The organism is Methanimicrococcus hacksteinii (genome assembly GCF_032714515.1).
Taxonomy (GTDB): domain Archaea; phylum Halobacteriota; class Methanosarcinia; order Methanosarcinales; family Methanosarcinaceae; genus Methanimicrococcus; species Methanimicrococcus hacksteinii.
Map to the genome: position 1 here is coordinate 1 of NZ_JAWDKC010000021.1, position 57,671 is coordinate 57,671.

At 41.4% G+C, this 57,671-nt stretch carries 42 protein-coding genes, 1 tRNA gene and 1 pseudogene (1 of these 44 running past the window's edge); 25 read left to right on the forward strand and 19 right to left on the reverse strand.

Annotation, left to right across the window (positions count from 1 at the left end; translation table 11 throughout):
- Window positions 1–1,943, forward strand: a 1,943-nt coding sequence (locus tag MmiAt1_RS06545; protein WP_318786087.1) for an InlB B-repeat-containing protein, incomplete at its 5' end; no start/stop codon positions are given.
- A 353-nt stretch (window positions 1,944–2,296) separates the two neighbouring features.
- A complete protein-coding gene (locus MmiAt1_RS06550) occupies window positions 2,297–3,706 on the forward strand; it encodes a tRNA(Ile)(2)-agmatinylcytidine synthase (RefSeq protein WP_318786088.1) in 1,410 nt (469 codons plus the stop codon).
- 1,016 nt (window positions 3,707–4,722) lie between these two features.
- On the opposite strand, the gene MmiAt1_RS06555 is transcribed toward MmiAt1_RS06550, so the two are convergent.
- The 5 genes from MmiAt1_RS06555 to MmiAt1_RS06575 all read right to left on the reverse strand — a co-directional run bounded on the left by MmiAt1_RS06555 (window position 4,723) and on the right by MmiAt1_RS06575 (window position 10,025).
- On the reverse strand, window positions 4,723–6,441 hold the full coding sequence (locus MmiAt1_RS06555; RefSeq protein WP_318786089.1) for an ATP-dependent DNA ligase: 1,719 nt from the start codon (window positions 6,439–6,441) through the stop codon (window positions 4,723–4,725).
- A gap of 74 nt (window positions 6,442–6,515) precedes the next feature.
- Entirely contained in the window at window positions 6,516–7,517 is a 1,002-nt protein-coding gene (locus tag MmiAt1_RS06560) for a homoserine dehydrogenase (protein WP_318786090.1), read from the reverse strand.
- Between the two features lie 21 nt (window positions 7,518–7,538).
- Window positions 7,539–8,051 (reverse strand): amino acid-binding protein, encoded by a 513-nt coding sequence (locus tag MmiAt1_RS06565; protein ID WP_318786091.1) that lies wholly within the window; start codon window positions 8,049–8,051, stop codon window positions 7,539–7,541.
- 413 nt (window positions 8,052–8,464) lie between these two features.
- Window positions 8,465–9,169: a CDGSH iron-sulfur domain-containing protein gene (locus MmiAt1_RS06570; protein WP_318786092.1), complete on the reverse strand. Its 705-nt coding sequence runs from the start codon at window positions 9,167–9,169 to the stop codon at window positions 8,465–8,467.
- 502 nt (window positions 9,170–9,671) lie between these two features.
- The gene (locus tag MmiAt1_RS06575; RefSeq protein ID WP_318786093.1) at window positions 9,672–10,025 is read right to left on the reverse strand and encodes a desulfoferrodoxin family protein; all 354 of its coding nucleotides are present in this window, start codon (window positions 10,023–10,025) and stop codon (window positions 9,672–9,674) included.
- Between the two features lie 1,006 nt (window positions 10,026–11,031).
- Between MmiAt1_RS06575 and MmiAt1_RS06580 the strand changes: the two genes are divergently transcribed.
- Window positions 11,032–12,369, forward strand: coding sequence for a cytochrome ubiquinol oxidase subunit I (locus MmiAt1_RS06580; RefSeq protein ID WP_318786094.1), 1,338 nt, complete (start codon window positions 11,032–11,034; stop codon window positions 12,367–12,369).
- Window positions 12,362–13,393 carry a cytochrome d ubiquinol oxidase subunit II gene (cydB, locus tag MmiAt1_RS06585; RefSeq protein WP_318786095.1) on the forward strand — a complete coding sequence of 344 codons (1,032 nt, stop codon included), beginning with the start codon at window positions 12,362–12,364 and terminating at the stop codon, window positions 13,391–13,393. Before MmiAt1_RS06580 ends, cydB begins: the two co-directional genes overlap by 8 nt.
- Window positions 13,394–13,730: 337 nt before the next feature.
- On the opposite strand, the gene MmiAt1_RS06590 is transcribed toward cydB, so the two are convergent.
- Both MmiAt1_RS06590 and MmiAt1_RS06595 read right to left on the reverse strand, forming a co-directional pair.
- Window positions 13,731–14,018: a putative quinol monooxygenase gene (locus tag MmiAt1_RS06590; RefSeq protein ID WP_318786096.1), complete on the reverse strand. Its 288-nt coding sequence runs from the start codon at window positions 14,016–14,018 to the stop codon at window positions 13,731–13,733.
- A 160-nt stretch (window positions 14,019–14,178) separates the two neighbouring features.
- Window positions 14,179–14,544 carry a hypothetical protein gene (locus tag MmiAt1_RS06595; protein ID WP_318786097.1) on the reverse strand — a complete coding sequence of 122 codons (366 nt, stop codon included), beginning with the start codon at window positions 14,542–14,544 and terminating at the stop codon, window positions 14,179–14,181.
- 152 nt (window positions 14,545–14,696) lie between these two features.
- Here MmiAt1_RS06595 and MmiAt1_RS06600 point away from each other — a divergent pair.
- Both MmiAt1_RS06600 and MmiAt1_RS06605 read left to right on the forward strand, forming a co-directional pair.
- Window positions 14,697–14,891 (forward strand) — tRNA-Trp (locus MmiAt1_RS06600).
- Window positions 14,892–15,057: 166 nt separating this feature from the next.
- Window positions 15,058–16,404: a Fic family protein gene (locus MmiAt1_RS06605; RefSeq protein ID WP_318786098.1), complete on the forward strand. Its 1,347-nt coding sequence runs from the start codon at window positions 15,058–15,060 to the stop codon at window positions 16,402–16,404.
- A 55-nt stretch (window positions 16,405–16,459) separates the two neighbouring features.
- On the opposite strand, the gene MmiAt1_RS06610 is transcribed toward MmiAt1_RS06605, so the two are convergent.
- On the reverse strand, window positions 16,460–17,176 hold the full coding sequence (locus MmiAt1_RS06610) for a slipin family protein (RefSeq protein ID WP_420891291.1): 717 nt from the start codon (window positions 17,174–17,176) through the stop codon (window positions 16,460–16,462).
- Window positions 17,177–17,421: 245 nt separating this feature from the next.
- Here MmiAt1_RS06610 and MmiAt1_RS06615 point away from each other — a divergent pair, with 245 nt between their 5' ends.
- From MmiAt1_RS06615 to MmiAt1_RS06635, 5 genes are all read left to right on the forward strand, one after another.
- The gene (locus tag MmiAt1_RS06615) at window positions 17,422–17,988 is read left to right on the forward strand and encodes a GNAT family N-acetyltransferase (protein ID WP_318786100.1); all 567 of its coding nucleotides are present in this window, start codon (window positions 17,422–17,424) and stop codon (window positions 17,986–17,988) included.
- A gap of 193 nt (window positions 17,989–18,181) precedes the next feature.
- Window positions 18,182–18,955 (forward strand): class I SAM-dependent methyltransferase, encoded by a 774-nt coding sequence (locus tag MmiAt1_RS06620; protein WP_318786101.1) that lies wholly within the window; start codon window positions 18,182–18,184, stop codon window positions 18,953–18,955.
- 343 nt (window positions 18,956–19,298) lie between these two features.
- Window positions 19,299–19,448 (forward strand): hypothetical protein, encoded by a 150-nt coding sequence (locus MmiAt1_RS06625; RefSeq protein WP_318786102.1) that lies wholly within the window; start codon window positions 19,299–19,301, stop codon window positions 19,446–19,448.
- A complete protein-coding gene (locus tag MmiAt1_RS06630) occupies window positions 19,414–20,193 on the forward strand; it encodes a hypothetical protein (protein WP_318786103.1) in 780 nt (259 codons plus the stop codon). Before MmiAt1_RS06625 ends, MmiAt1_RS06630 begins: the two co-directional genes overlap by 35 nt.
- Window positions 20,194–20,450: 257 nt before the next feature.
- The gene (locus MmiAt1_RS06635; RefSeq protein ID WP_318786104.1) at window positions 20,451–21,074 is read left to right on the forward strand and encodes a PH domain-containing protein; all 624 of its coding nucleotides are present in this window, start codon (window positions 20,451–20,453) and stop codon (window positions 21,072–21,074) included.
- Window positions 21,075–21,200: 126 nt separating this feature from the next.
- Here MmiAt1_RS06635 and MmiAt1_RS06640 read toward each other — a convergent pair whose 3' ends face one another.
- Window positions 21,201–21,662 (reverse strand): GNAT family N-acetyltransferase, encoded by a 462-nt coding sequence (locus MmiAt1_RS06640; protein ID WP_318786105.1) that lies wholly within the window; start codon window positions 21,660–21,662, stop codon window positions 21,201–21,203.
- A gap of 229 nt (window positions 21,663–21,891) precedes the next feature.
- Between MmiAt1_RS06640 and MmiAt1_RS06645 the strand changes: the two genes are divergently transcribed.
- From MmiAt1_RS06645 to MmiAt1_RS06660, 4 genes are all read left to right on the forward strand, one after another.
- A complete protein-coding gene (locus tag MmiAt1_RS06645; RefSeq protein ID WP_318786106.1) occupies window positions 21,892–24,051 on the forward strand; it encodes a DHH family phosphoesterase in 2,160 nt (719 codons plus the stop codon).
- Between the two features lie 151 nt (window positions 24,052–24,202).
- Window positions 24,203–31,576 (forward strand): RHS repeat-associated core domain-containing protein, encoded by a 7,374-nt coding sequence (locus MmiAt1_RS06650; protein ID WP_318786107.1) that lies wholly within the window; start codon window positions 24,203–24,205, stop codon window positions 31,574–31,576.
- A 2-nt stretch (window positions 31,577–31,578) separates the two neighbouring features.
- Window positions 31,579–32,055, forward strand: a complete 477-nt coding sequence (locus MmiAt1_RS06655) for a hypothetical protein (RefSeq protein ID WP_318786108.1) — start codon at window positions 31,579–31,581, stop codon at window positions 32,053–32,055.
- Window positions 32,052–33,026 carry a hypothetical protein gene (locus tag MmiAt1_RS06660; protein ID WP_318786109.1) on the forward strand — a complete coding sequence of 325 codons (975 nt, stop codon included), beginning with the start codon at window positions 32,052–32,054 and terminating at the stop codon, window positions 33,024–33,026. The genes MmiAt1_RS06655 and MmiAt1_RS06660 overlap by 4 nt, the downstream gene beginning before the upstream one ends.
- Window positions 33,027–33,086: 60 nt before the next feature.
- Here the strand turns inward: MmiAt1_RS06660 and MmiAt1_RS06665 are convergent, their stop codons facing one another.
- Both MmiAt1_RS06665 and purL read right to left on the reverse strand, forming a co-directional pair.
- A complete protein-coding gene (locus MmiAt1_RS06665) occupies window positions 33,087–33,254 on the reverse strand; it encodes a hypothetical protein (protein WP_318786110.1) in 168 nt (55 codons plus the stop codon).
- A gap of 186 nt (window positions 33,255–33,440) precedes the next feature.
- Window positions 33,441–35,612, reverse strand: a pseudogene (gene purL, locus MmiAt1_RS06670) (phosphoribosylformylglycinamidine synthase subunit PurL); the annotation flags it as partial.
- 804 nt (window positions 35,613–36,416) lie between these two features.
- On the opposite strand from purL, the gene MmiAt1_RS06675 reads away from it, so the two are divergent.
- The 3 genes from MmiAt1_RS06675 to larC all read left to right on the forward strand — a co-directional run bounded on the left by MmiAt1_RS06675 (window position 36,417) and on the right by larC (window position 38,894).
- Window positions 36,417–36,614: a hypothetical protein gene (locus MmiAt1_RS06675; RefSeq protein ID WP_318786112.1), complete on the forward strand. Its 198-nt coding sequence runs from the start codon at window positions 36,417–36,419 to the stop codon at window positions 36,612–36,614.
- A 163-nt stretch (window positions 36,615–36,777) separates the two neighbouring features.
- Window positions 36,778–37,692, forward strand: coding sequence for a nickel pincer cofactor biosynthesis protein LarB (gene larB / locus MmiAt1_RS06680; RefSeq protein ID WP_318786113.1), 915 nt, complete (start codon window positions 36,778–36,780; stop codon window positions 37,690–37,692).
- Window positions 37,689–38,894: a nickel pincer cofactor biosynthesis protein LarC gene (gene larC, locus MmiAt1_RS06685; RefSeq protein WP_318786114.1), complete on the forward strand. Its 1,206-nt coding sequence runs from the start codon at window positions 37,689–37,691 to the stop codon at window positions 38,892–38,894. Before larB ends, larC begins: the two co-directional genes overlap by 4 nt.
- Window positions 38,895–39,698: 804 nt before the next feature.
- On the opposite strand, the gene pheT is transcribed toward larC, so the two are convergent.
- Window positions 39,699–41,342, reverse strand: a complete 1,644-nt coding sequence (gene pheT, locus MmiAt1_RS06690) for a phenylalanine--tRNA ligase subunit beta (protein ID WP_318786115.1) — start codon at window positions 41,340–41,342, stop codon at window positions 39,699–39,701.
- A gap of 561 nt (window positions 41,343–41,903) precedes the next feature.
- Between pheT and thsA the strand changes: the two genes are divergently transcribed.
- The gene (gene thsA, locus MmiAt1_RS06695; RefSeq protein ID WP_318786116.1) at window positions 41,904–43,553 is read left to right on the forward strand and encodes a thermosome subunit alpha; all 1,650 of its coding nucleotides are present in this window, start codon (window positions 41,904–41,906) and stop codon (window positions 43,551–43,553) included.
- A gap of 368 nt (window positions 43,554–43,921) precedes the next feature.
- On the opposite strand, the gene MmiAt1_RS06700 is transcribed toward thsA, so the two are convergent.
- Together MmiAt1_RS06700 and MmiAt1_RS06705 are read right to left on the reverse strand one after the other, a co-directional pair.
- The gene (locus MmiAt1_RS06700) at window positions 43,922–44,191 is read right to left on the reverse strand and encodes an elongation factor 1-beta (protein ID WP_318786117.1); all 270 of its coding nucleotides are present in this window, start codon (window positions 44,189–44,191) and stop codon (window positions 43,922–43,924) included.
- 50 nt (window positions 44,192–44,241) lie between these two features.
- The gene (locus MmiAt1_RS06705; RefSeq protein ID WP_318786118.1) at window positions 44,242–44,406 is read right to left on the reverse strand and encodes a zinc finger domain-containing protein; all 165 of its coding nucleotides are present in this window, start codon (window positions 44,404–44,406) and stop codon (window positions 44,242–44,244) included.
- Window positions 44,407–44,793: 387 nt separating this feature from the next.
- On the opposite strand from MmiAt1_RS06705, the gene MmiAt1_RS06710 reads away from it, so the two are divergent.
- The 4 genes from MmiAt1_RS06710 (at window position 44,794) to dnaJ (ending at window position 50,599) form a co-directional block, all read left to right on the forward strand.
- On the forward strand, window positions 44,794–45,234 hold the full coding sequence (locus tag MmiAt1_RS06710; protein ID WP_318786119.1) for a hypothetical protein: 441 nt from the start codon (window positions 44,794–44,796) through the stop codon (window positions 45,232–45,234).
- 520 nt (window positions 45,235–45,754) lie between these two features.
- On the forward strand, window positions 45,755–46,393 hold the full coding sequence (locus MmiAt1_RS06715; RefSeq protein ID WP_318786120.1) for a nucleotide exchange factor GrpE: 639 nt from the start codon (window positions 45,755–45,757) through the stop codon (window positions 46,391–46,393).
- Between the two features lie 296 nt (window positions 46,394–46,689).
- Window positions 46,690–48,612: a molecular chaperone DnaK gene (gene dnaK / locus MmiAt1_RS06720; protein ID WP_318786121.1), complete on the forward strand. Its 1,923-nt coding sequence runs from the start codon at window positions 46,690–46,692 to the stop codon at window positions 48,610–48,612.
- An 820-nt stretch (window positions 48,613–49,432) separates the two neighbouring features.
- Complete coding sequence (gene dnaJ / locus MmiAt1_RS06725; protein WP_318786122.1) at window positions 49,433–50,599, forward strand: molecular chaperone DnaJ; 1,167 nt, start codon at window positions 49,433–49,435, stop codon at window positions 50,597–50,599.
- 180 nt (window positions 50,600–50,779) lie between these two features.
- Here dnaJ and MmiAt1_RS06730 read toward each other — a convergent pair whose 3' ends face one another.
- Window positions 50,780–51,814 carry a serine/threonine-protein kinase RIO2 gene (locus tag MmiAt1_RS06730; protein WP_318786123.1) on the reverse strand — a complete coding sequence of 345 codons (1,035 nt, stop codon included), beginning with the start codon at window positions 51,812–51,814 and terminating at the stop codon, window positions 50,780–50,782.
- Window positions 51,815–52,004: 190 nt separating this feature from the next.
- Between MmiAt1_RS06730 and MmiAt1_RS06735 the strand changes: the two genes are divergently transcribed.
- Complete coding sequence (locus MmiAt1_RS06735) at window positions 52,005–52,547, forward strand: ferredoxin domain-containing protein (protein WP_318786124.1); 543 nt, start codon at window positions 52,005–52,007, stop codon at window positions 52,545–52,547.
- Between the two features lie 155 nt (window positions 52,548–52,702).
- Here MmiAt1_RS06735 and uppS read toward each other — a convergent pair whose 3' ends face one another.
- Window positions 52,703–53,527 carry a polyprenyl diphosphate synthase gene (gene uppS / locus MmiAt1_RS06740; protein WP_318786125.1) on the reverse strand — a complete coding sequence of 275 codons (825 nt, stop codon included), beginning with the start codon at window positions 53,525–53,527 and terminating at the stop codon, window positions 52,703–52,705.
- A 505-nt stretch (window positions 53,528–54,032) separates the two neighbouring features.
- On the opposite strand from uppS, the gene MmiAt1_RS06745 reads away from it, so the two are divergent.
- A complete protein-coding gene (locus MmiAt1_RS06745) occupies window positions 54,033–54,332 on the forward strand; it encodes a hypothetical protein (protein ID WP_318786126.1) in 300 nt (99 codons plus the stop codon).
- 231 nt (window positions 54,333–54,563) lie between these two features.
- Here MmiAt1_RS06745 and MmiAt1_RS06750 read toward each other — a convergent pair whose 3' ends face one another.
- The 3 genes from MmiAt1_RS06750 to MmiAt1_RS06760 all read right to left on the reverse strand — a co-directional run.
- The gene (locus MmiAt1_RS06750; protein WP_318786127.1) at window positions 54,564–54,881 is read right to left on the reverse strand and encodes a DUF2551 domain-containing protein; all 318 of its coding nucleotides are present in this window, start codon (window positions 54,879–54,881) and stop codon (window positions 54,564–54,566) included.
- A 360-nt stretch (window positions 54,882–55,241) separates the two neighbouring features.
- Window positions 55,242–56,387, reverse strand: a complete 1,146-nt coding sequence (locus MmiAt1_RS06755) for a radical SAM protein (RefSeq protein WP_318786128.1) — start codon at window positions 56,385–56,387, stop codon at window positions 55,242–55,244.
- A 120-nt stretch (window positions 56,388–56,507) separates the two neighbouring features.
- Window positions 56,508–57,671, reverse strand: the 3' portion of a protein-coding gene (locus tag MmiAt1_RS06760) for a beta-CASP ribonuclease aCPSF1 (RefSeq protein WP_318786129.1). The gene runs 735 nt beyond the window's last position; 1,164 of the gene's 1,899 nt are visible here — the last part of the coding sequence; the start codon falls outside the window, past its right edge; its stop codon occupies window positions 56,508–56,510.

Here is a 57,671-nt window from a genome sequence, read left to right on the forward strand (position 1 = left end):
ATTCTGCAACTTACTCTATTGCTTCCGCTGCTGCTTCTGATGCCGATACCTATCACGTTCGCGTGATTGACAGCGGCACATACGCTGACGGTTCCGGTACTTTGACTGTTTACGGCTCCGGTACTCATTCGGTTGCCGTGAACAATGCAAATGTGGCTGTCGGCGAACCTGCAACGTTTACTGCAGATGTTACCGGCGGATCAGGCACTTACACTTATGAATGGTACGACAACGGCGTTTTAATTCCGAGTGAAACCGGTTCAAGTTTAAGTTTCATTGCTTCCGCCGGTGATGACGGTCATATCTACAAAGTTCGTGTGATTGACGGCAGCACCTACGCTGACGGTTCCGGTACATTGACTGTTCTCAGTGCAGGCACTTACAAACTTATTTTCGATCCAAATGCAGGTGCAGGCGGCACAGGGACACCATTTGAAGTGTATCCTCTCGCTTCCGGTGAAAAATACCAGCTTCCCGATGAGTCCGATGTCGGCTTTTCAAACTCCGGTTATATCTTAATCGGTTGGTCTGAAACAACAAGTCCGGCGCCGAACCAAATTGATTATCTCACAGGTGAAATTTTCACAATGCCTGTAAACAACGTAATTCTCTACGCTGTTTGGGGAGATATCACAACCTACACGCATTCAATTGAATACTATCCGAATGGTGCTGATGTACCTTCAGGAAATACTCCGGCAATTGAATATTTCCAAGGCGATGCTCCAGTTCAATTGAAATCTTCGGCAGATTTAGGATTTGAAAAAGCAGATCATGTAATTACAAGTTGGTCTGATGGCTCGACTGAGTATGATATAACAGATTCTGTAACACCCGGTCCCTTAGCAACACCTTTGCAACTTTATGCAGGTTGGGAAGAAGGTGAATACAAAGTCACGTATGTGTCAGCCGGAACTATTGAAGAAGGTATGCCGGATGATGTCAGAGCTAACGAAAATGATCCTGTGTCTGTTTTCGAAGAAAGTACGAAAAATTTGTTCAGAATCGGTTACGAATTTGACGGCTGGATTGTCACACCTTCTCCTGTGGATTTGACAGCTCCTCAAGTTCGAACGGGTGTCGACAAATTAACCGGAAACGGCAGTGAAATATTCACCATGCCTGCGCATGATGTTGTTCTTACAGCAGATTGGATTGACAGAACAAGTGACAGTTTCGAAGTTAAATACGATGGCAACGGGTACACCGGCACTGTTCCGGCAGACTGCACTTATCAATACAACGAAAAAGTCACCGTTGAGTCTTCATCAGGAATGAATTATGACGGCTATACTTTCAAAAATTGGAATACAGAAGCACATGGAACCGGAATATCCTACAATGACGGTGAAACTTTCAGAATCACTGATAACGTTGTAACGCTTTATGCCCAATGGCAAAGAACCGGTGGTTCCGGAGGCAGCGGACATGGTGGTCCTGCAGTCATTGTTGATAATGGAAACGGCGAATCTTCTGATCCCTCCGATTCTTCCAATGTTTCCGGAAATAGTTCTGACACCGGCTTTGAAACACCGCTTGCAGCCATTGTAACAATAAAAGTGGTTGACAGAGATAATCCCTCAAAAGTTTTGGACGCAGCGTTTGAACTTTTGGATGCAAACGGCAACAAGAGGGTTTATTCAACGACTTCCGGATTGGCAGACATTGAATTAGAGCCGGGAACATACCGTCTCTACGAAACAAAAGCACCGACAGGCTATCGCTTGTTGAAAGACTTCATTGAACTCACCGTCAATGAAGATATGACCATTCAGGAAGTTGACGGATTGGTTCAAAGCACCGAATCGCCTGAAATTTATGAGTTGGTCATTTTCAAAGATTCAACAAACTCTGCGGTGTATTACTTCCTGCTGATTTTGGTATTGTTGGCAATTCTATTGTTTGTTTACAAAAAAATTCGTGACAAAAAAGAAGAACAATAATGCCAAAGTCTAAAATAAAAACGAAACAAAAACGATTCAACTCCAACACATGAGTCGCAAAAACTTAAAAAATCAGTAAAAAACCGGTCTCTTTTTGAGGCCGGTCATTTTTTTATTTTCTTATTTTTTAATTAACCAAATCGTTCGGTTCTTTTTTCATTTGTTCATTTTAAGATCTTTATCCCGTTCAGCTTGCCGCCGCCCGCCCGCGAGCCGCACAAATTTTTGAAATCAATCAACCCGATCCCCGTTTTTGAAATCCATCAATCGGATCCCCGTTTTTGAATTCTTTTTTACGATTCCAATTTTGGGTATAAGAATCTAAAAATAATTTGCCGTTCTTTGAAGTGTTGATGCTGATCGGACTCGACGACACGGATTCAAATGAAGGAATGTGCACGACCTATCTTGCCGCGCTGCTGGCGGACGAGCTGAAAGTTTTCGGAAACATTATTGGTTATCCTTATTTGATTCGCCTGAATCCGACCATTCCTTACAAGACGCGCGGAAACGCGGCGCTCGGAATTGAACTCCGGCTTTTTGAGGAAACGCCTCAGGTTAAAGCCGATCTCATTTCTCACGTGACATCCCGAATTGAAACTTATGCCGACATTTCCTGTGACAAAACAAATCCCGGCGCGGTTTTTATTTTTGACGATGCTTACGGGGCTTTAAAAAAGCCGTCGGGCGTTTTTTTCCAAAAAGCCGTGACGGATGTTATTGAAATTGAAGAAGCATTTGAATTCTTAAACCATTTCGAGTCCGAATCTGAATTCCCGGATTCCGTTTTTCATATGTCTTTGAAAAACGGCCGCGGTTTAATCGGCTCCTTGGCCGTTTGCGGCGCGATGCTGAATTCTGATCAAAACCCGGGTCAAAATCCTAATCAAAATTCGGATCAAAATCCCGGTCAAAATCCTAATCAAAATCTTAATCAAAATTTTGATTTTACTTACGAATATTTGGCCTACCGCCTGCCCTCCAATTGGGGAAACCGCGGCGGACCCGGTCGATTTGTTGACGTCGAAAGCTTAATTCTTGCCGACAAAATGACGGCGCCCGAAACCTGGGACACGATTGATTTTTCCAAAAAAACAAAACCGTTTCCGGTTTGTGTTCCCGGCGGCAGCGATCCCGTTTTATTCGGAATTCGCGGAAATTCGGCCGAATCCGTTTCAAAGGCCGCCGATTATGTCTTTTCCGAAGAAATTGAACGGAGCCAAATCTTTAAAACAAATCAGGGGACGGACGCTCATCTGATTTTTGCAGAATCTTTTGACGAAATGAAGCCGTTTCATTCTTATATTCTTGAAGGAACCGTTCATTCAAAGTCCGAAACAATTGAAGGCGGACACGATATCTTTCTGGTTCGGGACAAGAACGGCAATTTTTTGAAATGCGCCGCCTTTGAGCCGACAGGCGATTTCAGGCATATCATTCGAAAACTCATTTCAGGCGATGAAATCCGTGTTTACGGCAGCTTCAAAAACGATACGCTGAATCTTGAAAAAATCAAAATTTTAAAACTTGCCGAAGCGTTCAAATTTGACAACCCATTTTGTCCGGTCTGCGGCAAAAAAACAGAATCCGCCGGAGTCGGCCAGGGATTTCGGTGCAGAAAATGCAAAACAAAAGCCGAATCCAAAATTCAGCTTTCCGTTCCCCGAAAAATCAATGCCGGCTGGTATGAAGTTTCGCCGTCGGCAAGACGGCATTTATCAAAACCGCTGATCCGATATTCAAAAGAAGAATTGGAATGCTGAAACGGCTGATATCAAATTATTAAAAACAAACATCGTCTTTCTTTAATTTTCAAAAATTTGAACTCCGTTTTTTACTTGAACTTCCAAGTCTTTTAATCATTTATTTTTCGGGTTTTATCGGGAGTTCAGGTTTGCTAAAAAATTCGAAAAACCGATGTTTCGGCTTGAAACAATACAGCAAACCCCGCTCCAAATTACGAATTTCGGGCGGCGCGAAGCGGCGAACGAAATCGGAATTTGGAGAGGTTTTCAAAAAAAATGAAAATTTAAAAGGAAACAATATGGGTCTTAAAAATTAATGATAATACTTGATTTGTGTTTTCGTTGAATTCGCGGGACGAATCTCCAACTCCTCCTTTTGCTCACTTCGTTCACAAAACTCGTCGTTGGAGGTGGTTGTTTTGGTTTTTCAATAATTTATCAAAGAACTGAAACATCGATTTTTATCAATTTTCAAAAAAATTGAACTCCGTTTTTTGCTTGAGCTGTCTTCTGGTTATTGTTTTTTCCGGTTTTATCGGGAGTTCGGGTTTGCCGAAAATTTGAAAAACGGATGTTTCGGTTCAAAACAAATACAGCAAACCCCACTCCAAATTACGAATTTCGGGCGGCGCGAAGCGGCGAACGAAATCGTAATTTGGAGAGGTTTTTCAAAAAAAAGAAAAATTAAAGAAAAATCGTAAGCGTTTGAAATTCAAATAAATTCATCCCGATTGTATTTTCGTTAAATTCATGGGACGAATCTCCAACTCCTCTTTTTGCTCACTTCGTTCACAAAACTCGCCGTTGGAGGTTGTTTTTTGGTTTTTTTCAACTTTCAAAAATTTGAACTCCGTTTTTTGCTTGAGCTTCTCCCGGATATTATTTTTCAAGGTTTTATCGGGAGTTCGGGTTTGCCGAAAATTCATAAAATCAATTCATTTTCAATGAAAAATTATAATAAATTGCCGCGTGTGTGCGCGTCCGATATCGCTTCTGTAGCATTACACCTCTGCAGCATTACCGCCTCTGCAGCATTACTCTTTTTGGTTCTGTCCCTGATACATCCGCTCAATCTTTTCAATCGTATCGATTTCTTCAACCGTTTTATCGTCCCGAACTCTGACAAGTCTCGGGAACCGGAGCGCGTACCCTGCCGGATAATTCGGACTTTTTTGAATCTCTTCAAAAGCTACTTCAAAAACAACTTCCGGCTTTATTTTGAGCATCACGCCGTTTTCGGCTTCAATCAAATCCGAAAACTGTTCTGTGAGCGCGTCCAAAAGCTCGTCGCTGAGACCCGTTCCGACGCGGCCGATTTCAAGAAATACATTTTTAACATTGTCATAGCACGCCAAAACGTAGGATCCGATTTTGTTTTTGCGTTTTCCCGAACCCCATTCGCCGCCGATGACAACCAAATCCAGCGTATCCATCACCGGTTTTTTCTTCAGCCAGTTTTTCCCGCGCTTTCCCGGCGAATACGGCGAATTCGGATTTTTAATCATAATCCCTTCATGACCCGCAGCAAGCGCCGCCTGATAAATTTCTGCGGCCGCTTCGGGATCTTTTGTAATTGTCAAATCATCGACACTGATTCCTTTTGCGCCGGGCCTGACAATTCCCGATAATTTTTTCCGACGTTCCGTCAGCGGTTTTTCGATATAACTTTCCCCGTCGGCATACAGCAAATCAAACAAATTGACATGAATCGGAATGTCTCGGGACGTGTTTTCAACATCATATTTGCGGCGGAAACGGCGCAGAATATCCTGAAACGGTCTCGGGTGTCCGTTCTCGTCAATCGCAACAGCTTCCCCGTCCAAAACGGCGTCCTTTGCGGTCACAGCATCGGCAACATAAGAAACAACATCCGGAAGCGAATTTGTCACATCTTCCAAACGCCGGGTAAAAAGATGAATTTCATCGCCCGTTTTATGAATCTGAAGGCGCGCGCCGTCAAATTTCCATTCAACAGCCGCTTCGTCCAGCTCGGCAAACGCTGCCTCAATACTGTTTGTCACCTGCGCCAGCATCATCTTGACCGGGCGGTTGACTTGAATATGCTGATGAGAAATCGCTTCGATACCGCCTTTTTTAGCGGCGGCGGCCACTTCTCCCAAATCATTGGTGACCATAAACGCAAATTCCACGTTGGAAACAGGAACATCAAATGCTTTGGCAATCGAATCTCTGACGATTCCTTCCCCGATTCCGATACGCAGCTCTTCAAGCGCAATTCTTGAAATGTATTTGGCTTCAACAGGCGTTGACTCCGAAAACAGATACTGAAGACTTTTTATCTTTTGAGACTGGGCGCCTTTTCCCGACGCGTCGGCGATTTCTTTCAAACGGTCATACACATCGCGGACAGATAATTTTCCTTTAGACCCGGAATCGCTTTCGTTTTCTTCTTCAAAAAAGCTTGAAAAGGTCGATTGACTCTTTTTATCTTCAGAAAGCGCTCTGTAAGTGGTTTCCCCGACATCGCCGGTTTCACGGAGAAGCGTTTTGATTTTGTCAAGTGAAATGCCGGCCGCCTTTGAAAGCGCCGAATAAAGCAAATTCGGCCCGAGCCCCAGCTTTTTGCCGGTCCAGGCAGGAAAGATTTCGCCCATCACCATATAACAAGATACGGCAAGCTCGTCATCATCAACGTTTTTTAAAAATTCCGAGAACACGTCGGTCATTTCAAGGGATCCCGGAATGTTTTCAATTTTTATGCAAAGGTCGGCAAATTCTGAAAATTGAGTCATTTTTCAGTCTCTTTTTTTGTCTTTTCTCTTATGCAGTTTCTGCTGTCTGTTTATTTTCTGCAGAATCAGCAGAATCAATCTTCTTTGTAAATGGAAATGATATCGCTCAAAATCGCGCTGGCTGTTTCAACAGATCCCGCACCTTTTCCGGTGACCGTGATTTCGCCGGCCAAATCCGTCTGAATTGTTGCGACATTCAAAGTGCCGCTGACGGAAAGCGGATGTCCGATCGGAACAAGGCGCGGCGAAACTGTCAGACTGCCGTCTTTTTTCACTTCGCCGATTAATTTAATTGCTTTTCCGTTCTTTGTGCTCATCTCAAGCGCTTCATACGTCATCTGCGTAATGCCGGTTCGGTCGACATCATTGATGGTTTTGTTCATTCCGAAAACCGTGTTTGCCAAAATCACGACTTTTCCGGCGGTGTCAATGCCTTCCACATCATAAGTCGGATCGGTCTCGGCAATTCCCAAATCAACCGCTTCGGTTAAAATTTCCGAATACGCCGACTTTTCCTCCAGCATCCGCGTCAAAATATAATTGCAGGTGCCGTTGAAAATGCCTTTGATGCTCTCAATTTCATTGCCGGCCATCACTTCTTTTGTCAGATTAATAATCGGCATCGCGCCGCCGACAGTCGCTTCGTAGCGGAAGGCGCATCCGTTTTTGTCGGCAAGTTCGTTCAATTCTTTAAATTTCAAAGTCAGCGGCCCTTTGTTGGACGTGACGACATCCATTCCTTTTTCAAAAGCCGCTTCCATATTTAAAAGACCGGCGCCGCCCGTTACAACATCGGTCGGCGTGACTTCAATCACCAAATCATGGTCAATCTGCTCAATGACATCCAGTCCCGTCATTTCTTTTTCGGCAATGGTCTTTTTCTCGGATTTAACGGCCAGACATTTTTCCAAATCCAAACCGTTTTCATCAACAACGGCGCCTTTTGAATCCGTAATTGCCACCACTTTCAAATCAATTCCCGCATTGTTCAAATAATCCTTTTTCATTAACAAAACGCGGGCAACACCCTGTCCGATCGATCCGAATCCGATAATTGAAGCTTTAACTGTTTTCATTTTTCTCACTCCTCTTCCTTATTACTCCAATTCAATCGGAAGCACCAGCAAAAGGTCCTTTTCCTTTGTAATTTCTTTCAAAAGCGCAATCACTTTTTTCAATTCATCTTTTCCGATAACGCTGACTGTAATCGCAGCGGAAGTCGGCTCGTCAATTTCCGGCATGGAAAGCGACATGTCCGTTACCTCGGCAATGCCCGTTTCGTCAATCCGGCTGATTGTGTCCCGAATATCGGTATTCACAACATGCCCGATCATGATGACGGTAATCATTTCTCTGTATTTTTCTTCGCCGATTCGAAGAATGCGGATGCCTGTTTTTTCCATGTCTTCCTTAATTTTCTGAATCACGGGACTTTTGGCATCCAAAACCAGCTGAACCTGAACTTTGCCGCTGCCCGACTTTGTCGTCGAATTGGTTTTGTGATAGTGAAAAACCGATATTAAATTCGCCCTGTTGTTTGAAACAGGCTCAAGCGCCGCGATGAGCTGACCGGGCTCATCCTTCAGTTCAATGTCCATCGTCACTTTCATAAAAATTCCTCAAAACGAATGCCGCCGCTGAAAAATGCGCGGCCGTTCATAATATTATACGATAAATTCTTGCAGTAAATACGATTGTTATAATCCGCTCTTTATTTATTTTTGCTGGTTTACGCTTTGAGAAATAAACGCCAAAATCGAATTCCAATCTCCGAGTCATTCAAAAATCGGACGAGCCGCGCGCGCAGCACAGGCGAACAGCCGCATGAATGTCTAAAAAATGACTCGAAAATGAATTGAAAAACAGGATAAAATATCAAAAAATAATCAAGAAACAGAATTAGAATTAAAAATCAAGAAGCAGAATTAGAATTAAAAATCAAGAAACAGAATTAGAATTTAAAATACGATAAACAAAACCAAAAAATAAAGAAAATAAATGAAAAAATGAAAGATCAATTTTTTCATTTGTCAAATCCGATCATGTTTTTGCTGTTTCTGTGCCGGGTGTCGCAGAACGGTTTATTTTTGGATTCGCCGCAGCGGCAAAGTGTCACCCTATTCCGGATTTTGTACGTTTCGCCGTCGGCGCCTTCAATCGGAATGCCGCCCTTCACCCACAACGGCCCTTTGATTCCGAGTGCCGTGTCCTGCACCAATCCGATTTCCTGATCCAGTTCGGGTTCGTAAACCTTCCCTTCTTTATCGACCACTGTCAATCTTCCGGCTGCGCAGGCGCACGCTTCTTCAATCGCCATCTGTTTCAGATAATCCCGGTCCGAATTCTGAACGGCCCCCCAAACGCGCGGTCCGCGGTCACAGAACCGCAAAGAGGCACACAAACTTTCTTCGTCAATCAAAGTCAGCTCGGGTCCTTCGTAAACGCGCGTATTGGCTTCATCGCTTCCGTGCGTTGCTGTTTCCGTTCCGTCGAATTTTTTTCTCATCAGCCCGGCGGGTTTTTCGTGTGATCCGTCACAATACGGTTTGTTTTCAGAACGGCCGCAGCGGCAAAGATAATACGGTTCGGTCTGGTCGGGATACTTTTTCCCGTCTTTCCAGCTCACAGAAGTTCCGTCGTCGTCCGTCACAATAATGGATTGAACCAAAGGAATCTCCGGGCTGACCTCGTACGGGCCGTTTTCGGTGATTTTTATTTTCTTCGTCATTTCAGATAACTCCTTATCGGCACAGCTGATCGGTGCAGTGTCAACACTATAATTATCATTTCTATTATATAAAAATCATCTGTTGCATAAATTTACGAATCGCAATCAAAAATAAAAATCCTGTTTGATTGTTTCAAAACGGTGCCGTTCGCGCGCGGCGGCGTGCATTTAATACACGAGGGAAATTAAAACAGACTCGGGGGGAATCAAAACAGAATCAATGCAGCCGTAACGAAAACATAAAAGAAAAATAAAAGAAAAATAAAAGAAAATACAAAACATAAAGAAATATGAAAGAAAACAAAAAAATATGAAAGAAAACAAAAAAATATGAAAGAAAACAAAAAAATATGAAAGAAAACAAAAAAATAAAAACAAAATTGAAAAATGAAAGATAAAACAGTAAACAGATTTTAATTCATTTTTCAATTTGATTATAAGGTTTTTTAAGAATTTTTATTTAAGCTTTAAAGTAATAATTAAATCTCGAATTAAACTTGAATTAAAGCTCGAAAGTATTTTTCCACAAGCCGTGAATATTACAGTACGAAACCGCTCCGAGTGCTTTATATTGATCTAAGTCAAGCACTTTGAAAGTTGCCGTCGGGTCTGCCGTTGTCGGGGCAAAGTCTGCGCGTCCGATGTAAACAACCTGATCATTTTCTTTTTTAACGCCGTAAAGCTCAATCCAAACAATATGGTGTTCAAGTGTATTGGGGTGCGGCGTTTCTTTGCCGACCATAACGATGACCACATTATCGTGCGTGCCGTTGTGACCGCTTCCGCGTTCAATAACAGGAACGTGTTTTTCTTTTCCTTCAGCTTCGGGCGCTTTGAATAAAGCAGTAAAATCCATGTTTTTTTCTCCTCTCATCATGTCAAATGATGGTAACTTATTATTAAATTCAAATTTAAATATAAATTTATCTGAAAATGTTTTTTAAAACTTTATTTTAATTTACCGGTAATTCCGTACAGGCAATCCGCACAGACAATTCGGTTCGGGAACATTGAATGTTGTTTGAACGTTCTTTGAACATTGTGCGAATGTGTTTGAGCATTGTTTGAATCTTGTTTGAAAATTGTTTGAATGTGAACGTTGAGAATTCGTCTTTTGAAAATTAATAGTCTTTTAAAAATTAATAATCTTTTGAAAATTAATAGTCTTTTGAAAATTAATAACATCCGGGTGTTTGTTTGTTTTAAACCGTATTCGTTTTTCCGTTTTTTGTATGGTTTATTGTTTTTGGGTTGTTTTTGGGGTTGTTATTGGTTCGAATTGTTTTTTTATAGTTATGGGGTTGGGTTCTTTTCTATAAAAAATGTTTTTCCGGATTTCGTTTTTAATATGCCGTTTTTGGGGACTTATCCGATTTTACCGTTTTTCCCCGGATGTTTAATCTTCATTTAAATTCCTAGAGAATTTACAATTCATTTAGAGAATTTACAATACACTATTAGAAATAATTATTATTTAAAAGTTATGTTTAATAATCATTTAATAACTTGATTTTTAATAAATCCGTTCTGAAATTTCTGAAGACCTGTCATTTTATAACTCTTAAACAATTTTCAATTTTTTCTTTTTAAAGTGTTGCCCTCCTTTTTTTCATTCCGATGATTAGATTTTTATATTCTAATAATAATTACTATTAAGCAAAAATTTTTATAATCGTTAGGAATTATAAAAATTTCTGCATGAAAATTTCCGAATTTAAAGTCTAATTGTAAATCAAATATATATACATTCAAATTATAATACAAGTTGATATATATTTCATGGAAATATATTTGTAAAACTTGCCGCGGCAAGATTGGTTTGCACAGCTTTCAATTCATGATTTGAAAACAGGGTGACATTTATGATAGAAGATATCGTCTTATTAAGTCGGCTTCAATTCGCAATCACTGTCTTTTTCCACTTTATTTTCGTTCCGCTGACGATTGGTCTCGGCGCGATGGTTGCAGGGTTTGAAGTTAAATATTGGAAAACACAACAAGAAAAATGGAAGAAGTTGGCTCAATATTGGGGCAACCTCTTTAAGATTAATTTTGCGTTCGGCATCGTTACAGGTTTTGCCATGACGTTTCAGTTCGGAACCAATTGGGGACCGTACTCGGAGTTCATGGGCGATGTCTTCGCTTCCCCGCTCGCTTTAGAAGCGCTGATTGCTTTCTTTTTGGAAGCCACATTCTTCGGCATCTGGCTCTTTACAAGCCATAAAAGACCCAAACTCAAAGCCGTTTCCATGGTTTTGGTTGCCGTCGGCACAATGATTTCGGCAATCTGGATTATTACTGCAAACGCTTTCATGCAGCATCCGGTCGGCTATCAAATGGCCGCAGACGGCAGTAAAATTCTTCTCGCCGATTTCGGCGCCGTTTTGGCCAACCCGTACTTGTGGTACATGCTGATTCACACACTTTTGGCAGCTTATCTCCTGTCCGCCGTCTTTATGGTGGCCGTCAGCGGTTATTTCCTGCTCAAAAAATCCAATGTCGATATTTACAAAACATCCATGAAGCTCGGCGTTTATGTTTTGATTATTTCCGCCATTCTTCTCCCGACGCTCGGCATGTTTTACGGCCATTACGTCGGCGAAGTCCAGCCGGTCAAAGCCGCGGCAATGGAAGCCGTTTGGGAAAGCGGATCCGATAAACCGATGTATCTGTTCTCAATCCCGTCCGAATCCGAAGGTCGAAACCTTGTTCAAATCATCGGCATTCCTTATGTCGGAAGTTTCCTGCTGACAGGCGATTTCCACGGTGAAGTCACGGGTTTGAATGACATCGATCCGAATGATCGGCCCCCGGTGGCGCTGACATTTTACAGCTTCAGAATCATGGTGATGCTGGGCATTTTGTTCATCCTGGAAGCACTTGCCGGACTTTATTTGGTCCGCAAAGACCCGACGATGGAAAAACCCAATTCACGCAAATACATGAAGCTCATGCTGTACAGCTTGCCGCTTCCGTATCTTGCCATCATGTTCGGGTGGGCAGTCGCAGAAGTCGGCCGCCAGCCATGGATTGTTTACGGCCTTTACAGAACGTCCGAAGCGATTTCCGGCATCCCCGCGATTCAGATTTTGTTCTCGATGGGACTTTTGGTGCTGTTTTATCTGCTCTTGTTCGTCCTGTTCCTTTACCTGATGAAAAACGCCGTCGTCGCAGGCCCCGAGGTGAAAGACCATGCTTGATTACACACTTCTCATCAACATTTGGTTTGTTCTTTGGTGCGTCATCTGGGCGATTTATTTGGTCGCGGATTCGTTCCCGCTCGGCGCCGGCATGCTGGCCGCTTTCCTGCCGAAAAATATGCCTCAGACACTTCAGATCGCAAGATCCGTCGGTCCGTTTTGGGGCGGCAATCAGGTTTGGCTGATTCTGGCAGCCGGCGGCACGTTCGCAGCATTTCCGCTCATCTTCTCAAAGATGTTCACCTGGCTTTACATCCCGATGATGCTTCTGCTGGTCGCAATTATTTTGCGCGGCATTTGTATTGAGCTGATTTATCATGACGAAAATGAAAAGCTTCAGCAAATATTCCGCTACGGCTGGGCGCTCGGAAGTCTTTTGATTACGGTCGTCTTGGGCGTTGCGTTTACCAACTTCTTCAGAGGCATGGTCATCAACGCCGATTATGTGTATGAAGGCACGCTTCTCGGATTGTTCAGCGTGCATGCTCTGCTCGGCGCATTGCTGTTCGTTCTGCTCTTCCTGACCTCCGGCGCACTCTGGGTGGCTCACAAGACGGCAGGCGACATTTCCGTGCGGGCCGAAAGTTTCGGCAAAAAGAGTTCGGTTGCTGTTGCGGCAGTCGCTTTGATTTACATCCTGGCGCTCTTCAACACAGACGGATTTGCGGTCAACTACAACGCTTATCCGATTCTGTATGTGATTCCGGCAATTGCGGTCGTCTTTGCGCTGGCATGCATTTTGCTGACCTGGAAGAAATCTGATCGTCCGCTCTTTGCGTTCTTTGCAAATATCGGAACAATCTTCTTCGGCGTGGCAACCGGTGTCGTGTCGCTTTATCCGTACATCTTAAAATCAACAATCAATCCCGAGTACGGCGTCAGCATTTTTGCAGGCGCGTCAAGCCAGCTGACTCTTTCGCTGATGTTTTACGCAGCTTTGATTTTCGTTCCGATCGTGCTGATTTATCAGCTTTGGTCCTACACGAAATTCAAAGAGAAGATTCCGGAAAACGCATCCGAATAATTAAATTAAAAGATTTGTTGAATCGAAAAACAAATCGAATAGGCTGATTGAATCAAAAAATTGGATCGAAAAGCTAATTGAATCAAAAAATTGAATCGAAAAGCTAATTGAATCAAAAAATTGAATCGAAAAGCTAATTGAATCAAAAAGCTGAATAAAAAATCGAATAAAAAATTGAATAAAAAAAGGCGGAATCCGAAGTTTTCGGTCCGCCTTTTCTTTTTGTTTTTTGCTACTTTAGTGTTTATTGATTTTGTATCGTATTGATTTTCACAATACCGTTTTTGTTTACTTATTTATTTTTGTTTATTATTCCCGTGCGCCGGTTGATTAAAAATCAGTCCGCGACAGGATAAGTTTGAATGTCAAGCGCGGCTGCCATGAGCGGGCCGGCATCTTCGCCGAATTTGATAAAATGCGGCTCTTTTGTGTGCTTGTCCAGCATTTCGGGGCTTTCCCATTGCTCAATCATCATAAAAGAGTTCTCTTCTTCTGTGTTTTTGAAAAGCGCATAAGAAATGCATCCTTCGTCCCGGCGGCTGGCTGTAAGCAGCGGCTGGACTTTTTCTAAGAATTCTTCTTCCGTTCCCGGTTTAATTTTTATTACTGCATTGACAATAAGCATGGTACTCACCGATTAAAGTGTAAAATCTGGATGTTTATAAATCTTGCCGTAATTTATCATTTTTAAACATGATGAAATTTAAAAACGATGAGTACAGATTTGGAAGTTATAATTTCTATTTAAAAAAAGAAAAGATAAATTTTAAAATAAATTCATTCTTTTATTCGTCGCTTCCGCCGCCGCCTTCGCCGCTCGGGCTGCTGCCGTCGTCATTTCCGTCTCCGAAACCGCCGTCATCATTTCCGCGGCTTTCTTCGCCGAAATTATTTTCTTCGTCGGCGTTGCCGGATTTTCTTTCGTTTTCGCCTTCTTCAAAAACAGCGTCTTTCGCCCCTTTTTTTGCGGCAGCGTGTTCGTTATGCTCTTTCGTATGCTGTTCTTTAGCTTCCTGATATGAAATATATTCATTTCTTCTTTTCATCAAACGATACACATTCCGAATGATCATAATTGCAAAAATGACGATCAGAAGCACTAAAATCCAGTCAACAAGTGAAAAGCTGTTCCAAAATGTCCAAAATGCCATGGTCTCCCTCTTTTTTATGATTATGACCGTTAAGGCTATATTTAATTATTCTCTTTTAGGCAGACGAGGATTCAAAACCTTTATTACTTTTGAATTTCCTATTATGTTTCCTGTTCGCATTAACGAACAGAAAATTAAGATAAAACAATTGAGGGGCTGTGGCCTAACCTGGTAGGGCGATGGGCTCCAGCGGATATTTAATGATGAACAACGGGTCAACCGAGCACTTCCCGACGGGGAAATGCGATGAGGAGCCGTTGGAGCGCTGAAAGTGCTCGAAAGAGTGTCGATTCAATCGACAATTCGGAGAGACCCGTCGGTTGTGAGTTCAAATCTCACCGGCCCCACGTTTTATCTTTCGTTTTTGATTTCATATTTTTAAATGGCGAGCGAAAGCTTTCTGTTTTTATTCTTACATTTTTTATGTTTCATTTTTCAGATAAATTTAATTGCTTTTAGCTTCTATTGAATATGATTCATTCATAATCTATTGACAAATTGCGGTGCGGAAAAATGCAGACTCTGGAACAAAAATACAAAAAAGCGGAAGAAAACAATGAAAAATTGTTGTCGCTGCGCCCGCTGCCGGAAGGGACGCTGAAATCTCTGAAGGATTATTACCGCATCGGTTTGACATATTCAAGCAATGCGCTTGAAGGAAACAGTTTGACAGAATCCGAAACCAAAATTGTTATCGAAGACGGTTTAACAATCAACGGAAAACCGCTGCGTGACATTTACGAAGCGGTCGGACACGCAAAAGCGTATGACCGCCTCTGGCAGCTTGTGTCGCAGAAAAATTTACAAGAAGAAGACATTTTAGACCTTCACAAACTTTTTTATGAAATGATTGACCCGCAGCAAGCCGGCGTTTATCGTAAAATCCCCGTTGTTATCAGCGGGAGTTCATATGATGTAACGCCTGTCAAGCAAATCCCAAGACAAATGAAAGAATTTGTCAATTGGTTCAACCAAAATGAGCATCAATTGCATCCCGTTGAATTTGCTGCGCTTGTACACATAAAATTTGTTTTTATTCATCCTTTTATCGACGGAAACGGACGAGTTGCACGATTATTGATGAATTTGGCTTTAATTCGAAATCATTATTCTATTACCGTTATTCCTCCTCTGCTTCGATCAGAATACATTCGTTTTCTTGAAACAGCACATACCAATGATGAACCATTTAAAGAATTCATCGCCGACAGAATTATTGAAACGCAAAAAGATTTGCTCAGGCTTTTCAAAGAAGATTTGCAGTCACATGAGATACATGGCGATGCAGACAGCGGGGGACTTGGCGGTGCAGGCAGCGGCGGACTTGGCGGTGCAGGCAACGGCGGACTTGGCGGTGTAGGCAGCGGCGGACTTGGCGGTGTAGGCAACGGCGGATTTGGCGGTGCAGGCAGCAGCGGACTTGGCGGTGTAGGCAGCGGCGGGCTTGGCGGTGCAGACAATGGCGGGCTTGGCGGTGTAGGCAGCGGCGGACTTGACGATGTAAACAGCGGCGGATTTGGCGGTGCAGACAGCGACGGATTTGGCGGTGCAGACAGCGGCGGATTTGGCGGTGCAGACAGCGGCGGATTTGGCGGTGCAGACAGCGGCAGATTTGGCGGTGCAGACAGCGGCGGATTTGGCGGTGCAGGCAGCGGTGTAAATGGCGGCGGCAATTCTTGTCATAAAATCTTTGAAACGGTTAACCGGCATCCCGGAATGAACGCCCCGAAAATTGCCGATCATCTCGGTATCAGTTTGCGCACGACACAAAGATGTTTAAAAGAGTTTGTTGATAATCGCCAAATTGAATTCCGCGGCGCGCCTAAGACCGGCGGTTATTTTTTAGTTGATCAAAAATAAATTACTTAAAGATGAAAAACGGAAGAAGAAATTAAATTTTTCTTCCAATTCTTTTTCATGACTTGTTTTGTTTTCTTGCCGCCGTCGCGTTTGCCATTGCAATCATGTCGCCGGTATCGGTCGTGTTGGTGACGACAATCATATTCTTTTCGCGCGCGATTTCGGAGAGTGTCTGCAGTTCTCTGAGGCGGATTGCAACGGGAACCTCGTCATAAAGGGCGGCAGCATCACGCATTTTTGTTGCGGAAATCTGTTCGCCCTCCGCTAAAATAATTCTGGAGCGTTTCTCCCTTTCGGCTTCGGCCTGTTTTGCAATGGCGCGAAGCATAGAATCGGGCAGGCTGACATCGCGGATTGTCACGGAGGTGACGCGGATCCCCCACGGGTCAGTATCCCTGTCCAAAAGCTCCTGCAAATCGGAATTGACTTTTTCACGCTTCGTCAGCACTTCATCAAGTTCCATCTGTCCCAAAACATCGCGCAGTGTTGTCTGCGCGAGCATGGATGTCGCGTATTTGTAATTTTCAACTTCAGTGATTGCCATTTCCGGGTCAATCACTTTGTAATAGACAATGGCGTCCACTGTGATTGTCACGTTGTCTTTTGTGATAATATCCTGTTTCGGAACGTCAATGGTGACTGTTCTCATATCGATTTTTTCCGTTCTGTCAATAAACGGTGCCGTAAAAAACATTCCCGGCCCCTTGACGCCGTTTAATCGGCCTAATCTGAATATGACGACGCGCTCGTATTCTTTAATAATGTGAATCATTTCTTTTTGCCTCATTTGCTCGTGTTTCGAGTTCAATTTTTGATTTTAATTTTAATTTTGATTTTTAATTTGATTTTTAATTTGGTTTTTAATTTTAATTTTGATTTTTCGTTTTTATTCGATTATTTATTTTATTTTTATTGAATTTGAATCTCCAATCCGAATATTTGATAGAACTTTCTGCTTAATCAGTTTTCTCTTTTATTCTTCAAAAATTATATACCTCTCAACGTCTTATTCGAACTATGCTTATCAGACAAGAAACCGGACCGGATTTTCCGCAAATTTATGAATTTGTTAAAACCGCTTTTCAAACAGCCTTTGTTTCCGGCGGCACGGAACAGGATTATGTCAATAAAATCCGAAGCGGCGGAAATTATATTCCGGAACTTTCTCTTGTCATGATTGATGACTCCGATGACGGCGGGGCCGGCAGCACAACCGGCAAAGAGGCCGGCGGCAAAATTATCGGACACATTATGCTTTCTAAAATTGCCATTCACGGCGTTTCGTCCATGCCGAAAAATATGTTTGAAATTCTGCTTCTCGCCCCCGTTGCGATAGATGCTGATTGCCGAAACAAAGGGCTCGGCTCCGATTTGGTCAAAGAAAGCTTAAAACGCGCCAAATCCGAAGGGTATGCCGCGGTCATTTTGGTCGGCGACCCGCATTATTATGAGCGTTTCGGATTTGTTTCGGCAGCAAAATCCGGAATTAAAAATAAGCAGAATATTCCCGATGAAAACGTTTTGATTTTGGAATTGGTTTCGGGAATCTTAGAAGGCATCTCGGGAACGGTTGATTTTGATTGAGTTTTGATTGAATTTTGATCGAATTTTGTCAAATTCTTCCATAATATTTTGCAATTACTGTGTTTTTTGAAATTATTCATTTTTTTGAATTTATTACATTTTTTCAAAAAAGTATTAAAACAACAACTCTGTTTTTGATAATATGAACGATGCCAATCAAGAATGGAACAATCATTGCGCCAAACAGGCAAAAATGACCAATTTTCAAACGAGTGCCAAGCATTTTTCGGTTCAGAAAAACACCGATCATATGCTGAAAAATTTAATTTCGGGAAATGTCGAGCGCGTGAACGATCAATTGGCACGCCTTCAATTTCCGCCGGGTTCAACTGTTTTGGATATCGGCGCAGGTCCGGGAACATTGGCCGTTCCGCTGGCCGCTGCCGGCTGCAGCGTGACAATTGTTGAACCCGCGCCGCCGATGCACGAAGCGCTTGCCGAATACAAAAAGCTGAAAGAGGTTTCTGCCGATATTCAAATTATTCCGAAAACCTGGGAAGATGTCAATCTCGATGAAATCGGAAAATTCGATTACATCGTTTCTTCTTTCGCAATGTCGGTTCCCGATTTGAAGGAAGCGTTTCTTAAAATGGACGCTGCCGCAGAAAAAGAAGTTCATATCTTTTGGTTTTTAACGGATCCGCCGTGGGGCCGCATTAATGAAGCGCTTTGGACGAAACTTTACGGCGAAGATTATTACGGACGCCCGCTTGCAAATTGGATTTGGAATGCGTTGTATCAGGCCGGCATTTATGCCGATTTGGAAGTTTTGCCGCTCAAAGATTCTCACATTTATGAAACGTTTGAAGAAGCGCTGGAAGAATATCTCGGCAGATTGGGCGCAAAAGAGGATTGGCAAATTCAAATCGCCGAAGAGTATTTGAAGCAGGTGTTTATGGAAGTTCCGGGAAAAGGGTTTGTTTTGCCTGAAGACGGTTTGTACGCGCATATTTGGTGGAAAAAGTAAAAACACTTTTTTTCATCTTTTCCTTTTCCTTTCGTTTTTCATTTTCCTTTCGTTTTTCATTTTCTTTCATTTTTTCAATCTTTTCAAATTTCATTTTGCTTTGCAAAATTTGTTTTTATTTTTCTGATCATTTTTATTCTTTCTAATTATATTGTTTATTTTCAAATACAATCGGCCTTTTTTCTTTAAATTTTCCTTAAATTATTTATACAATTAGTTAAACATTGAATTGTCGGCAAACTGCCGGAAATTCAAATATAAAATTTGCGTTTTTAAAAAAATCGGAACGTATAAACTCAGTTAGAATAATTCCATTTCATTAAACAAAAGGAGGTTTAGACCAATGGCAACATCATCATATACCGATATAATTGTTATCAAAGACAAAAAAGCAATTCAAACACTGAAAGAAGTCATGTTTTCATCCGAACCTCACAATGATGTTGAGGTGGATGTTCTTGAAGAGCTGCGCAGAGGAAGAGAACTTCTCTAAATCCTCTTTTTTTGTTTTAAGTTTCAATGATATGATCATTGAACAAATTCGAAAATGCAAGCCGGAGAACAACCGAACATCAAAACGTGAGTTTTGGAAACAATATCGTGCTGAGATTCTTTCTCAGCTTTCAAATTTTAAATCAATTGACCCGGATCTGGAAAAGTATATCGTTTCAGGGAAGTTTATTGATTATGAACGCAATCATTATTGCAGAAATTATTTTATTTTATCTTCCAACCCCGTTTCTGAATGCGGCAGCTGCCATTCTAATTTTAAAACATGCAACGAATGCTGCACTTTTTTGTTAAAAGAAAGGCGATATAAAGTTCTGGGATTTTTTTCTTTGTCCGGTAAAACAATGCATGTTCAAGATGATTTATATTCAAAAAAACTCATCAGCCGTTTTTCCAGAATTTCTGTTCATAAAGTCGATTATGTCGAAACATACTTGGTCGGTCATCTTTCCAAAAATTATTTCAATAATTATAATTCTGAGATCTCCGGAAATGATATCCTTTTACGGACCATTCAAATCATAAAAGAAGCCAATTCTCTTGTCGGTGTTAATGTTATTCGAATCGACTGCATCGAAAATGAAAAAATCATTCGGTTCTATCAAGCTCATGGCTTCAAAGTTTTACATTCTGTTTTTAAGAACAAATTTAAAAATCAACCCTTCGGTAAATTTAAAAAACGTTCGGCTAAATATCCTTTAATCATGATGGTCCGAAGTGTTCGGTAAACCATTTTTTTTTTTTTTTTTTTTTTTTTTTTTTTTTTTTTTTTTTTTTTTTTTTTTTTTTTTTTTTTTTTTTTTTTTTTTTTTTTTTTTTTTTTTTTTTTTTTTTTTTTTTTTTTTTTTTTTTTTTCATTTTCTTTTACGTTTGCTTTTACGTTTGCTTTTATATTTGTTCCTATGTTGTTTTTTCAGTTCTTTTCGCTTTTTTCAAATATTTTTTCAGATAATTACTTAACCTTGCCGCTACTGAATAAAATTGTATGATTCCATTTAAAGAAGACTTTAAACCGTCACCGCAATACAAACCGTATATGTCTATTACCGCTGTTGTTTCAACCATTCTGGCTTCCGTTTTTACATTCGGAGCAATTATTTTTCCGTTTCTTTTAACCGGAATGGTTTACATTGCTCTCGGAGGACTTGTTTTCATCATTCTGCTCCTCGCCGTTTTTGTTTTGGTGTGGGTGCAGCTTTATTACAAATCCATCGTCTATCATCTGAACGATACGGAAATGACTTGGAAACGCGGCGTCTGGTTCAAAAAAACAGGCATTGTGCCGTACAACAGAATCACAAACATTGACATTTCTCAAGGACCTGTCATGCGGATTTTTAAAATTTCAAACCTTCAGATTCAAACAGCCGGAAATTCCGGCGGCAAAGCCGGTTCCGAAATTTCAATCATCGGCATGGAAGATGCCGAGCCGCTGCGCGCATTTATCATGGATTTCGTCCGCGGAACGGCGCCCGTCACGGCTGTCACAGGCGGCAGCGAAACAGTTTCATCTGCCCCGCAGTCAGCTTCCGGATCCGAGCCGGATATGTCTAAGCTCATCTCGGAAGTTGAAAAAATACGAAAATTACTGGAAGAACAAAACAAATAATTGTTTTTCCCTTTCTTTTTTTACGTTTTTCATTTTTCTGTTTTCATTTTTCTGCTTTCATTTTTCTTGCTTTTATTATTTGTTTTTGTTTTATTTTTTCTGTTTTTCATTTTTCTGTTTTCATTTTTACTTTTCTTTTTTCCAACTCATTCTGTATTCCCGTTCATTTGTTTCATCATCCGTTTTTTCAAAATCAATCACAAATCCGTTTTTCAAATAAAAGCTAACAGCCCGGATATTTTTGACGTAAACATCCAGCTCCAAATAATCATATTCTTTTTGGCAAAATTCAATCAAAGATTTTCCGATTCCCTTTCCTTGACTTTTATAATCTGTAAATAATCCGGCGACATATCGGTTTTCAACAATTCCGATGAAGCCGTAAATTTTTGATTTTTCTTTGAAAACATAAATGTCGGCTTCGGGAAGCATTTTCTTCACGTCTTCAAATCGGCTTTTCCAATAAGTTTCCGGAATAAAATCCTGCCCTGTCAGATTGGTTTTCAGCCACAGCTCGGCAATTTCATTCATTTCATTGGTTTTGTCGGGATCTGCTTTTTCAATCATCAGCGGCAAGATGTCTCTCATTTTATTTTCCTTTTTCTTTGTTTTTTGTCTTCTTTGTTTTTTGTTTTCTTTGGTTCTTCTTTGTTCTTTTTGTCTTATTTGTTTTTCTTTGTTCTTTTTGCCTCTTTGTTTTTTCTTTGTTCTTTTTGCTTCTTTGTTTTTTTGTTTTTTTGTTTTTCTTTGCCTTCTTTGTTTTTCTTTGCAATAGTTTATATTCTAAAATCCGTTTTTTATTTCCAAGTGATAAATTATGAGTGAAAAATGTCCTAACTGTTTCGGCCAGGGTTTCAATATTACGGAAACCGGCCCGTGCCCGAAATGCAGCGGTGTTGTCAGCGCGGGAAAGCCGAAATCCATTAATTTAATGGATCTTTCCGAAAAGAATCTGGATTCTTTCGTGAGCGGCGTCTGTGATGTCTGCGGCGGATCCGGCATTTACGAGAAAAAAGAAAAGTGCGAAGAATGCCGCGGAAAAGGCGAAATCTATCATTGTGTACGCTGCGGCAAACAAATTCCGTACTTGAATGACAGCGGCGAAGAAATCTGCAATGCTTGTCTGTCTTCCGGCTGCGTTCACAAATTGGATAATTCCTGCGATTACAACGATTTGGCAAGCGGAAAGCTTTACATCGGGATTGTCGACGGTTTGGTTGAAAATCTCGGGGCTTTCGTCAAGCTCAACGACGGCATTAAAGGATTATTGCATGAGAAAAATTTCGATTCGGCCTGCTCGTCCATGACGAAAGGCGATGAAATTATTATTCAGATTAAAAATATCAATCGGTCCGGCCGCGACGTGAAATTGGATTTGGTTCCGAAGCGTCCGGGAAAATACGAATTAATCGAAGTGGAAAAAGAGTTCCCGCTGACTTTAATCGGTGACATGACGCCCAAAGACAACGGAAAAGCTGTTAAGTTTTCGGGCGAAGTTCTTCAGGTCAAACAAACCGGCGGCCCCACGATTTTTACAATTTCCGATGAAACCGGACAAGTGCCGTGCGCCGGCTTTTCAACGGCCGGTCAGCGTTCATATCCGGAGATTGATGCCGGAATGGCTGTCTCAGCCGTCGGTGAAATCAACATCCGTGACGGCGCGATTCAGATTGAATTGATGAGCCTGAAACCGCTGCCGGCTGAAGAGGCGGCCGTGCTGATTGAAAAGATTGAAGCGGCTGTTGACAAACGCGCCGAAGCGCATGACATTCCGTTTTTGGTTGAAAGCGACGTTTTGGAAAAATTAAAACCGGCGATGCTTCAGGCCGCCAAAGAAATCCGAAAAGCGATTTTCCGCTCGCGCCCGATTATTCTCAGACATCACGCCGATGCCGACGGCATCACTTCAGCAATTGCAATTGAGCGCGCGATTTTACCGCTCATCCGTGAAGCCGGCGGTCCCGATGCGGAACACCGCGCTTACAGAAGATCGCCGTCCAAAGCGCCGTTTTATGAGCTGATGGACGCCGTTAAAGACGTTTCTTACGCGGTTGAAGATGAAATCCGGTTCGGCCAGCCGATGCCTCTTGTTGTGATGGTGGACAACGGTTCCACCGAAGAAGATGTTCCCGCATACAAACACACGCAGGTGTACGGCATGGATGTCGTTGTGATTGATCACCACCATCCCGATGACATCGCGGACGATTATTTGATTGCGCATGTCAACCCGTACAAAGTCGGCGGCGACTTCGGTCTGACGGCCGGCATGCTTTGTGTTGAAACGGCGCGCATGATCCGCCCCGAAGTGAGCGACGAGATTGTCCATTTGGCAGCCGTTGCCGGTGTCGGCGACCGTTCGGAATCGCCCGAGTGCGCGAAATACATTGAAATGGTGGCCGGCAAATATCCGCTCGATCATCTCAAGAAAATGGCGCTCTCCTTGGATTATGAACAATATTGGCTCAAATTCGGGAGCGGTGTCGGAATTGTTGACGATATTTTAGATCTTCGCGACCATGAAACACATCTCCGTCTCATCAATATGCTCACGGAGCAGGCCGACGGCATGATTAAAGGTCAGCTTGAAGTCTGTCTTCCGAATGTCAAAATGACGGAACTCAAGAGCGGTGCAATTCTCAACACAATCGATGTTGAAAAATTCGCCCACAAATTCACGTTCCCGCCGCCCGGAAAAACATCAGGCGAAATTCACGACATTATGTGCAATCAGAAATACATTGATAAGCCGGTCATCACTCTCGGACTCGGCCCCGATTTCGCTGTCATTCGCTCCAAAAAAGTTTTAATGAATATCCCGCAGATTGTCAGAGAACTGCGCGAAGAATTAATCGGCAGCGGTGTCAACGGCGGCGGCCACTTGGTTGTCGGCAGCATTAAGTTTGTCGAAGGCGCGGCCGATGTCGTGATTCCGAGATTGATTGAAAAATTAGCGGAAGCAGATGTTGAAAAATAATAACATCGCTTCTCTTTTTTATTATTAATCTCTTTCGTTTTCTTTTTTTACTAACATGTATTATCTATATATAAAATATTATATATTTTGATTGTTTATATTATCAAGTAAATTTGTTTTTAATTTAACTATATTTATCTTGGTGATTGCAATGAATGTTAGGTCAATGGTTACTGTCTGTCTCTGTTTTATGATCCTTTTTTCCTTTATTCCGTTAAGCTTTGCAGAAGAGGGTTCAATTGATATTTATACAAGCGAATCTGTTAATTATGAGAATAATTCTTTGGATGAAATCTCTTCTGAATTTGATGACAAAGATTCAACTTCAGAATATTTAGAACAAAATGAACAAGACAAAGTTCATGATGTAAATGAATTTAATAATTTAAATGCAATTTCTTCTTCTATTCCTTCAATAGATGTTGCTAAGTTGACTTCTATTTCCGGACCGGATTTTAGTCATACAAGTGATGCATATCTAACAAGTTTGTTTTCCGGTGCCGCAACATATGGTTACCAATTTAATGTACCTGATGGTGTGGCTTCTTTTCAACCTTCTCTTTCTTTGTCATATAATAGCCATGACGCGGGTGGTGTTTATGGATGGGTGGGAGATGGCTGGTCTTTAAATGAAAATTATATTCAAAGGATTACAAATAGTACATTAACAAATTTAACAGACGATACTTATCGTTTAATATTCAATGGAAATAGCTATAAACTCATTTATAATCCTGAAGATGGGCTTTATCACACTGAGGTAGAATCATATACTTACATTAAAAAAGAAAATAATGGTTCTAACCAAAAAGGAGAGTACTGGGTTGTTAAAACTAATGATGGAGCCGAATACAGATTTGGATATTTTAATAATTCTGAGTTAGTAAATCCTGTATCCGGCAGGAATTACACTGTTCGTTGGTATTTAGATCAATCAAAAGATGTAAACAACAACATTATCCATTATAATTACTCACGCAACCCAACTTCGGGAGAGTATTCAGCTGTTTATTTAAACACAATTACATACAATAATGGTTCAGCAGTCATTCAATTTTTAAGGGCACCCAAATCCCAATATTTTGATATCTATCACGAAGGATGTCGGTATAAAGAAATGAATTTATTGTCGAACATATCAATGTATGTTAATTCTCAGTTAGTTCGAAGATATTCTCTATCATATTCTTCTAATGATAGTCGACTTTTGCTGTCTAATATTTCTGTATTCGGGTCTGATAATAGCAGTTCGCTTCCTCCAACACAATTCTCATATAATACAGCAGGCGGATTTACAAGTAATACTTCAAATCGATTGCCTACGGCCATGTATGAGAACTATTCATCACTTGGCGTTATGCTTGTTGATCTTAACGGTGATGGCAGAATTGATACAACACAAAACACATTAAACCCTAATGCAAATAACACATGGATTAAAAATGGCAATGCAATTTTGAATGAAACATGGAAGTTACCTGTTCAAATTCTTAATAATACAAAGGACACCGGGGTTCGTTTTGTAGATATAAATGGAGATGGATTAATTGATATTGTTCAAAATTCTTTAAATCCTGCATTTAATAGAACTTGGATTAATACGGGTGAAGGATTTGAACTTAATACTTCTTGGAGAATCCCTACACCCATTATAAATAATTCAACAGATTTAGGAGTTAATTTTGTGGATATAAATGGTGACGGATTAGTAGATATTGTTCAAAATACAATTACTCCGACTGCCAATAATACATGGATTAATACCGGTTCCGGCTTTGTTTTGAATAATAGTTGGAGGATTCCTACCGCAACTTTAAATAAATCTAATGATACTGGAGTTCGTTTTGTTGATTTAAATGGTGATGGTTTAACAGATATTATTCGCAATTCAGTTTCTCCGACATACAATAATTCTTGGATTAATACTGGATCCGGCTTTGTTTTGGATTCAAATTGGAAATCACCTGTTCCTTTTGTAAATAAGTCGGTAGATCAAGGAGTCCGGTTGATTGATTTAAATGGTGACGGATTAATTGATATTACACAAAACTCTCTTTATCCTACTTATAATCGAACATGGATTAACAAAGGATATGGATTTGTTGCTGATAATACGAAAAATGTTCCATTAGTTTTTACAAACAATGGTGTAAATCTGGGAGTTGTAGCAACAGATGTTACTGGTGATGGTTTAATTGATTTTGTTCAAAATACAAAATCACCTAATGTAAATGTCTCATATATTAAAAAAGCAAATGGGCCTTATCTATTAAATTCAATTAAGCATTCATCTGGATCAACGACAAATGTCAGTTATGTTTCTTCTACTTCTTATAATAATACGAATTCAGATGGAAAACCTGGACTTCCTATTAATATGTGGCTTGTTTCATCAATTTTGACCAGTGATGGCAAAACTGATGGCATTGGTTACCATCGATCAAATTATAGTTACTCTGGTGGATTATACAATTTTAAACCATACGGTGAAAGTGAGTTCCGCGGGTTTGGTTATGTTAAAGTAACAACAGACAGAAGCATTGAACATCATTATTTCCATCAAGATACAGCTAAAAAAGGATTGGAGTATGAAACCAGAATTACTACGCCTACTGGCCTGATACAAAGTACCAATATTATTAGCACATATGATGAATATGAAAATAATGGTGCTTTTGAAGTTATGCTCCAATCTGTTCAAACTGAACTTTCTTACACAAATAGTTCTCCAATAGTTATGAGAACCAATTATACTTATGATAATTTTGGAAATGTGATTGAAGTTTATGACATCGGGGATATTTCTATAATCGGAGACGAAAAAAGAACATTGAATGAATATGTCTATAATACAAATAAATGGATTTTAAGTTCTCTTAAATCAATATCAATTGTTGATTCTTCAAACAATGAACTTGCAAAATCGTTTTTTTTCTATGATAATCATACTTCAATTAATTCTACTCCTTTAAAAGGGGAGTTAACAAAAGTTATAAATTGGAATGACCGGGGAAATGATGTAGAAATATCATTTGTATACGATTCATATGGAAATCTTATTCGACAAACAGATGCCGAAGGAAATTCAATGTTTGCTGAATATACAAATTCTACAAATTATCTTTATCCTGAAAATATTACAAATGCTTTGGGTCAAAAAATTAAATTAAATTATGATTTGCGTTTGGGTAAATTAACTAAAGTAACGGACGCAAATAATTACAGCACAGAAAATGTGTATGATTGTTTTGGCCGAATTATAAAAGTTGTCAAACCGTATGATACTCTTTTAAATCCGTCAGCTGAATATACTTATTATTTGGATGGGAATATTCCGGAATCGGTAAAAATATCCCTCAAAGAAAATGAGACAAGCCGATTAGATTCTTATCAATATTATGACGGAGTCGGCAGAATTACAAAAGTTGAAACGCCTGATGGCAATGGATCTTTCATTACTCAAGAAACTATCTACAATGTGCATGGCGAAATTAAAAACATGACGGCACCGTACGGAGTCAATGAAAGAAAATTAATTACGCAATATGAATATGATGAGCTTGGGCGGATTACAAAAATAACAAATCCTGATTTCACAACCAGAAGAACGGTTTATGATCAACTTAATATTACAGAATATGATGAGAAAGGGCATATGAAAAAATATGTTCAAGATATTCGCGGCAACATCATTAAAGTAATTGAATATAACGGTGAGGAAATTTACGAAACAAATTATGAATATGACATTCTGAACCGTTTAACGAAGATTATTCCATTGCAGTCTTATGATCAATCAAACATTTCATTTTCAAATGAAATATTTGATTCCTATTACCTTTTAGATAATCGTGTCGGTTTATTACAATTGGATTATTTAGCTCCAAATGAAAGTGTCACTTATTCTATAACTACAAACGGAATTCATGGGCAAAATAGAAATTTATTTGATTTTTATGATAATTTTGCAACGGATAAAAATTGGATTCGTGAAGGGACCGGACAATTCTCTTGGATTTTAGAATCTAATAATTTTATTGATAATACTGGGCTTGAACAGGAGTCGTTGAATTCCAATTTGAATCAATTTACTTCGTTAGATTTAGTTAATCTTTCAGAGGGGTACGTGTATTACACAAGAGTTGATGCTTATGATTTAGCTCCGGAAAATATCTATGGCATGGGTATTGCAAAGGATGATTCAGGAAACAATTTATTTGGATTTAACTTGTCCGAAGTTACAAATTACATGTATATGATTTTTGATCCAAAAATGACTTATTGGTATATGAACGAAAGTTCTGCATTGGATTACCCATATACACATTATATGGTTTTATACAAAATTATTTATGATGCTGATGAACAGAAATCTTATTTCTATTGCGATGGAAACTTGATGTATACATTTGAAGAAACAGTACCTATTAATGATCTTGTTCCGTTGTATCATAAAAAAGGCGGATCTGCCGGGGTTACATTGGTTGATTATATTGTAGGATATCAAAATCCCGTAAATGTCAATAAAAGTCAAGTGGTTTCAAACGGGCAAATATTTTTGACTATCCGTAATGATGGTGATGAACCGTTGAGGTATTCAAATGTGGAATTTGATATTTCAGCTTTTAATTTTTCAAATGTTTCGCTTTCTGATCAAATGCTTAATATTGAAAAAGCTAACAGTTCTCAACCAAATGTAATTTCATATACTGCCCCTTACAAGGTTGCAAATACAACATTTGTGTATGACTCATTAAACAACAAAGTTGAAATGGATGATCCGGATATCGGATTTTGGTCATATGTTTATGATTATAACGGCAATTTAATAAAACAAACTGACAGCCGTGATGTTGAAACTAATTTCGAATATGATGCTTTAAATCGATTAACAAAAGTCATCTATGAGTCGGATGATAACATTACATATTACTATGATAATGGAACTGTCGGTCCTCTCTCAAAAGTGGTGACCGGCATCTCTGAAAAGGAATATTCATATGACGAGAGAATGAGAATTCTAAATGAAACAATAAGCATTGATAATGTTTCTTATACGACTCGGTTTGAATATAATTCTTTAGATTTAATTCAAAATGTAACTTATCCGAATGGACAAATAAAGTCGATGGATTATGATAATCGCGGTATGCTTAAGGCAATTCCGGGTATCATTGATAATATTGAGTACGATTCATCCAATTTAATTAAGGAAAAGACTTATTCAAACGGTGTGTCAACTAAAATGGAATATGACAGTTTGACAAAACGTCTCAAAAATCTTCAGTCCACAGGAAATAATTCCGCTGTACTTCAAAATTTAACATATGAATTTGATCTCAAAGGGAATGTAGCAGCTATTAAAGACTACGAAAATAATGAAACTCAGCGATTTGTATATGATGATTTGGACCGATTAATTGCTGCAAATTCAAATTCCTATTCTCAAGGATTTGTCTATAATCCGCTCGGTTCTATTTTAGCTTTTAATGACGGTTTTAGTACAACAATTTTCGAATATGGTGAAAATGCCGGAATACATGCGCCTACTAAAGTTAATAATGCCTCTTTATATTATGATGAGAACGGTAATTTAATCGAAGATGGTGCTTTCATTTACATATATGATAATGCCAATAATTTGAAAGAAGTTTTGAAAAAAGCTGATAATGAAACAATTGCAGAATATTGGTATGATGAAAACGGTGCGCGTATAAAAAAAGTGGAAGCCGGAAAAACCACATACTATGTAAATGATGTTTATAATGTACATGACGGCAACGCATCCATTTATTATTATGCAAACGGAGAACGTATTGCTAAAGAATCTGCAGACGGAATTGTTTGGTATCTGAATGATTATTTAGGGTCAACAAACGTAGCCGTAAATGAAAACGGCAGTTTGGATGAAATGATCCATTATTATCCTTTCGGAAACCATCGTTCAGTTTCAGGCGGTTCATCATCTCATGAAATTTCAGTTGAAAACTTATTTAAGCAAGATATTGTCACATTGGAAAGTATTTCTACTTCCACTGTAGAGATATTAAATTCTGGTTTGAAAGAAGAGAAAAAGAATTTGTCTTCTTCACAATTTGAATCAGATTCAGACTTTTCAAATTTGGAAAGAACAGCGACTGAATTTAATTTGTATGACTCTGAGTTTCCAGATATGGTCAACAAGTTCACGGATGAAATTATTTACTCTACTCAGTGGGATTTCAAAGCAAAGAACAATAATCTTTTAAGTAGTTCAGAAAACACTGTTTACAATGAATCAGACTTAATTGAGGGTCATAAATATTATATTAGAACCCAAATTCAAAATGGTTCAGCGTTAAGTAATGATATTCCTATAAGGATGTATTCAGAAAAAGCAACCGATCGAACAATCAGTTCTGTTTTTGAATACGGTCCGGAAATCAAAAATATGGAATACTTACTCGGTTCTTACAATCCGTTTGTTTCTTCCATGGATCTTTCCAATCCGGTTTTGGTTGATCTTACAAAAACATTTGGTTCGGGACAAGAACCTGATGTCGGTTGGTGTAATGAATATCTTTCAAATGTCTCCGGTTCAGAAATCCTAACTGTTCCGCTTTTGTCATCTTCCGATGGCCCACAGCCATTATCGTCTACTTATACATATACAGGAAAAGAATACGATTCGGAAGTCGGCATTTATTATTTCGGCGCCAGATATTACAATCCGTCAACTTTTGTTTTCACACAAGCCGATAATATGATTCCTGATGTTTATAATCCGCAAGCTTTGAACCGTTATTCGTTCTGTCTGAATAATCCTGTTACTTATACAGATCCTGACGGACATGCTATTAATATCGGTTTAGCAATTGGAGGCGTTATAGCTGGTGCAGTATTTGGCGCAGTTTCTTCTGCTCTCATACAACATTATACAACGGGTACCATTAATAAAAATGAAGTTCTAAAATCGGCAGCTATAGGTGCCGTTGTTGGTGGTATTGGCGGTTTGACCATGGGAGTCGGATTAGCTGCAGCAACGGCTGGTACTACCAAAGCAGCAGGGTTAACTATGTTTGGAACTACTGCCGCAGATAAAGCTGCAGCGGTAATTGTATATGCACATGTTGGCGGTTATTCAGGTATAGTTTCAGGTTCATCTAAAAGAGCTCTGGAAGGTGAACAAGTTTTGAATGGTAATGAAATGGTAAAAGATATAGCATTTGGTTCGGTAGATGGCGTATTTCAAATAAAAAACATAACGACATCGTTTTCTTATACTTACGATGTTTCGCAAGCATACAGTTCTTCAGTTGTCATACAAAGCTCTAGTTCAAGCAGTGGGGGTAGTAGTAAAGCAGTTATTAAAGATCCAAGTCCTACTAAATCCAGTAGCAGCAGCGGTTCTTCATCTAAAAGTATTGTTTCTACAATTACTACGGGTGCAAAAAGTGTTCAAAGCAGTATTAAATCAAGTGTCAATAATGCCGCAAGTAAAGTTAACAATGCAATAAATAATTTCAAGTCAAAATTGGGGTTATGATTATGCAATCATCCCTTTTTAAAAATTTATTATTGTTTGTGCTGATACTGCTTTCATCAGCTTTGGCACTATTTTCTGATATATCTGATATTTCATATATCATTCATTTTTTTGAACGTATGGGTGTATGTGGATTTTTGACTGCTATTTATTGTTATTATAATTATACGTTTTTTGTTGTCAATTCTCAGAGCAGAAAACTTATTTACCCTTCCCATATGCAATCAATATTATCTACGATGTTTTTCGTTTTTTATTTCGCATTCTTATGTGTCGTTCTTATACTTTTATCTCTTGGGATTGCAAGTCTCTTTTTAGATGAACCGTTCCAAATCTTTGAGATGCCAATGTTTTATTTCTTACTGCAGGCATCAACCTTATGTTTATTTTTAATATTTGCTGCAGCATTGAATCATATTGCATCAAAATCAACTGCTACAGGCACAGGTAAAAGTAACAGGGAGGTTTTATCTGAATGATGCTCTTTTTTATTTTATTTTTAATCATTTCTTCGTTGCCTGCATTTTACATTGCGACGAAAAAAGATTTTATTGTCATCCCCAATGATACATTTAATCGCTATTGGATGCGTCTCATTATTCTTTACCCGATGACTCTTTTTACGTTTTTAATAAGCATGGGTATGATTTACGGGCTTGAAACTTTTTTTTCTTTCAGGCTGGATGATTACACTTTCATCAAATATGCGGCGTTACTTGTTCCTTTATTGATTGCTTTCATATTTATTTGGGTATTTGAAAAATATATTATTAAAAATGACATCATTCAAAATTCATTGGATATTGTAAAAGACAAACTTTTCATTTATTTTCCGGATGACAATAATCGTATTCTCCCTCGAAAAGCAGCGGGAACAAAATATAATTTCCCGAAACGAAAACCTGACGAATTTCTTCTCGGAATTCAGATGTCTGATTTTATCATAGCAGAAGAAGAAATTGAGGGTCGGGACATTCTTTTCACACTTGACGGCGAACTTATTGTCAGTGAACGTGTTTTGTCGGTTTTTCAAAATAATAATCTGACCGGTTATTCAATTCGCCCGACGAAATCCAGAAAAACAAAAGCAGCATTGAAACCTGCTTTTTATCAAATAACATCGCATAAATATATGCCGCCGGTTTCAGAATTCACTCAAATCAAAACAAGTCGATTTTCGGTAACCTCCGTTCCTCTTAATAATGAAGTCTATTATGATTTGAAAACGTTAAAAAACACTTCGGATTTTAACAGAAGTTTGGAATATTTCGGAGCAAATGATTTTGACCCGTATGCACCGCAGCGTTTTTGGATCGTTTCTCCAAAAGTTAAAGAAATATTCATTAGTCGATTTAAACAAAGTGAACGGGACTTTATTTCGATTTTTTTAGTTGATTCGGAAGTTTCGGATGATCAGCAAAATGAAACAGAACAACAGGAATTTGAATAAAAACGGATGATTTTTCCATTTTATTTTTTTAAAAACCGACTTCGTTTTCGAATTTATTTTTTAAAATTGCAGCAACTCGCGCACGGCGGCACAGCAATACTGACGGCAGCAGCAAGATGCAGGGGTAGCTGCTAAGTGGAAACAGCAAAACAGCTGCATGGAAACAGCAAGGTAATCTGTGCCCACGCTCGCGTAGCGAGCGGATGTGATAAAAATGAGATGATGCATATGGAAACAGGAAGAGGCATGCCAATGCAAACAGAACCAACTGCAAACAAACCAATTACAAACAAAGCAATTGCAAACAGAACCAACTGCAAACAGTATTAATAATTTGAAAAACAAAAAAGATGAAACAAGATATTGAATTTCAATATCTCATTTCTAATTTAATTTTAAAATTTATTTGAAAATTTATTCGTATTTGTAACCGATTTTCATCGCTTTCTCAATTGAAGCGGATGCGTCGTCGATTTCTTCTTTGGTCAAAGCGATTTCTTCTTTGCCGGCCGTAATCTTCAAGCCGCCGCCTGCGACAGTCTTTCCGATAACAATGCACGGAATATCTTTCATGATTTCCGCAATCTTGTCGGTTGATTTGACTGTGAGAATTGCTCTTGCCGGGGATTCGGAGAAGAGAAGTTCGTCTGCGCGGTCAATTCCAAGCGCCGTTAAATCAACTTCCGCGCCGACATCGGTGAGCATTGATGCGAGCGCTTTTGCAAGACCGCCTCTTGAAATGTCGTGCGCACTTGTCACGTCGCCGGAGGCACAAGCCTTTGCGATTGCATCAATAATCTTGTCGTAGTTTTCGGGAACTGTCGGAACTGTTCCGGCGTCTTCCATGTCGGAGACGCGGTAGTATTCGCTGCCGCCGAGTTCTGCTTTGGTTGTGCCGATGAGAAGAACGGTTTCGCCGGCTTCTTTGAAGAATGAAGACGGGATTTGTTTTTCAAAGCTCACAATTCCGAGTGTGCCGATTGCGGGTGTCGGAAGAATGGCGGTGTCAAATTCCGCGCTTTCGTTGTAGAGGGACACATTTCCGCCGACGACGGGGATGTTTAATTTCTTGGCGGCATCGGAAAGGCCGAGGACGGACTGTTTCAAATACCAGTATTGTTCGGGCTTGTTGGGGTTGCCGAAGTTGAGGTTGTCAACGAGGCAGAGACCGGGCGCGCCTTTGACGGCGAGGTTCATCGCGTTTTCAATGACGGTCATCACGGATCCGGTATACGGGTCCAAAAGACAGATGGCGGGCTCGCAGCCGCAGGTCATGGCAACGCCTTTTTGGTCGGTCACCTTGATGATGCCGGCATCGCCGCCGCTTTCACCGTAAACGATCGGGAGTGTTGTTTTCGCGTATTTTTCCCAAACGGTTTTGCGGGAGGCGAGGTTGTAAGAGGAAAGCATGTTCAGAACGCAGGCTTTCATGTCGGCCGGAAGCGCGGGTTTCTTGGACAAAAGCGCTTCTGTTCTCGGTGCGGGCGCCTCGGACGGAAGTTCGCATTTCGGAACGCCGCTGACGATAAATTCAATCGGAAGTTCGGCTTCGACTTTTCCTTTGTAAGTGACGCGGTAAACCGGGTCTTCGGTTAAGTAGCCGACATCGGTTGCCAAAACGTTGTGCTTTCTCATGATTTCCATGACGGTTTCCATGTTTTCGGGTTTGACTTCGGCAAGCATGCGCTCCTGTGTTTCGGAAAGCATGATTTCAAAAACGGTCAAATCATCAAAGAAAAGAGGCACGTCATCAACAATGACGGTAAATCCGAAGCCGCCTTTTTCGGCCATTTCGACGGTTGCGCCGGTTAAGCCGGAAGCGCCGAGGTCGCGGCAGCATTCGATGAGTTTCTTTTCGATAATTTCGATGGTTGCGTCAATCACGCGTTTTTCAAGTTCGGCGTCGCCGCCGGGAATGGTTTCTCTGGCAGGGGTGTCGTCTTCGGACATGTCAGCAGATGCGAACGCTGCGCCGCCGAGACCGTCTCTTCCGGTTTTGGAGCCGAAGAGGATGAATCTGTTGCCGGGCGTTTTAGAAATGGAAGTCATTAAGTTGTCTTTCTTGCCGAGGCCGACGCAGACAACGTTGACGAGCGGATTGCCGTTGTATCTTTCATCAAAGTAAGATTCGCCGCGGATGCCGGCCACTTTAATGGTTTCGGCGTAATCGGCGGAGCCTTGGAGGATGTTGTCAAAAATCCATCTGTTTTTGTCGGAATCCAGGGGGCCGAGATAGAAAGGCGCAAGGACGGCGACGGGAAGCGTTCCCATGGAGATGACGTCGCGGACAATGCCGCCGACACCGGTTGCGGCGCCGCTGTAAGGATCAATGTAGGACGGGTGGTTGTGGCTTTCCATGGCGATGGAAAGGATGTGTTCGTCGTCAAATTTAACGACGGCAGCGTCATCGCCTGGGCCGATGATCACATTTTCGCCGGTCGTTTTAAAGTTTTTCAAAAGCGGCCAGCTGGAACGGTAGGAACAGTGTTCGCTCCAAAGGTTCAAGAAAATGCCCTGTTCCAATTCGTTTGGCTGACGGCCTATTTTTTCAACAACAAGTTTGAGATCTTCTGCGGGTAACATATGTGATTGAGCCTCTTTTTGCGGTTAGAATTTGTGATTTCGATTTGAATTAAATTCTGTTCTGTTAAATAAATAAATTAAGAATAAATTAAGAAAATCATAAAATTCTTAAAAATTGATTTTTTCCGTTTCGTTGAAACAATCGGGAAAAATATTTTTAACTTTTCAAATAAAAAAAATCTCAATAATTTAAAAGCCTTCCCATAGACCGAAAAAACGCCGCTATTTGTCATAATTTATATTGACAATACGTTTTCAAAATCACGGGGAGTTATTTTTTGTTTTTCAAAATATTACTGAAATTTATCATGATTGTTATGATTTATTTTTTTGATTATTTTGATTTTTTTTGAAAAATAATTCATTTGGGAGAATATATCTTTTTTATTTCATTTTATTTTTCTTTTTGCCGCAAGACCGCTGCGCGCGCGGGCCGCTCCGATTTTTTAAAATGAATTAAAAACACGGTTGGGTTTTCAGCGAAATATTCCGGGGGTTGTTTGTGTTTTCATTAAAACCGAAACATCATTTTTCATAACTTTTCAAACCCGAACCCCCTCTTCCGTAAAATAAAACAGAAAAAAACGGGGTTCGTTTTTCTTTAACTTTTGAATAAAACGATGTTTCGGTTTTTGAAAAATAATTAAACCCCAAGAACCGCCCCTCCAATCTGAGTTTTGTGAGTGCAGCGAGCAAAATGAAGATTGGAGATAGACTCAATGACTTCAATTAAAACAAAAAGCTGTTTTGTTGTCAATCCGGTTGCTGTATAATCTTAGTGCTGTTGTTCTGCCACTCGGTTTGCGTTTGCTGCATGCATCATCTCATTTTTATCACATCCGCTCGCTACGCGAGCGTGGGCACTGCTACCTTACTGTTTCCGTTTGCCGCTGTTACCTTACCGTTTCCGTTTGCCGCTGCTGCCTTCTCGTTTCCGTTTGCCGCTGTTACCTGCCGTCTGCCATTACCGCTGCCGCCCGCGCGCGAGCTGCTCCGTTTTTTTAAAATCATTCAAAATCGCCTTCTTTTTTTGATTTTCATTTTCCTGCGGTACGCGGGGTTTGGCTTTCAGCATGCTGATATCGCCGGCTATAGTATCTAATATTTATACTTCGGATTCATAAAATGACAAAAAAATTCACTTCATGTGACAACTGAGGCACAAAAAATGGATATTCAAAAAGTATTGGAGCAATACCGCCGCGGCGAAATTGATTTGGCGGAGGCGGAAGATGCCGTTCGGTCCATGGGTTTTTTGTCCGTTTCGGATATTGCCCGCGTCGATACTTTCCGCTGCAAACGAACAGGCGTTCCTGAGGCGGTGCTGGCCGAAGGCAAAACGGATGACGACCTTTTGGCCATCGTCCGCGCTCAAGTGGATGCTGTCGGCCGGGTTCTTGTGACGCGCGTCTCTTCGGCGCAAATGGTGCTGCTCGAATCCGCTTTTCCGAACTGCGTTCAAAAAAGCCGCGCTCAAACCATTTGCGTTGTTCATGCCGCGGACCGATCCGAACCGCCGAAGGGCGGCGGTGTTGTCGCAATCATTTCCGCGGGAACGGTTGACATCAAAGTGGCCGAAGAAACGAAAATGACAGCCGAAGAAATGGGCTGTCAAACGATTGAAATTTATGACGTCGGCGTTGCCGGCTATCACCGCCTTATTTTGGAGATGGAAAATCTCCGCGAAGCCAAACCTGACGCGGTTGTTGTTGCCGCCGGGCGTGAAGGAACGCTTCCGACAGTCGTTGCAGGCATTATTGACGTACCTGTCATCGGATTGCCGGTTTCCTCCGGCTACGGCATGGGGGCAAACGGGGAAGCGGCACTTCTTTCCATGCTTCAGTCCTGTTCCGTTATCAGCGTTGTGAATATTGACGCCGGATTCGTTGCCGGCGCATATGCGGCGCGCATTGCCAACCGAATGCAGGCGGCACGCAGCGGCGATAAGCATGGCGGTCAGTACAGCAATCACAGCAATCACAACAATCACAGCGGAAATCACAAAAATTACAATACTCATAATAATCGCAATGAAAAGAGTGATGAAAAACACAGAACAAATCACGGGGGTAATCATCAATGAAAGCGCTGTATTTTGAACCGTTTTCAGGTGCTTCGGGCGACATGATTTTGGGGGCTTTGATTGATTTGGGCGCGTCCGTTTCTTTTATTCAAAAACACATTGAACCGCTTGCCAATGTTTCCATGGCTGTTCAAAAAACGGTCAAAAAGGGAATTTCGGCATTGGATGTTTCAATTTCTGAAAATTCGCCGAACAACGAGCGCCATTTTTCTGAAATTTGCGAAATCATCTCCGGCGCGGGCTTGCCCGAGGAGGTTGAAAAAAACGCGTTCGCCGTTTTTGAAATTATTGCAAAGGCCGAATCCGCCGTTCACGGAAAACCGCTGAGCGAACTGCATTTCCATGAAACCGGGCAGGATGACGCGATTGCCGATGTCGTCGGCTGCTGTCTGGCTTTTTACGATTTGAAAAACAATCCCGAAACGCAGTATTGTGAAATTCTCTGCGGCGATATAAATGTCGGCGGCGGTTTTGTGAATTGCTGTCACGGAAAACTTCCGGTTCCGGCGCCGGCAACGCTTGAAATTCTGAAATCCGGCGGACTGCCGTTTTACGCCGACGGCAATCGGGAACTGCTGACGCCGACAGGGGCCGCCGTGCTGTCCCATTTTGCCGCTCCCGCTCAAATCCGGACAAGCAAAACCGTTTGCATCGGTTACGGCGCGGGGGATGCCGAAACGGAGTCGCCGAACGTTTTGCGCGCGTCTTTGATTGAATATTCCGGATGCGTCCCGCTTCTCAAGGATCAGATCGAAGTTTTGGAAACAAATGTGGATGACGTCACGGGCGAAATTCTCGGGCATTTGGTTGAAAATCTGATGGCGGCCGGGGCTTTGGATGTGTCCGTTTTTCCGATTTATATGAAAAAAGGACGGCCGGCACACATGATTAAAGTGATTTCAAAGGCTGACCGGTCCGAGCAGCTGGCGCGGCAGATTATCCGCGAAACCGGATCGCTCGGTGTCCGCATCATTCCGACCAAGCACAGAGTGTCGGTGAAGCGTGAAATTGTTTCTCTGCCGATTCAAATCAGCGGCCGGACATTTGAAATACCGTTTAAGATTGCGCGGTTTGAAGACGGCGAACTCATTACCGTTTCCGCCGAATATGAAAATTGCAAACAGATTTCCTCGGAAATCGGATTGCCGCTTCGAACGGTGATTCAAAAAGCAGAAGAAGAAGGGCGCCGCCGTTTTTGTTAATTTGTTTTTGATTTCCTTTTTTTATTTCTGTTTTCTATTTTCGTTTTCATTTTGATCTGTTTTTATTTTCGTTTTTGTTTTTGATCTGTTTTTATTTTTGACACGTTTTATTTTTAATTCATTTTATTTTTAATTCATTTTATTTTTAATTCATTTTATTTTTAATTCATTTTTATTATTCATTTTATTTTTGTATTATTGAATCTGTTCTGATAATTTCTGCCGCAGCCGTTTTCATTAATTTTTCCGTTTGTGTTTATGAATTTTTATCCTGCTTCGCATCGTGCCGTTTTTTCTGTTTTTCAAGATCGGTCGTGCCTCTTCCATAATAGATAACTATATATACACCTGCAATAATTAGGGTGAAATAGGGTTAGGTAAACATAAATTGTTTTACATTCTTTTGTCTGACGACACCAACCTCCGTAAAACAATCATTATCAATCCATCGGCAAAATGTTGACCCCCAACAACATTTTGGTTCTACTTTTTCCGCCGCCGGTCTGTCCCCAATATTAGATCCGCGGCGGGTTTTAAACCTCTTTTGTTTTTCAGTTATTCAACTAAATTTGAGTAATTTTATTTTTATAAAAATTTAAAACCTGCGGGTTTCAAAAAATTTCAAGAAGTTCAAAAAACAGAAATCAAAAGAAATTCAAAAGCAGAAATTAAAAGAAATTCAAAAGCAGAAATTAAAAGAAATTCAAAAGCAGAAATTAAAAGAAATTCAAAAACAAAAATTAAAAGAAATCCAAAAGCGGAAATCAAATTGAGAAAAGCAACATCAGAAAATTTAGATATGTCTTAAAATATCAAAGACATATCTGCTTCAAAACCGATAACGGCATATCCCAACTCAAATGCGTTTAAAACGCCGGGATGGAATTCGCCGAAAACGCCGACTTTTTGGCCGCCGACATAAATATCCGCCGCTCTTCCCGAGAGGAATGCCGGATCTTCCGATTCTTTTAATTCATAATCCGTTTCCATTTCTCTGAAAAACGCGTCGGCCGCTTCGGACATTTCCGTAAAGTTGGCGGCGTGGTGAATGGAAACCGCGGCAATTTTCTGTTTATTTCTGCCGCTGACAGCGACTTCGCCGACTTCAAAAATCTTTTGCGGCAATTCGCGGTGGCGGTTCAGCGCGAGAATTTCAAGCAGGCCCGGAAGAAGCGTTGTTCGAAGCATTGTCTGATCTTCGCTGATTGGGTGCGTGACATAAGTGACATCTTTTGTAATCGGACGGCGCATATTTTCAAAGTGGATCTTCTCGCTGGTCAGCGTGAACGGCATAACCTGGCTGTAACCGAGACTGACCATGGCTTCGCATGAGGCAAGCCGCGCAATCGAAAGCGGGTGAGATTTTCCCGCAGTGTATGTCTGGGGCAGCTTTGCCGGAATGTTTGCGTAGCCGTAGCCGATGGCAACGTCTTCGATAATATCATATTTATGCAAAATGTCCGCGCGGTACGCGGGCGCGTCCACTTCGAATGTTATCGGACTTTTAGAAATCACGGACGCGTCAAATCCCATTTTTTCAAGCGATTGAATCACTTCTTCGGGAGACAGTTTGAATCCGAGATGCGTTTCAATTTCTTCAAGCGCAATTGCATATGTCACAGGTTCCATGTCGGGAAGAAGCGTTTCCGACTCTTCGCTGTCCGCGCTTTCATCAATAATTCTGACGGCTTCAATAATGCCGCCGCGTTCGGCAAGCGCCGCAACGACGATATTCAACGCCGTGTAAACTTCTTTGCCGGTTCCGGTCACGTCGATGAATAATTCTTTGGTGGATTCGGTCACGGTCGTTCGTGTTCCGTTAATGATCGGCGGGAACGACAAAACATTGCCGTTATCATCTTTTATAATCGGATAAGTCTTCATGTCTTTGACGAGGTGCGCGAATTTAACGCCTTTTGCGTGTTTTTCCAAAATTTCGGTCATCGTCATTTCTTCGGTATGGTCCAGCGGAACAAAAGAATAATCGGGCGATTCCGTCATGTAAGTGAACGGCGCGCTGATGTCTGCCATGTCGTGAACGCCGATGGATACTTTTTTGCGGTTCCGGCCGAGCGCCCAATGCAGATCTTCCTGCAAATCCATGAGTGATTTGATGGAAGCGGATGTAAATGCCAGACCGCGGACAACAGCGCAGCCGAGAACGGGACGAAGATCTTTCACTTCTTTTTTAATTGTGATTTGGACCTGCGGCGGATTGACCGTGTATTTTTTGAGGCCCGGGCTGATTCCGAGGAATGCTTTCATTGCGCGGGAAACACCTTCTACGCTGTAAAAATCCGGACGGTTCGGGAAAAACTCAATGTCGATTGTTTCTTCTTCCACACGTTCCACTTCGGCGCCGATCATTGAAACATTGTCAATGATTTCCTGCCGGTCGATGCCGGATAATGTTTCCAGGTCTTTTGAATCAACAGTAATAACAGGCATAATGAATCAGATTTGAAATATTTTTTAAAATATGAATTTTTAATTTGAAAATTATTCAATTTAAATATGAAATAATGAATGGAAATATTAACGCTTTCTTTGATATATGAATTATTCCGTTTATTTTTTAGTTCTCATTTTTCCGTTTATTTTAATTTTCATTTTCCGTTTATTTTAATTTTCATTTTCCGTTTATTTTAATTTCCGTTTTCTGTTTGTTTTCATTTTCATTTTCCATTTATTTTAATTTCCGTTTTCTGTTTGTTTTTCAGTTTGATTTCTTCCGTTTTCTGTTTGTTTTTCTGTTTGATTTCTTCCGTTTTGATTTCTTTCGGGTTTCTTCCTTCCGTTCTTAAAAAGACCGTCGGGTTTTTATAGAACTTTTATCAGTTATTTGTTAGATTTCTATCTGAAATTTCATCTTTTTCAAGTTATTTTTTGTTTTTAAAACATCATTGATGCATCTTGAAAATTTGTTTCCGCCCGGTTGTTTTGCCGGCGGATTTATTGTCTTAAATTCATAATATTCATCATTTAATCAAAAAATAGGAGACAAATAAAATGGCAAAAACCGGTCCGATTATTGTCTTAGACCCCGGAAAGGAAAGAACAAAAGGAAACGACGCGCTTTTTATGAACATCAATGCCGCTAAAGCAGTTGCGGGACTCGTTCAGAGCACGCTCGGCCCCAAAGGCATGGATAAGATGCTGATTAACAATCTCGGCATCGTCAGCATGACCAACGACGGCGCCAACATCTTAAAAGACATCGGCATCGAACATCCGGCCGCGAAAATGATTGTCGAAGTTGCCAGATCCGTTGAATCAACTGCCGGCGACGGTACAACCAGTTCCGTTATTTTGGCCGCCGCATTTTTGGACAAAGCAGAAAAGCTGATCAAAAAAGGCATTCATCCGTCCGCCATTGTCAAAGGATACAGAATCGCGGAACAGCAGGCGCTTGAAATCCTGGAAAAATGCGCCGTTGATGTTTCCGAAGGCGACCGCGAAGATTTCTTAAAGAAGGTTGCCATGACCGCCATTACCGGAAAAGCACCCGACGTTCACAAAGAGCATTTGGCCGACGTTTGTGTCAAAGCCGCCGAAATCGTTGAAGAAAACGGTTTCGTGGATGTCAGAACCAAAATTATCCGCGTCGTGGAACTTCAGAAGAGAGTCGAAGAAACTGAAGTCGTCGAAGGCATCGCGTTAAACACGGGCGCGCTCAGCCGCAAAGCTCCGAAAAGAATCGAAAACCCGAAAATCGCGCTTTTGGATGCGGAGATTTCGGCCAACAAAACAAAGACAGGTTCCGTTATGGTTGTCAGCTCTCCCGAAGAGCGTCAAAAACTGATCGAAAACGAACAGCAGTCCGTCATCGGAATCGCGAAAAAGATTGTTGATTCCGGCGCAAATGTTCTTTTCTCAACAAAAGCCGTCAGAGGCGTCGCTTTAGAATATCTTGAAAAGAACAATGTTTTCGTTTCCCGTCCGATGGAAGAAAAAGACATCGAAAATGTTTCTTATGCGACCGGCGCAAAAATCGTCCGCAACCCCAAAGAATTCACCGAAGAAGATTTGGGCGGTGCCGATTTGCTTGAATACGACACACACAACGGTGCCGGAAAAACATACATCCGCGGCGGCCGCAACTCTGCGGTTGCAACAATCGTTGTCCGCGGCGAAACAATCCAGCACGCCGACGGTGTCGACACGGCATTGGACGATGCGCTTTGGGTCATCAAATCCGTGATTGAAGACGGCAAGATTGTTGCCGGCGGCGGTGCCAGCGAAATGGAAGTTTCACTCGGCCTTTTTGCTTACGCCCCGAAAGCAGGCGGCTATGACCAGCGTGTGATTGCCGCTTACGCCGAAGCAATGGAAGAGCTTCCGAAAACTTTAATCCGGAACGGCGGTTTGGACGTCATTGATCTTTCATTGGCTCTCCGCGCCGAGCACACAAAGAACAAGAATGCGGGCGTTAACATTTTCACCGGAAAAATTACGGACATGCTGGCAGAAGGCGTTGTTGACACATACCGCGTTAAAGTCAACACCATTAAAGCCGCAACCGAAGCCGCCATTATGATTCTTCGCATTGACGATATGCTTCGCGCAACAACAATGACAAAGATTCCGGATGCTCCCGCATCACAATTGGCAGCTACCTACAACGGAATGGCGCCGCCCCAAATGGATGACCGCAGATAATTTCTGCGTTTATCTTTTTGTTTTTTAATTTTGTTTTCTTTTATTTCCTTCGTATTTTGTTTTCTTTTTTGTTTCCTTTCGTTTTTGATTTTTCGTTTTTGATCTTTCATTTTTTTAATGTGCCGGCAATCAGATGTCCGTTTTCTTCTTTTTTTAAACGGGTGCTGTTCGCGCGCGGCGCCGGCAGGGTGTAACCAAGCGGAAAGCATGTTGAAAAACATGCAAAAACAGAATCCAAATTAATCGAATTGAATTTAATCGAATTGAATTCCGGCAAAAAGAGAATGTATTCTGCGGATGAATTGTAAAATATAAAAAAGTGAAACCGGAAATTTCCGATTTCAGTGTTCTGTCAATTTTGAATTTGCTTAAAGTCTGTCGAGGTTTATGACACTGACGCTTTCCGCTTCGGGAATTTCGTTTAATGCGTCTTCGACAGGTTCAATGCCGCCTTCGTCGTCTTCGACGATGACTGTGACAATCAATGCTTTCAAGCCGAATGCAATGGGCTGTTCAACGATTTCGCCGTTGAGTTTTCCGCTTGCGGGCATGGCTGCTTTGATTGCTTCTTTGAGTGCTTCTAAGTCTGTGTCAGCATCTGCCGGCATAACTTTAATAGTTGCTGCAACACCGCTCATAATTTTCACCTTTGTTTTGTAATGGTTTTAATGATTTGTTCGCTGTTCAATTAGGGTCCTACAAATCCGCATTTTGTGCATTCGTAGGTGTTTGCAAGGACACGGCAGCTTTGGCATCTTCCGATTCCTTCGCCGCATTTCGGGCAGGGGAATCTGACGCTTCCGTCTTCAACGAGATTCATGCCGCATGTTGTACAATTATCGACTTTTGTCATCTTCTCTCTCCTGTTTGATTATTGATAATATTGGATTATAGAATTCATAAGATTGCATTGGCTTTAAATGCTGTTTCAATCCGAAGTCTGTTAAATCGTGTGCTTTGAAAAGAGTATCTTATGATTTAAAGTTTATTGAAGGTTGAGCGGTTTGAAGTTCCCGAAAAATGCCGGGATTAAAATCTCGTTTGCGGAAAAAGCTAAATTTTTAATAGTTTCATTCCTTTCTTTTTATTTACTCTCACTTTACTTTCTATTTGATTCCATTTAACCGGCCGCCATAACTTTCCGGTTGCTTTTTGTTTATAAATTTTATTCACGCATATTCGTACAAATTATTTCCATAAAATTAATTTCCATAAAATTATTCACACAAATCTTCAGGTGGTGTTTTTTATCGCGCCGAGAAAATATTCAGAGAAAAAGAGTCTTTCAATCATTCCGTCTTTTAAAAATAATTATCTTCGAACTTTCCTGCTGTCTTTAGCGATGTCGCTTTTTATGGTGTTTTCGCTCTACGGCCTTTACGGAATGATTGCCGAAAGAACAATTCCGATTCATGCCGCAATCGCTTTGTTGATTTTTGCGGTCCTGTTCGTCGTCGGGTATGAATTCTTCAATGCTCGTTTTGTTCGAAAAACAACCGCGCTGGTTGTCGGATTTTTGGCAGCCTTTTGTCTGACGATTTTAATTTTGGCATTGGTTGAATTTGCCATGATGGCTTTTGCCGGAACGATTACGGATATCGGCTGGGAAAAGTTCGTGGTTGCGGTTGCGTTCTGTTTAATTGTATCCGTTATCATTTTGAAATACTTCGAAAATCTCTGAACGGGATTTTCATCCGATTTTTAATTTTCATTTTTTTGTTTTTGTTCTCATTTTCATTTTTTTGTTTTTGTTCTCATTTCTATTTTTTTGTTTTTGTTCTCATTTTCATTTTTTTGTTTTTGTTCTCATTTCTATTTTTTTGTTTTTGTTTTTATTTTCATCCTTCCTTTTCAGTTTCTATTGTTTACTTTTTCTCATTTCTCTTTTCTTTTCGTTTCTGTTTTTCTTTTTTTGTTTCTTCTTCCGTTTCTGTTTTTCTTTCTCTTTCTCGTTTCTTTCTTTTCCGATCTTTTGTTTATTTCTGTTAAATTCTGTCAAATATATATCTCTAAAATTTTATAATATTGTCATTTGTTGTTGTTTTTGTTTTCGTTAATTCGAATACTAACCAAAAGTTATTGTTTCTTCTGCATTTGTTTATTTTTCATAATTTTTCATTTTATTAGAAATATTTATATACTTTTAATTCGTGTGTAAATTTGTTTAATTATCGCTCTTTAGGAATTCAGGATGACAAATAATGAACCATACAAAATACGAAAATGAAGTCTGTGCTGAAACAGATTCTGCCGAATCCTGCGATGACAGCGCTTTCATGTCGGAATGCATCCCCGAAGAGGACGGCGGAACAACTCTTGAAGATGGCGCGGCAAATGCCGGCCCCTGCGCGTCTGAAAAATCCGGCGCGCTTGCAGATGAAAACGCCGTCTTATTAAAACGGGTTGAAGATTTAACTTCTGCATATCTGACATTGGCTGCAGATTTCGAAAATTATAAAAAACGCACTCAAAAACACATGGAAGATGTCAAGAAATTCGCAAGCGAACCGCTCATGATTGACATGATTGAAGTCGCGGACAATTTTGAACGCGCCATCGTATCCGCCGAAAAGGAAACGGCCGATAAAGAATCGCTGATGGAAGGCGTGAAAAACACGTACCGCCAGTTTATGACGCTTCTTGAATCTCACGGTCTTTCAAAAATCTCTTCCGATCCCGGAACCGAGTTTGACCCGCATCTCCATGAGTCCGTTGCGCAGATTCCGACAGCCGAATTCCCGGACGAAACGATTATGGAAGTTTTCAAACCGGGATACACGCTGAATGCAAAAGTTATTCGGCCGGCAGCCGTGACGGTTTCAACCGAGCCCGACGAATGAACGGGGGCGGTTATTCACACTTATGTAATTAACAAAAACAGAATCAATCAAAAAAACTGAATCATTCAAAAAACAGAGTCATTCAAAAAACAGAGTCAAAATCAAAAAATTCAAAAAGAAATTCATTGAAAACTTATAAAAAACAACTCTATTCAAAACTCTTTGAATCTATTCAAAACTCTTTGAAATTAATTTTAAAATAAATTAAAAAAATAATTTAAAAAATAAATTAAAAAAATAATTTAAAAAATAAATTAAAAAAATAAATTTAAAAATAAAAAACAAGGTGAAAAAATATGGCAAAAATTTTAGGCATTGACTTAGGCACGACAAATTCCTGTATGGCTGTTATGGAAGGCAGCGAACCCACCGTTCTTCCCAACGCCGAAGGCGGCAGAACAACTCCGTCCGTTGTCGGCTTTTCCAAGAAGGGTGAGAAACTCGTCGGCCAAATCGCCAAAAGACAGGCTGTTTCCAACTCCAAAAACACTGTCCAGTCCATTAAAAGACATATGGGTGACGCAAACTACAAAGTCACTTTAAACGACAAAGAATACACGCCTCAGGAAATTTCCGCAATGATTCTCCAGAAGCTGAAATCCGATGCAGAAGCATACCTCGGCGAAACCATCACACAGGCTGTTATTACAGTTCCCGCTTACTTCAACGATGCTCAGAGACAGGCGACAAAAGACGCCGGAACAATCGCAGGCCTCGAAGTTTTAAGAATCATCAATGAACCGACAGCCGCAGCGTTGGCATACGGCCTTGACAAAGAAGAAGGTTCCAAAGACCAGAAAATCCTCGTCTACGACTTGGGCGGCGGCACATTCGACGTTTCCATTTTAGAAATCGGCGACGGCATCTTTGAAGTTTTGGCAACCAGCGGTGACACACGCCTCGGCGGCGACGACTTTGACGACAGAATCGTTGACTATCTTGTCACCGAATTTAAGAAATCTCACGGCGTTGACTTGTCCAAAGACTTGGCAGCTCTCCAGCGTTTGAAAGATGCGGCCGAAAAAGCCAAGATCGAACTCTCCGGCGTGACATCCACCAACATCAACTTACCGTTTATCGCACTCGGCCCCGACGGCGACCAGCTCCACCTGGACGTTGACATCACGCGCGCGCAATTCGAAAAGATGACCGAAGACCTTCTTGAGAAGACGCTTGTGTCCATGCGCCAGGCATTGGAAGACTCTAAATTGAGCATTGATCAGATCGACAAAGTGATTCTTGTCGGCGGTTCGACCAGAATGCCCGCAGTTGTTGATTTAATCGAGAAATTCACAAACAAGAAACCGTACAAAAACATCAACCCTGACGAAGCAGTCGCAGTCGGCGCAGCCATTCAGGGCGGTGTTTTGTCAGGCGACATTAAAGATATCCTTCTTTTGGATGTTATCCCGCTCACACTCGGTATCGAAACACTCGGCGGCGTTTCCACGCCTTTGATTGAGAGAAACACAACGATTCCGACAAAGAAGAGCCAGATCTTCTCAACGGCGGCCAACAACCAGACTTCTGTTGAAATTCATGTTCTTCAGGGCGAGCGCAGTGTGGCTTCCGGCAACAAGACACTCGGCAGATTCATTTTAGACGGTATTCCTCCGGCACCCCGCGGCATTCCTCAGGTTGAAGTGACGTTTGACATTGACGCAAACGGTATTCTTCACGTGGATGCCAAAGACCTCGGCACCGGCAAGAAGCAGTCCATCACGATTCAAAAACCGGGCGGCTTGTCCGATGAAGAAATCGACCGCATGGTCAAAGACGCTGAACTCCACGCCGAAGAAGACAAGCAGAAGAAAGAAGAAATCGAAATCCGCAACAATGCCGACTCTCTCTTAAACGCAGCCGAAAAAGCCGTTTCTCAGGCACCCGAAGACATCGGTGTCACGGAAGAGCAGAAGAAAGCAGCTGAAACGGCAATGGAAGAACTCAAGACTGCTCTTGAAGGAACGGACATTGAAGCCATCAAAGCCAAATCCGAAGCCTTGGAAACAGCTGTTTATCCGATCTCCGAAGCGCTTTACAGAAAAGCATCCGAAGCCGCCCAGGCAGCAAACGCAGAAGGCGGACCCGAATACGAAGCGCCGGACGCCGCAGACGCCGACTACACGGCAGCCGAAGACGTCGTTGACGCGGAATATTCCGAAGATTACAACAGCGCCGATGACTACGAAGAATCGGCCGAATCTGAAAAGAAAGAATAAGTTTGAAAAACCGTTTGAAACATTTGAAAACAGTTTGAAAACAGTTTGAAAACTTTGGGTTTGAACTCTTTGAACTTGAAAATCTTGAGTTTGAAAATTCTGAGTTTGAACTCTGAAATTTAAAGAAGGCAGAGAAGGCATTTCTCTTCCTTTTTTTGCCGGCTTGTTCATAGCCGGCTTTCATGTTTATTCGGCAAACAGCTTGACAGTCTCAAATCGTTCGATCTCTATTCGTACCCGATACAATACGAACCCCAACAATACAACCCACGCAACCCAAAACCACCCTGTAAAACAAAACCTGTCGGATGATTTGGCGGCGCGGCTGTTTCTCTGCCGGATAATAAATTCAAAACCAACCCAAAAACACAATAAAAACGATTAAAAACGATTTCATAAACCAACAAAACTGCAAAAACGAAGAAACCAAAACCCTCAAAACGAAACAAAATATCAAAAACGAAATGTAACCTTTCTCTAAAGGAAAATGGTGAAAAGTGTCCGCGGCAATGCCGACGGATACTTTTCATCGGTCGATTTGACGGGATTTTACATTTTGTATTTTTGGAAAAATCCTGTCGGAATGCTTCCGCATTCAATTATGTATAAATTATTTCAGGTATTTCAATATTTCATATCGGAACTTATTCATTTAATTCAAATATTCCAAATTTCCAACATTCCAACGTTCCATATCTCCAATTACGTTGCCAATTATATTAATTTCATATTCCAATTATCATTTGTTTCAATCAATTATTCAATCAATTATTCTTATCAATTTATTTTATTTATCATTCTCAGTCCGGAAAGTGTTTTTATGACCGAAAAAAGAGATTATTATGAAATCCTCGGCGTTTCAAAGGAAGCGACCGACGATGAAATCAAAAAGAGTTACCGCAAGCTTGCGATGAAATATCATCCCGATAAAAACAGTTCGCCTGAAGCTGAAGATAAATTCAAGGAAATTTCCGAAGCTTACGCGGTTTTGTCCGACACTGAAAAACGTTCTTCTTATGACAGATTCGGCCATGCCGGGTTTGACAGCCGCTATTCGCAGGAAGATATTTTCAGAGGCGCGGATTTCAGTGATTTCGGCGACATTTTCGGTGATATTTTCGGAAATATTTTCGGCGGCGGCTTTGGCGGCACACGCAGCCGCGGACCGCAGCGCGGCGCCGACCTTCAATACGAACTTCGGCTGACGCTTCAGGAAGCTTACAAAGGAAAAACGGTTGACATTGAAGTTCCGAAAGTCATTATGTGCGACAAATGTTCGGGAACGGGCGCAAAACAAGGCACGATGGCCAAGACCTGTCCCGAATGCCGCGGCAGCGGAACTGTGTCGCGGACGATTCAAACGCCTTTCGGCAACATGATTTCTCAGTCCACTTGCTCAACCTGTCACGGCAGCGGCAAAATGATTGAAACGCCGTGTCCGAAGTGCTCGGGAAAAGGAAAGGTGCGCTCGACAAAGAAAATGTCGGTCACAATTCCGGCCGGCGCCCCGAACGGCATGCGCCTGCGTTTCGCGGGAGAAGGCAATGTCGGCGATCCGGGCGCTCCCGCGGGAGATTTGTACGTTGTCGTCCGTGTCGCGCCTGACAGTTACTTCGTTCGCGAAGGCGACGATGTTTACATCAATGTCGATTTGAACTTTATTCAGGCCGCGCTCGGAACGGAAATTACCGTTAAGACGCTCGGCGGCGATGTCACGATGACCGTTCCCGAAGGCACGCAAAGCGGCAGTACCTTCCGTTTGAAAGGCAAAGGTTTCCCGCGCGTGAACAGCAGTTCTTCGGGCGACCAGTACGTAACAGTCAATTTGATTACGCCCGACAAACTTTCTTCAGAACAGCGCCAATTGCTTGAAGAATTTGCCAAATCTTCCGGCTTTGAAGCAACAACAAAAGCCGGCGCAAAAAAGAAAGATAAAAAAGAGAAAGGCGGCTTTTTCAAGAAAATATTTGATGACGGTTCAAAATGAAACCGAATTCAAAATAAAACTTGAATTCAAATGAAATTCGAATTCAAATGAAATCTGATTCAAATGAAATCGGACTGCAGATTTTAATTCTGCAGTCCGTTGATGTTTTTATATTTTCAGCTTTTTTTCTTTTCAATCTGATTTTTTCAATCTGCTTCTTTTCAGTCCGTCCGATTCTTTTCAGTCCTGAACCGTGAAGTCATCGAAATCTTCGGCGAATTCTCCTTCTTCAAAATCATCGCTTGTCATCATTTCGGCTTCCGTCACATCGTCGGCGGTCACAAGGTCTTCAATGCCGGGCTCGTTTGTGATGTCGTCTTCAAAGGTTGTGTTTTCCAAAATGTTTTTGAGAATTTCATCGGCATCGCGGACAATCATGTATTTTTTAGCGAAATGGTTGAGCACGTTTTCAATGTCGCGGCGCAGGAGTTCTTCGGCGTGGGGATGATCTTTTGTGATATACTGGGGCCAGTCGATGATTTGAACGCCGTCTTCGGAGACAAAAATGTTGTACTCGCTGAGGTCGTTGTGAATAATTCCTTTGGAATAAATCAGCCGGATTTGTTTGAGAATTTCATCCAAATACCATTCGGGATCCAAAACTTTTGTTTTTGAAAGTTCGCTGCCTTTGGCGACTTCCATCACAATCGTGTGGCGGTTCTGATCAATCGGCTTGGGGATGGAAATGTCCGGATAAAGGTTTTTCATGATCGTGAATTCGCGTTTTGCGGCCAGCCTTGCGGCATAAATCCATGAAAAATGTTCTTTGCCAACCAAATGTTCGCGTGTCCGTTTGACCTGCTTAAAGCTGGTGCGGCCTTCGCGGTGAAGTTTGAGAATCAAAACTTCGGGCTCGGCGATTTCAATCTCCGGTTCTTTGAGCACTTCGATGACAACGGATTCTTTGCCGACACCGATTTCACTGCCGACGGCGGCAATCGTTTTGCGCTGAACATATGTGTGAAGCGCAAGCGCGTCGTACGCTTCAAAATAAATCTTATAGCCGATGTACGGATCAATTGTGCTGACCACCATCTTTTTGCGGCGCAGGCGCTCTAAATGAAAAGCCAGTTTTTCGGCGGGCAGGCCGACATATTTCTGAAGTTCGGGAACGGGAACCCACTCAAAATTTTTCATTTCGATTTCAATTCCTGTTAAAATCCGGAAATCCCGCGGGGTCAATTCTTTGAATACTTTTAATGTGTCATCAAGCATGAACGAGTATAAGATCTTTGATATTTAGAAACTTTCTGTTTGCTTTTGTTTGCTTTTGTTTGTTTTTGTTTGCTTTTGTTTGCTTTTGTTTGTTTTTGTTTGCTTTTGTTTGTTTTTGTTTATCTTGACATACGAGGTCCGGTCAAAAAATCCCGAAAAGCTCATATGAAAACGAACCGTTTTCAAATTCATGAGAGTTAACTGCGAAAAAGACGCCGTCAATCAGATGGCGCTTGAAATTCTCGCCGCGGCCCGCACCGCGCCGAAAGCAAAAGGGTTTGACAATATTGTGACTTATCTGTTAGAGGGAGATGAAGTCGAAAAACTCGCCGCCGAAATGGAAAAATTCGCCGAGAAGCTCGGGGCATTTTTTATCCGCGATGCCGATAATCTTCGGAATTCCGATGCCGTTGTTCTTGTCGGTTTGAAAGAATCACGTCCGATCGGTCTCAATTGCGGCACCTGCGGTTTTGAGACGTGCGCCGATTTCAAAAATGCCGAAAAAACGAAAGAAACGCCGTTTGCGGGACCGATTTGTTCCGTCAAATCCGTTGATCTGGGAATTGCGCTCGGCTCGGCGGCGGCGAAAGCCAAAGACATGTGCCTTGACAACAGAATTATGTATTCCGCCGGCGCTGCCGCCTGCAAATCCGGAATGATTGACGCCGAATGCGCGTATGCCGTTCCGCTTTCAATGTCGGGAAAAAGCATTTATTTTGACCGCCAGAAATAAACGAAATCTAAACAAAGAATTCAAACGAAATAAATTTAAAAAAAGATTCAAGAATACGATATTCAGAATTTAAAAAATTGATTTGTCTGTTTTTGAATTCTGTTTTGAATTCTGTTTTGAAGTCCATTTTTAAATTCTGTTTTCAATTATTTTTTTCATTCGTTTTTTGCCAAAAACGCGTCAACTTTTTTCATTCTTTTTTCATCATTCAGTCGGCGCTCTTCCGCCGTTTTCTGATAGATTCTGAGTGTATAAAACAAGTCTTTGAATGTGAATTCCGGCCAATATTTGTTGTAATAACAGACAATGGCGTTGTTGCCGTTGGCCTGCCACGGAAGGAAATTTGACGTTCGGTGCTCATCACCGGTTCGAATGAGAAAATCAACGCTCGGGACGATTTCATCGGAAAACGGGAACAAATATTTTGAAATTTCGTCATCGGACAAAAATTCTTCAGTCGGCCTGTTCGGGTTTTTGGCGGCGTCTGCGGCAATCTTTTGAAATGCCTGCGTTATGTCGCTGCGGCCGCCGTAAGCGAGGGCGACGTTCAGATACATCTTATCATTATCCGCCGTTTTTTCTTCCAAATCCCGGAAGGCTTTAAGCGTTTTTTCCGGCAGGTTTTCGGTTTCTCCGATCATTCGGATTTTGATTTTTTTCTTTAAAATTTTCTCGTCGGCCGAAATTTTATGAAGCATCTTTTCAAGCAAATCAAAAATGCTTTCCACTTCCGCGGGGTCCCGTTTGAAATTTTCCGTCGAAAAAGCGTAAATCGTGATGTGTTTTATTTTTGCCAAATACGTCCAATGAAGAATGTTTTCAACGGCGGAAACGCCGCAAGTGTGCCCCCAGGATGTTTCCTTACCTTTCCTTTGAGCGTATCTGCGGTTGCCGTCCATGATAAAAGCAATGTGCTCGGGAACATTTTCAACAGAGCGGAGAAACGTTCTCGGATTTTTCTTGGCGTTCATTCGAGACATGGCGGAAACACGGGATTTGTTTTTGGTTTTGGTTTTGGCTTTAATTTTAATTTTAATTTTGGTTTTGATTTTGATTTTGGTTTTGTTTTTAATTTTGATACAAATAATAAAACAAACTATAAAACACGATTCAATTTAAAATTGCTTTGCAGTTTTTGTCAAACATTGATTTGAATCTGATGATAAACAAAAAACGAAACATCATTTTTTAAACTTTTCAAACCCGAACCCCCTCTCCCGTAAAATAAAGAAATAAAAACGGGGTTCGGTTTTCTTTAACTTTTGAATAAAACGATGTTTCAATTTGTAATTAAATGAAACGAAAACCCTGCAAACCGCCCCTCCAATCCGAGTTTTGTGAGCGAAGCGAGCAAAATGAGGATTGGAGATTCGTCCCAATGATCTCAATTAAAACGAAAAACCGTTTTTTATAGTGCTGCCGCTTCTGTTTGCTGCCGCTTCTGTTTGCTGCCGTTTCTGCTTACAATACAGGTTGCATTTCCATATGTATCATCTCATTTTTATCACATCCGCTCGCTACGCGAGCGTGGACACAGCTACCTTTAGGTTTCCGTTTGCTGCTGCTACCTTACCGTTGCCGTTTGGCACAGATTACCTTACCGTTGCCGTTTGGTGCTGCTACCTTACTGTTTCCGTTTGGCACAGATTACCTGACCGATTTCGTAAATACAGTTGCCGACTTGCCGGCCTGTTTGCTGCCGCCGCCGTTTGCTGCCGCTCCCGCCGCGCGCGAACGGCACGATTTTTGAAACTCATCCAAAAACGTCCCCTGTTTTTTGAATGAATCTCTTCATTCATATATTGAAAAATAAAAACAAGAACAAAAGTAAAAACAAAAACAAAAACAAGAACAAATAAACCAAAGCAAAACAATCAAAGCAGAAATCAAAAATTGAATTTAAATTTAGATTTAAATTAGAATTAAAATTAAAAATAAAGACAAAGAATGCCAAACCGGCATTCTTTTTTTACTTTTGACGAAATACGAATAAAATAAAACAATAACGTGCCGAAATTATTGAGCGGCATGGGTGAGAATTGCTTCGACAACAGGTTTGTAGTCATCTTTTAACGAATAGATGTTATGATCGCCTGTCACATTGATGCTTAAAATGCCGAGTCTGGTATTCATTAAGCCGACCATGGCAGAAACGCCCCTGTAACTGACGTCGCAGCATTCTTGTTCCAAATGCTTGTAAACATCCCCGGTCGTAAATTTGTCACCCGTAATAAACAAGTTTAAAACAATTTTTCGTATTCCGTTTTCATCTCTTGAAAGATATTTTTCTAATCTTTCTCTTACTCTGTCTTCTGATGATTGCAGCCCTGACACCCCTCATTCCCTTAATTTTTTTGGGTTGGCAGCGGACCAAATCCGCGCCTTATTGCACAACATTTCTGCGGTTATTTGTCATCGATTTATTTTTGAAATCAATTATTTTGAAATCAATTAAATCAATTTTAAAAGCCGTTTTGAAACCGCATTTTTGCAGATTTTATCACTTCTTCTCTTTGTAATTATAACTCCCTATAATAATTCAAAGAGATTTTTATAACTGCTTGTGCAATCCGTTTTTATGCTCTTGACCCGCAATTCTTGTTTTTCGTTTTAAAAACGATACAATCGGCGGACTTAAGCAATTCCTAATAATAGGTTAATCCTTTATAAATTTTTACGCGCAAGGTTTATATATTAGAATATACGCTCGCTGCCGACCACGAAGCCGTTTTCAAACGGATACTGTTCAATCAGCCACACCTGAATTTTTCCAAGACCCGATAAATCTTCTTCCGCCAAAATCGCCGCCAATTCCTCGGCAATCCCGCAGGCCGTCTCAATCGAATCCCGGTCCGCTTTAATCTCATAAGCCTCTTTCGGAAGATCGAATTCCTCCAAAAAAGAAACAAACGATTCCATGTCGGACACCTTGATCCGCCCGAAAGCCACCGTTCCGTCTTCCGTGATCTCATCAAAAGCGCGCGCATACAATTGCGCCGTTCGAAGAAGCCGCAGCCGCAGCTGAACCGCATCTTTGTACCGGGAAGAGCAGAAATTCAGTTTTGCAGAATCCTTTTTTGAACAATCAGCCGGAGAATCAGAACATACGTCCGAACAGCCGGCGTTTTCTTCCAAACGAATTCCCGCCGCTTCAAAAGCCTTTTTCGCAATCTCGGCCGATCCCAAAACCGTGTTGGATTCGTCATCAATCAGCGTATAACCGCGCTTCTTTAATTCTTCGGCATTCGTGTCTGAAAATTCCAATTCGTTCAAATTCAAAAAACAGCCTGATTTTTGCGCGAATTCCGCGACTTTTTCAGCGCCCGCGATTGCCGGAATTTCAAAACCGGCGCAAACACCGTATTTTTCGGCCGCCGCCAATGATTTTTCATAATCCGACTCCGCCAAAGAATCCCAAACCTCAGTCGGCGGATGAAAACGAATCTCATCCAAGCCCGCGCCCGCCAGTTCTTTTAAATCTTCGTCACTCGGCGCCGTTGACGTATAAAGATGAATATGATGATTTCTTCCGAATTCATTTTTCAGCAAACGAATGTAATGAACCGTTTTTTCAAGTTCAAGAAGCGGTTCGCCGCCCGTAATTCCCGTCCCTTCCGCATTCATCGACCGCGCTTCGTCAATCACATCGCTGTCCGAATAAACAGCCCGCTCATTTGCAAAAATCACATCTTTGTCTTTACGCTCGGCCGACAGCGGACAAAAAAAACAGTCCCTGTGACAAATTCCCGTCACAAATAAAACCATCTTGGCGCCTTTTTGGCAGCAAAGACAGCCGTCCGTTAGAAAAGTATTGTAAGATCCGCTTTCATCCGCCTGCATTATAATCACCGAATAAGAAATATTGAAAAAGAAATATTGAAAAAGAAAGAATTGAAAAAGAAAGAATTGAAACTTTGAGACGTGATTTCTCAAAATTTCATTTTAATCGATTCGACGTTTTTACAAAATCCTGAACGTTTCCAAATTCACAAGCGGCTTGCAGTCAATTCTGTTCTTCTTGCGCAGAGATTCGGCAAGCTCGATACAGGATTTCTCATCGCCGTGAACCGTGAAAATGCGCTCGGGCTTGGGCTGCATCTTTCGGATGTATTCATGAAGCTGTCTGACATCCGAGTGACCGGAAAAACCGTCAATCGTCTCAACGCTCATGTTAACTTTGACCGTGTTGTTGTTGCCCACGGCAATCTCGGACCAGCCTTTTTGGAGACGGCGGCCGATGGTTCCGTCAGCCTGATAACCGACGAAAACAAGCGTGTTGCGTTCGTCCGGCGCCAGCTTGTAGAAGTAGCTCATCACGGGACCGCCCGTCATCATACCGGATGTTGCGATAATCACACAGGGGTGCGGCTCTTCCAGAATCTTTTCACGCATGTCTTTGGAATCCACCTGTCTGAATGATTCCGACAGGAACGGATTCTGGCCTTTTTGGAAAATCTGTTTTTTCAGCTCGCTGTTCAAATATTCAGGGTGCGTTGCGTGAATGGCTGTTGCCTCCCAAATCATACCGTCCAAATAAACAGGGACGTCCGGGATGAAACCTTTGCGGATGGCTTCTTCTAACACAATCATCACTTCCTGACTTCTGCCGACGGCAAATGCCGGAATCAGAACAGCGCCGCCGCGTTTCACAGTGTCGCGGATAATTTTCTGCAGATTCTTTTCGGCATCTTTGAGCGGCGTCTGATAGCCGTTGTTGTTGCCGTATGTCGCTTCCGTCACGACTGTTTCAACACGCGGGAAACGATTCACAGCCGGGTCAAAGAGGCGCGTTCTTTCGTATTTGTAGTCGCCCGTAAAGACAATGTTGTGAAGACCGTCGCCGATGTGGAAGTGCGCGATTGCGGATCCGATGATGTGGCCGGCGTTGTGGAACGTCAGCTTCATGTCAGGCGCGATGTCCGTCACTTCTTCATAGTCGAGCGGAATCATGTGCAGTAATTCTTTTTGAATCGTTGCGGAATCGTAAGGCACTTTTTTGCCTTCTTTAGAAGCGATATCGACATAGTCGAGCTGGAGCAGGACAGTCATGTCGCGTGTCGGCGGCGTGCAGTACACGGGGCCGTCGTAGCCGTATTTGTAGAGCAGCGGAATCAGGCCCTGGTG

Coding starts and splice junctions, on each gene's coding strand:
- MmiAt1_RS06700 (WP_318786117.1), bottom strand. CDS start 44,191: ATGAGCGGTGTTGCAGCAACTATTAAAGTTATGCCGGCAGATGCTGAC.
- MmiAt1_RS06550 (WP_318786088.1), top strand. CDS start 2,297: ATGCTGATCGGACTCGACGACACGGATTCAAATGAAGGAATGTGCACG.
- MmiAt1_RS06605 (WP_318786098.1), top strand. CDS start 15,058: ATGCAGACTCTGGAACAAAAATACAAAAAAGCGGAAGAAAACAATGAA.
- MmiAt1_RS06610 (WP_420891291.1), bottom strand. CDS start 17,176: ATGATTCACATTATTAAAGAATACGAGCGCGTCGTCATATTCAGATTA.
- MmiAt1_RS06665 (WP_318786110.1), bottom strand. CDS start 33,254: ATGCATCATCTCATTTTTATCACATCCGCTCGCTACGCGAGCGTGGGC.
- MmiAt1_RS06640 (WP_318786105.1), bottom strand. CDS start 21,662: ATGAGAGACATCTTGCCGCTGATGATTGAAAAAGCAGATCCCGACAAA.
- MmiAt1_RS06575 (WP_318786093.1), bottom strand. CDS start 10,025: ATGGATTTTACTGCTTTATTCAAAGCGCCCGAAGCTGAAGGAAAAGAA.
- MmiAt1_RS06560 (WP_318786090.1), bottom strand. CDS start 7,517: ATGAAAACAGTTAAAGCTTCAATTATCGGATTCGGATCGATCGGACAG.
- larC (WP_318786114.1), top strand. CDS start 37,689: ATGAAAGCGCTGTATTTTGAACCGTTTTCAGGTGCTTCGGGCGACATG.
- MmiAt1_RS06650 (WP_318786107.1), top strand. CDS start 24,203: ATGAATGTTAGGTCAATGGTTACTGTCTGTCTCTGTTTTATGATCCTT.
- MmiAt1_RS06655 (WP_318786108.1), top strand. CDS start 31,579: ATGCAATCATCCCTTTTTAAAAATTTATTATTGTTTGTGCTGATACTG.
- MmiAt1_RS06590 (WP_318786096.1), bottom strand. CDS start 14,018: ATGCTTATTGTCAATGCAGTAATAAAAATTAAACCGGGAACGGAAGAA.
- MmiAt1_RS06645 (WP_318786106.1), top strand. CDS start 21,892: ATGAGTGAAAAATGTCCTAACTGTTTCGGCCAGGGTTTCAATATTACG.
- MmiAt1_RS06715 (WP_318786120.1), top strand. CDS start 45,755: ATGAACCATACAAAATACGAAAATGAAGTCTGTGCTGAAACAGATTCT.
- MmiAt1_RS06745 (WP_318786126.1), top strand. CDS start 54,033: ATGTATCATCTCATTTTTATCACATCCGCTCGCTACGCGAGCGTGGAC.
- dnaJ (WP_318786122.1), top strand. CDS start 49,433: ATGACCGAAAAAAGAGATTATTATGAAATCCTCGGCGTTTCAAAGGAA.
- MmiAt1_RS06565 (WP_318786091.1), bottom strand. CDS start 8,051: ATGAAAGTGACGATGGACATTGAACTGAAGGATGAGCCCGGTCAGCTC.
- MmiAt1_RS06570 (WP_318786092.1), bottom strand. CDS start 9,169: ATGACGAAGAAAATAAAAATCACCGAAAACGGCCCGTACGAGGTCAGC.
- MmiAt1_RS06735 (WP_318786124.1), top strand. CDS start 52,005: ATGAGAGTTAACTGCGAAAAAGACGCCGTCAATCAGATGGCGCTTGAA.
- thsA (WP_318786116.1), top strand. CDS start 41,904: ATGGCAAAAACCGGTCCGATTATTGTCTTAGACCCCGGAAAGGAAAGA.
- MmiAt1_RS06580 (WP_318786094.1), top strand. CDS start 11,032: ATGATAGAAGATATCGTCTTATTAAGTCGGCTTCAATTCGCAATCACT.
- MmiAt1_RS06705 (WP_318786118.1), bottom strand. CDS start 44,406: ATGACAAAAGTCGATAATTGTACAACATGCGGCATGAATCTCGTTGAA.
- MmiAt1_RS06615 (WP_318786100.1), top strand. CDS start 17,422: ATGCTTATCAGACAAGAAACCGGACCGGATTTTCCGCAAATTTATGAA.
- larB (WP_318786113.1), top strand. CDS start 36,778: ATGGATATTCAAAAAGTATTGGAGCAATACCGCCGCGGCGAAATTGAT.
- MmiAt1_RS06755 (WP_318786128.1), bottom strand. CDS start 56,387: ATGCAGGCGGATGAAAGCGGATCTTACAATACTTTTCTAACGGACGGC.
- uppS (WP_318786125.1), bottom strand. CDS start 53,527: ATGTCTCGAATGAACGCCAAGAAAAATCCGAGAACGTTTCTCCGCTCT.
- MmiAt1_RS06635 (WP_318786104.1), top strand. CDS start 20,451: ATGATTCCATTTAAAGAAGACTTTAAACCGTCACCGCAATACAAACCG.
- MmiAt1_RS06730 (WP_318786123.1), bottom strand. CDS start 51,814: ATGCTTGATGACACATTAAAAGTATTCAAAGAATTGACCCCGCGGGAT.
- pheT (WP_318786115.1), bottom strand. CDS start 41,342: ATGCCTGTTATTACTGTTGATTCAAAAGACCTGGAAACATTATCCGGC.
- MmiAt1_RS06595 (WP_318786097.1), bottom strand. CDS start 14,544: ATGGCATTTTGGACATTTTGGAACAGCTTTTCACTTGTTGACTGGATT.
- MmiAt1_RS06555 (WP_318786089.1), bottom strand. CDS start 6,441: ATGACTCAATTTTCAGAATTTGCCGACCTTTGCATAAAAATTGAAAAC.
- MmiAt1_RS06660 (WP_318786109.1), top strand. CDS start 32,052: ATGATGCTCTTTTTTATTTTATTTTTAATCATTTCTTCGTTGCCTGCA.
- cydB (WP_318786095.1), top strand. CDS start 12,362: ATGCTTGATTACACACTTCTCATCAACATTTGGTTTGTTCTTTGGTGC.
- MmiAt1_RS06620 (WP_318786101.1), top strand. CDS start 18,182: ATGACCAATTTTCAAACGAGTGCCAAGCATTTTTCGGTTCAGAAAAAC.
- dnaK (WP_318786121.1), top strand. CDS start 46,690: ATGGCAAAAATTTTAGGCATTGACTTAGGCACGACAAATTCCTGTATG.
- MmiAt1_RS06625 (WP_318786102.1), top strand. CDS start 19,299: ATGGCAACATCATCATATACCGATATAATTGTTATCAAAGACAAAAAA.